A 57,341-nucleotide genomic window follows, 5' to 3' on the forward strand; every position below is an offset into this window, starting at 1 on the left:
CGAGCAGGGGTCAGTTTCTTGGAATCGTCAAGACCGGCGATCGGGCGGGCCGGATCCAGGATAACGGCAGCAGCGCTGACCGGACCGGCCAGCGGACCCCTGCCTGCCTCGTCGACACCCGCGACCCATAAAACCGCGTCCCGCGTGATCAATAGCGTCTGCCTCATATCCACATCGCCGAGGCCATCAAAGACGTTTTCCTCGACGCGGTTTTAGTCAAGAAACAAAAAATTCTTGAATCGCGTCACCGCCGGGGCCGTTTGCACATCCAAGTCCGAATCCAAGGCAAGACGGCACGGATCACACCCGGACGCGATTCAATATCCAACCAGATCAAGGACTGCCTGCGCCGCGCTCGCTGCGGCATCCTTTCGCAGCCAAAGATGGATGCGCCGATACTCGGCCTGGATCTCGGCGACGCGCTCCGCATCATCCAGAAACGCCAGGACGGCCGGCGCCAATAGATCGGCGCGACAGCGGTCTTGGATAAACTCGGGTGCCAGCTCCTTCTCGGCCAGGAGATTCGCCATGGCGATATAGGGCACCTTGACCAAACCGAGCTGTTTGACGAGGTGATAGGAGATCGGATGAACGCGATAGGCGACCACCATCGGGCGTTTGGTCAGCAGGGTCTCCAGCGTTGCCGTTCCCGAGGCGGTCAGCACGACATCGGCTGCGGAGAGGACCTCGCGGCTGCGCCCGTCGACCAAGGTGATCGGGAGATCGGGGGCAACCTGCGCCAAGGCTTGACTGAAGCGCTCGCGCAGCCGGGCGTTGACCAACGGGACGACAAACCGCAGATCCGGGCGGGCGGCGAGGCAACGCGCTGCGGTCTCGATGAAGGGCTCGGCCAGACGCTCGACCTCGCCCATCCGACTGCCGGGCAGCAGGGCGACGAACGATCCGGCCTGCGGCAGGCCGAGGGCCCGTCGCGCACCGACCCGATCGATCTCCACCGGGATCTCGTCGGCGAGCGGATGACCGACATAGCGCGCCGGCACGCCGTGCTCGCGCAGGAAGGTCTCCTCGAACGGGAAGACGCTCAGCATGAGATCCACCGAGCGGCGGATCGACTTGACCCGGCCCGGACGCCAGGCCCAGACGGTGGGACTGACCATGTGCACGGTTCGGATCCCAGCCCCGCGCAGTCGGCGCTCAAGACCGAGATTGAAGTCGGGCGCATCCACGCCGATGAAGACGTCCGGGGGATCTTCGACGAAATAGCGTACCAGCACGCGCCTGAGCCCGAGAAGCTCGCGAAGCTGGCCGAGAACCTCCATCAGCCCCATTACGGAGAGCCGTTCCATGGCGAAGAGGGTCTCGCAGCCCTCCTCCTGCATCCGGGGTCCAGCCACGCCGACGAAGCGGACCTCGGGGACCCTTTTGCGGATCTCGCGCGCCAACGCGGCACCCAAGATGTCGCCCGATGCCTCGTTGGCGACGATTCCGACCCGCAACATCAGCGCACGATGCTACGACTGCTGTCGGCGATGAAGTCGGCCATGAGGCCGAGCTCCGGGACGTCCGCGGACATTCGAGTCAGCTCGGCGATCGCCTCGGCCAGCTTCAGATTTCCCATATAGAGTGTGCGATAGGCACGCTTGATCGCTTGAATGGCAACATCGGAAAAGCCGCGACGTCGCAAGCCCTCCGTGTTGATTCCGCGGGGCTCGGCCGGGTGCCCGCCGACGGTCACGTAGGGGGGAACGTCCTTACTCAGAACCGATCCCATGGCACAGAAACCGTGGGCGCCGATCCTGCAAAACTGGTGGACAATCGTAAAGCCACCGAGGATGGCCCAGTCCTGGATCTCGACATGTCCGCCCAAGGAGGCAGCGTTGGCCATGATGACGTTGTCGCCGATGCGGCAGTCGTGCGCCACGTGGACATAGGCCATGAAGAGATTGTCGTTGCCGATCCGGGTCACGCCCTTGTCTTGGACGGTGCCGCGATGCAGCGTCGTGAACTCGCGGATCTGATTGCGATCGCCGATCTCGAGGCGAGTCGCCTCGCCGCCGTATTTCTTGTCCTGGGGGTCTTCGCCGACGCTCGCGAACTGAAAGATTCGATTGTCCCGGCCGATCCGGGTCGGTCCCTTGATCACGGCATGGGGGCCGATCCGGCTCCCCGCGCCGATCTCGACATCCGGGCCGATGACGGCGAAGGGGCCGACCTCGACATCGGAATCCAGCGTAGCCCCCGGATCGACCAAGGCCGTCGGGTGAATCAAGCGGTGAAGTCTCGGGCCGTACACATGATCTCGGCGCTGGCCACGAGGCGATCGTCCACGCGTGCCTCGCCGTCGAACTTCCAGATCCCGCGACGCACGGGTCCGAGCTTCACATCCAGAATCAATTGGTCGCCCGGCTCGACGGGACGTTTGAAGCGCGCCTTGTCGATACCGACGAAATAGTAGAGCTTGTTGCCGACCTCGTCCGGACGCGAGGCCATCGCCAGTAAGCCGGTCGCCTGCGCCAGCGCCTCGATGATCAAGACACCGGGCATCACCGGACGCACAGGAAAATGGCCGGTAAAAAAGGGCTCGTTGTAGGAGACGTTCTTCAAGGCGATCAGATACTCGTTCACCTTGTAGTCGATGACCTTGTCGACCAATAGAAAAGGATACCGGTGCGGCAAGAGGCTCAGTACCTTATGGATGTCCATTGTGCTCACGACGTCCTCCGAGCGATCAAGACGCAAATCAGAATCCGTCGGCATGGGATGCGATCCCTCCATGCTAGGTAGCCTCCCGCCCAGTTGTTTCGTTCATCGTATCGATACGTATCTCAAGTTGTTTGATGCGTCGCGCCAGCTCGTCCAGATGCCTGAACCGAGCCACGTTGCGTCGCCAATCCGCGCTTGGCATGGCCGGGATCCCGCTGCTGTAGGCGCCGGGCTCCGAGACCGATCGGGTCACCATGGCCATCCCCGTAAAATGGACTCCGTCGCCGATCTCCAGATGACCGGCCATCCCGACGGCGCCCGCGATGGTGCAGTTTCGACCGATCCGGGTCGAGCCCGAGATGCCGGTGTTCGCCGCCATCGCCGTATTCTCGCCGATCTCGACGTTGTGGCCGATCTGAATGTGGTTGTCCAGCTTGACCCCGTCGCCGATTAGGGTGTCGCCGATCGCACCCCGATCGACCGTGGTGTTGGCGCCGATCTCGACATCGTCGCCCAGGATCGCCCGCCCGATCTGCGGAATGCGCACCCACCGATCGCCGTCGCGCGCGAAGCCGAAGCCTTCGCGCCCGATGACGCTGCCGGGGTGCAAAAGCGCGCGCTTGCCGACGAGCGTGCCCGAGCAGAGCGTCACACGCGCCACCAACCGGCTCTCCTCGCCGACCCGGACCCCCTCCCCGAGGATACAACCGGGTCCGAGAAACGCGCGTGGACCGACAAGAACGCCGGCCTCCAGAACACAGGTCGGACCGACCCATGCCGTCGGATCGACCAACGCGGTCGGATCCACGACAGCACTCGGGTGAATACCGCCGACGGTCGCCGGCTCGGGATACAGAATCCTCGCCGCATTCGCAAACGTCAGGTAAGGGTTGTCGCTCAGCATGACGGGCACCGAACAGGCGTCGGCGTCGGATTCCGAGAGGATCACGCAGCCTGCACGAGTATGCCCTAGAAGGCGCTTTAGGCGCCCGTCGCCGAGAAAGGTCAATTCCGTTGCATCGGCGGAGCTCAGCGGCGCGATGCGGCAGACGCGCGCCTGGGGGTCGCCCCGCAATGGAACCGACAAACGGTCTGCCAATTCGCCGAGCGCGATCTCCAAAGCGTCACCAAAAAGACCGATCGTGTGCCGGCGGAATCATCACTTTTCGACGAACTCCTGTTTGAGTCGCTCGATGACTTGCTCGGAAATGTCGATGCGCGGGCTGAAATACACCAGCCCTTCGCTGATGACGAGATCGATCTTCTCCTCCTTGGCGACCTCGACGATCACCTCGCGGACCTGCAGGGCGAGCTTGGTGCGGAGCTCGTTCTGCCGCAACGCGAAGTCTTCCTGAAATTCGTCCCTCGCATATTTGAGCTTACGGGTCCGACTTCGAATATCGTTCTGCAGGCGCTGAATCTCGCTCTCGCTCATCAAGGCACCCTCTCGCTCCAGGCGGCCCTGAAGCGCCGAGATCTGGTCCTGCTGCTCGCGTAGTATCCGCTCCCGATCCTCGACCTCGCGTTGAAGCGCGGCGCGGGCAGCCTCGTATTGAGGCGACTGCTCGACGACTCGATTGGGGTCGACCACCGAGATCCTGTAATCGGATGCGGGCACGACACTCGACAGCAGGAGCAACGCGATCGTCGAGCAGCAAAGAACGGCTAACCTCACGCATCGACTCCCTTAAAAAGTCTGTCCGAAACCGAACTGGAAGACTTGGGTTTCGTCGCCCTCTTCTTCGTTGAGCGGAGCCGCCAGACTGATCGAAAGGGCACCGATCGGCGACAGCCAGGTTGCCGAGACACCCGCCGAATAGCGTAGATCTCCGATATCGAAACCGGTGGGCTCGATGAGATCCGAGCCGTTGGTCTCCCAGACGTTGCCGAAGTCCAGGAAGGCCCCGAGACGCAGGGTCTTGCTCAGCTGTGGTCCGCCCGGCGCCGGTGCAAAGAGCTCGAGGCTACCGGCCATCCTGAAGTTACCACCGACGGGATCGTCGTCGCCGACCTCGCGAGGGCCGAGCGAGTTGGCGACAAAACCGCGCACGGACCGCGGCCCGCCGGCGTAATAGTTCTCGAAGAAGGGTAGCCCGTCGGTCTCGCCGTACCCCTCGCCGTACCCGACATCACCACTCAAGGACACCACGAACCGCGACGTCAGAGGAACATAGAGCTGCTCCTGGTAGGTGAGCTTATAGTACTGAAGATCGCTTCCCGGGACGGCGAGGTCTGCCCTCAGCACACGCAACCCGCCTTTGGTCGGGAAGATCGCGGTATCTCGGCTGTCGTTCGTATAGCTTGCCGACAGGATAAAGTCATTGAAGACATTTCCGTTTTCTTCGACGAACTGTTGCGCCAGCTCGGAAAAGTTACCGGCGATGAAATTCGTATACTGATAGCGGACCCCGAGGCCGGCGCGGCTGGTCTCTGAGATGGGCAGGCCGAAGTTCATGCCCAGCACGCCGACGTCGGTCGAATAATCCGCACCGATCAGCTCGTCGAAATCCGTTTCCCGGTAGGAGACGTTGAAGCCTCGACTGATACCGTCCACCGTATAGAAGGGATTGGTATAGGCGATCTGATAGAGCTGGGTCGCTTCGCTCGTGTTGACTCCGAACGAGACGCGCTTACCGGTGCCCAGGAAATTGTTCTGCGTCACACTGGCGTTGAACAGAATACCCTGCGACTGTGAGTAACCGACACCCGCCGAAAGATTCCCCGCGGGTTTCTCGGTCACCGTCACATCGACATCGACTTGGTCGGCGGAACCCGGTACCGCGGGCGTCTCGATGGTGACATCCTCGAAGTAGCCCAAACGCTGGAGCCGCTCGCGCGATTTGCGGACCAGCTCGGCCGAGAACCAGGCCGACTCCAACTGGCGCATCTCTCTGCGCAGGACCTCGTCGCGGGTTCGGGTATTGCCCTTCATATTGACGCGACGCACGTAGACGCGCTGTCCGGGATCGACGAAGAAGGTCACCGTCACCGTGCGCGCCTCCTCGTCGATCTCGGGAATGGTGTTGACATTCGCGAACGCATAACCGCGATCGCCGAGCAGGTTCGAGATCCGCTCAGCACTTTCGGTGGTCGCCCGACGCGAGAAGAAATCGCCGCGCTTGAGCTGGATAAGAGGAAACAGCTCCTCGGCCGGGATCGAAGGCTCGCCCGCAAGCTTGATGTCGCCGATCCGGTAGGGCTCACCCTCATCGATGACGACGGTGATATAGATCTCCTTCTTGTCGGCGCTGATGGAGACTTGCGTCGACTTGATGTCGAACCGAATAAAGCCGCGATCCAGATAGAAGGAGCGCAGCGTCTCCAAATCACCGGCGAGCTTTTGCTTGGAGTACTGATCATTCTTGGAATAGAACGAGGTCCAGCCGGTCGTGCCGAGCTCGAAGCGCTTGAGCAGCTCCTTTTCGGGGAATGCCTCGTTGCCGATGATGGTGATCTGCTTGATCCGCGCCGTCAGCCCCTCGGTGATCTCGATGCGAACCGCGACGCGGTTTCGCTCGAGCGGCGAGACCGTCGATTGAATCAGTACACCGTACTTGCCGCGCGAGAAATACTGCCGCTCAAGCTCCTGCTCGATACGATCGAGGACCGAACGATCGAAGACGCGTCCCTCCTTGAGCCCGATGTCGGACAAGGCAGCCGTCAACGCCTTGGTATCGATATCGCGATTGCCGGTGATATCGATCGAGGCGATCGCCGGTCGCTCGCGGACCCAGAGAACGAGCACGTTGCCCTCGCGCTCGACGCGAACATCGTCGAAGAAGCCAGTTTGGTAGAGCGAGCGAATAATCCCGCCGGTCACGCCGTCTCCGACCGTGTCCCCGACCTGCACCGGAAGATAGTTGAAGACGGTGCCGGGTGCGATCCGCTGCAGACCCTCCACGCGGATGTCGGCGATCTGGAACACCTCGGCGGCGACCGGCATGTTGATCGCGAGCAGGAGGGTCATCAGAGCGAGCTGCCGACGTGCGCAGCAACGGAGCATCAGAGGTATCGCGCGCAAGACAGGGTCCCCTCGATCAAGCCGAAGTCTGCGGCGCAGTCGGCGTTTCAGGGTCGCAAGTATAAGTGATTCGGCGCGCCTAGCCCAATAGCCGGGAGAGATCCAGGTAAAAGGCCAGCGACATGAGGGCGGCCAGTAGAAAGAGGCCGATCCTCTGGCCCTGCATCTGGGCCTCCTCGGAGAGCGGGCTTCCTTTGACCCACTCGATGAAAAAATACAACAGATGCCCTCCGTCGAGTACAGGCACCGGCAGGAGGTTGAGGATGCCGAGGCTGATGCTCACAACCGCGAGGAATTTCACGAAGGATTCCAATCCATAGCTCGCGGTTCGCCCGGCCGTCTCGGCGATCGTGATGGGACCGCTGAGATTCTCCACAGAGGCCTGACCGATCAACATGCGCCCGACGACCCGCAACGTCATGACGCTCATCTCTACGGTCTTGGAGACGGCCCGATCGAGCGACTCGACGGGACCGTAGCGGACCTCGACGCTGTAATCGTCCATCAAACCCTCCGGAACCAGCACACCGGCCCCGATCCGACCGATGGTATCCCCCTCGACCTGCGTCGATCGCGGCGTCACGCTCAAGGTAAGGCGCTCGCCGTCGGCGCGCTCGATTTCGACAGCCAAGGTCTCGTCCGGGTGCTCCTGCACCACGCCGACCCAGTCCTGCCAGCCTTCGATCGGGCGGCCATCGGCCGAGAGAATGCGGTCGCCGCTCTTCAGCCCGGAGCCTTCGGCCGCTTCGCCCGGAACCAGCTCGCCGATCACAGCGGGCAAGGTCGGACGTTTCGGAGAAAGACCCAGGCGACCGAGGAGATCCGGTTCCTCGGCCAGACTGCGCACCGCATCGGAGGGGATCCAGCGCGTCAGCTCGCGACCCGAGGCATCGCGCACCTGAACCGCCAGCTCGCGCCCGTCGAGCGATTTGCCGACGAAAGCGATCAGCGCCGTCTCCCAACTCCCCGCCTCGCGGTCGCCGACCCGGATCAGCTCGTCACCGGACTGGAAACCGGCCTCGGCAGCGATGGATTGGGGCTCGACGTCGCCGACGATCGGCCTCAAGCCCGAGTCGCCGGACATGAAGATCGCCCAATACGCGAAGATCGCGAAGAGGAAGTTGAACACTGGACCGGCCACGACGATCGCGGAGCGCTTCCAAAGCGCTTGGCGATTGAAGGCAAGATGGGCCTGCGCCGCAGGAACCTCCTCTTCGCGCTCGTCGAGCATCTTGACGTAACCGCCCAAGGGCACGAGGGCGACGACATACTCGGTCGCATCGGGGTTGCGCTGAATGCGCAGCAAGGGCCGCCCGAAACCGATCGAGAAGCGCAGAACCTTCACGCCCAAGCGTCTGGCGACCCAAAAGTGCCCGAACTCATGGACGGCGATGAGAATCGCGAGCGCGACGACGAAGGAGCCGATCGTAAAGAGGATGTCCATCTTAAATCGCGTCCGGAGAGGCCATTGAGAGGAGAGTTGCGGGCAAGGACTCCGGCCATCAACGGCGATCGGAGTGACGCGATTTAAGTATTTAATTTTTAATACTATTTAAACCGCGTCGACAAGGACGTCCGAGGGTAGCGCGAGCACATTTTTTGCACGACCACTGAATGCCGATCCGGACGCGGTTTAAATCACGCGCAATCGGACCAGGTGTTCTGCGCGCTCGCGTGCCCGCCGATCCACGTCCAAGAGGAAGGCGAGATCCTGGCCCGCAACGTCTTCGTTCGGAAGCGCCTCGAGCGTAGCGTCGACGACGGCGGCGATCCCCGGGAGATCGAGGCGTCGATCCAGGAAGGCGGCCACGGCGATCTCGTTGGCTGCGTTCAGGATCGCCGGCGCGGTGCCGCCTTGACGCGCAGCCTTGAAGGCCAGCCCGAGGCAGGGAAAACGGGCAAGATCCGGCTCTTCGAAATTCAGCTGTCCGACCTTGAAGAGATCCAGGGGTGCAACGCCGGCATCCAGGCGCGCCGGCCACCCGAGCGCATGGGCGATCGGGGTGCGCATATCGGGATTGCCGAGCTGGGCGAGCACGGAGCCGTCTTGGTATTGGACCAAGGAGTGGATTACGCTCTGCGGGTGGACAACGACTTGGATGCGATCGGTGTCGGTCCCGAACAGCCAACAGGCCTCGATGACCTCCAGGCCCTTGTTCATCATGGTGGCCGAGTCGACCGAGATCTTGCGGCCCATCGCCCAGGTGGGATGTGCACACGCCTGCTCGGGGGTCACGGAGGCGAGTCGCTCGATCGGCCAATCGCGCAGTGGACCGCCGGATGCGGTCAGCAGGATTCGCTCCACCCCGACCGAGGGCAATCCCTCGCAAAAGTTCGGCGGGAGACACTGGAAGATGGCGTTGTGCTCGCTGTCGATGGGGAGCAGCTCCGCACCGCTCTCCTCCACGGCACGCATGAGCAAGGCGCCGGCCACCACCAGAGACTCTTTGTTGGCGAGCAGCAGGCGCTTTCCTGCACGGGCTGCGGCCAGCGTTGGCGGCAGACCCGCGGCACCGACGATCGCCGCCATGACGTACTGGGTCTCGGGCATGGTCGCGACCTGCTCGAGACCTTCGACACCCGAGAGGATCTCCGGGCGCCCCGGCATGTCCGAGAGCAGCTCGCGCAAATGCCGCGCCGCTGTTTCGTCGACCATGACCGCAATCTGCGGGCGGTGGCGCCGGCACTGCTCGGCCATGCGCTCGCTGTCGCGATGCGCCGTCAAGGCGACCGCGCGAAACCGCTCGGGATGACGAGCGACGACATCGAGGGTGCTCACACCGACCGAGCCGGTCGAGCCAAGGACGGTTACGCCGATCACGTCGTCACTCCAATCAAGGTGATACCCAAGGCAAATACAGGTGCGGCTGCCGTCAGGCTGTCGATTCGGTCGAGCATACCGCCATGTCCCGGCAAGAGATGACTCGAGTCTTTCAGTCCGCGACGACGCTTGAGGAGACTCTCGTAGAGATCCCCGACAATCGAGATCATGACCGACACGCCGCAGACCAGCAGGATCAGGAGGGTTGCCGTCGCAGTTGCGGACAGGATCCACGCGAACGTCAGACCGCAGATGACGGCCCCGACCATCGCCCCGTAGACGCCGACCCGCGTCTTGCCCGGACTGAGCACGGGCGCAAGCTTTGCTCGGCCACCGCCCCAGGCACGGCCGACGAAATAGGCCATGGAATCGGCCGTCCACATCAGAAAGAGCAGGAAGAGGACGAGTGCCGGCCCCTTATTCGGGAGTCCATGCAGATGAATCAGTGCCGCCCAAGGACCGATCAGAACGAGAAAACCGGCGGCGAGCAGCGGCCACTGAACGCCCTCGACCGTCGGGATCTCCCTGATCCGCGGCAGGGCAACCGCCTGCCCCGCCCACCAAAGGGCACTGAGACCGAATAACCAAGGCTGACCCTGCGGCCAGATCCAGAGGAGCGCCATCGCGAACAGGATCGCAATCGAATAGAGGATGCGCGGGATGGGCCGCGTCAGTCCGGCCAGCGTGCACCATTCGACGGCCGCCAGCATCAAGACCCCGGCCAAGACGAGTGCGAAGACAGGCGTCGGCAACCAGAGAACGGCGGCGATCACGAGCGGCACCAAGGAAAGTGCCGTAATCGTCCGACGCTTCAGTGCGTTGGATGCAGGCAAGACGTCAACCTCGCCCATAAGCACTCATCGGGGCCTGCATCTCGATCTGCTCGCCGGTTCGCCCGAAACGTCGCTGCCGGCGCGCATAGTTCTCCAGGGCTCGACCATAGGCGGCCGCATCGAAGTCGGGCCACAGAAGGTCGGTGAAATACAACTCGGAATAGGCGGATTGCCACAGCACGAAATTGCTCAGGCGTTGCTCCCCGCCGGTGCGAATAAAGAAGTCCGGCTCCGGGAGATCGGGAAACGACAGGCGGCTCGCGAGCGCCTCCTCGTCGATCGCATCCGGATCGAGCGCCCCGCTCAGCGCGTCCGCCACGAGCCGCCGGGCTGCCGCGGTAATGTCCCAGCGCCCGCCGTAATTGGCTGCCACTTGCAGATTGAGGGAGCCGTTCTTTGCGGTCAGCTCCTCGGCCTCGGCGATCCGCCGTTGTAGCTTTTCCGGGAAGGCCCCGCGTTCGCCGATGATGCGCAGCCGAACATCGTTCTCGTTCAGGCGGCGCACCTCGCCGCGCAACGCGCTCATGAAGAGCTCCATGAGGATGTTGACCTCCGAGCGCGGTCGCTGCCAATTCTCGCTGCTGAAGGCGAAGAGGGTCAGAGTTCCCACACCGCGTCGAACGCTCTCCTCCACCACGGCACGGACGCTTTTCACGCCCTCCCGATGACCTGCCGTGCGGGGACGATCGCGCTGCTTGGCCCAGCGGCCGTTGCCGTCCATGATGATGGCGACATGCCGAGGCACGGATGGATCCGGATCGCTCATTGCGACTGCGGGCGTTGCAATATCCACGGTGGTCGTTGTCGGGATCGCCCGCCCCGCCTCAGATCGACATCAAGTCCGCTTCTTTCTCCGCCAAGACCGCATCCACATCCTTGATGTACTGATCGGTCAACTTCTGAACCAGATCCTGACCGCGGCGCTCGTCGTCCTCGGAGATCATCTTGTCCTTCACGAGCTCCTTTAGATCATGGTTGGCATCGCGGCGAATGTTGCGCACGGCGACCCGCGCCTGCTCGGCCTCGTTGCGTGCGACCTTGATGAGGTCGCGTCGCCGCTCTTCGGTCAGCGCCGGCATTGGGACGCGAATGACGGTCCCCGCGGTATTGGGGTTGAGCCCGAGGTCCGATTGCATGATGGCCTTCTCGACGGCCTGCACCATGTTTCGCTCCCACGGCGTCACGGCCAGCGTTCGCGCGTCCTCCGCGCTCACGTTGGCGACCTGCCGGATCGGCATCTCGGAGCCGTAGTAGGAGACCATCACGTGGTCCAAAAGGGAGGGATGCGCCCGGCCTGTTCGGATCTTGGCCAGCTCATGGCTCAGTGCATCGACGCTCTTGGCCATGCGCTCCGCAGCGTCCTTCTTGATGTCGTCGATCATGTCAATTCCCGCTCACGACCAAGGAGCCGACGTCTTCACCGCGGATCAACCGCAGGAGCGCGCCGGGCTCGTTGATATTCATTACACGTAGTGGCATGCCATGGTCACGACACAGCACAATCGCCGTCGTGTCCATGACCTGCAGTCCTTCACGAAGCGCACGATCATAACTGATGCGGGGGTAGAAGGTCGCCCCCGGATCGATCATCGGGTCGGCCGAGTAGATGCCGTCGACCTTGGTGGCCTTGATCAGCAGATCCGCACCGACCTCGATCGCACGCAGGCTAGCGGCCGAATCGGTTGTAAAGAACGGGTTGCCGGTCCCGGCGGCAAAGACGACCACCCGACCCTTATCGAGATGCCGCATGGCGCGCCGCCGGATGTAATCCTCGCAGACCTGATTGATCTTCAGGGCCGACATCACGCGCGCCGCGACACCCAGACGCTCGAGCGCATCCTGCATCGCCAGCCCGTTCATGACGGTCGCGAGCATCCCCATCTGGTCGCCGGTGACGCGGTCCATACCCTTGGCCGCAAGACCCGCTCCGCGAAAGATGTTGCCGCCACCGATGACCAATCCCACCTGAACGCCGACGGCGGCCAGATCACGGATCTCGCCGGCAAAGCGGTCCAGAACCTCCGGATCGATGCCGTAAGCCTCGGAGCCGGCCAATGCCTCGCCGCTGAGCTTGAGCAGGATGCGTCGATAAAGTGGCACCGTCATGGCGGGAGGACCTCGTCATGGGTTGAGTCGAAGAAGGCTGCGCGTCAATCGCGCAACCTTCGGGGACCAGTCGGTCGGATCGGGTCGCGCGGGTCAGGTCGAGCGAACCTGCGCCATGACCTCTTCGGCGAAGTTCTCGACCTTCTTCTCGATGCCCTCGCCGACCTCGACACGAGCAAATCGGTAGACCCTTGCACCCGCCTGCTTCAGGAGCTTCTCCACCGATGTATCCGGATCCTTCACGAACGGCTGACCGAGCAGGGTCACCTCTTCGAGATACTTGCGCACGCGCCCGTCGATGATCTTGTCGACGATCGCCTCGGGCTTGCCGCTGTCGAGCGCTTGCGCCTTGAAGATCTCACGCTCTTTGGCGAGCGTCTCGGGCGGAACCTCGTCGGCCCCGAGACACAGCGGGTTGGTCGCTGCGATATGCATGGCGATGTCGCGCCCGAGCGCCTCGTCGCCGCCGCTCATCTCGAGCACCACGCCGATGCGAACACCGTGACGATAGCTGTAGAGACTGCCTTCGACATCGTCGAAGCGCACCAAACGACGCACCTGGACATTCTCGCCGATCTTGGTAATCAGGCCCTCGCGAGCCTGATCGACGGTACTCTCCGCGTCGTCGCAAAGGGCCGTCGCCGACAGGGACTCGGCATCTGCCATGTCGCCTGCGAGCGCCGTCGCGGCGACCGACTGCGCAAAGCCGAGAAAATTGGTGTCCTTCGCCACGAAATCGGTCTCGCAGTTGATCTCGACCAGGACGCCGCGCTTGCCGCCCGGTGCGATCTCGATCATGACTACGCCCTCGGCGGCCGTGCGACCGGACTTTTTCGCGGCCTTCGCCTGACCGGCTTTGCGCATCGCCTCGATTGCCGCTTCGATATCGCCGTCGGACTCCACCAGCGCCTTCTTGCACTCCATCATGCCGGCGCCGGTGCGCTCCCGGAGCTCTTTCACCAATGCCGCTGTGATCGCCATCGTTTGCTTCCTCGGTCCCTCACGGGACGACTTCGGGTTGTACTGGATGCGTTCGCACCCGAGGGCTCGGGCGCGAACGAAGAATGGAGGCGCGCCCGGATCGGATCCGGAGCGCGCTCGGGTAGCGCAGCCGGCCTACTCGGCTTCGGCAAGAGCGCTCGGCGCCGCCTCGCTCTCGACAGGGGCATCGATAAAGGTGTCGCCGCGCCCGACCATAGCGGCCGCAGTGTTGCGGCCGTCGAGGATCGCATCCGCCGCGCCGCTGATATACAGGCGCACCGCGCGGATCGCGTCGTCGTTACCCGGGATCACGTAGTCGACCTTGCTCGGATCATTGTTGGTATCGACCACGCCCACCACCGGGATACCGAGCTTGTTGGCTTCGGTGACGGCGATCTTCTCGTGGCCCACATCGATGACGAACATGGCATCAGGGAGACCTTCCATCTCCTTGATGCCACCGATGCTCTGCTCGAGCTTCGCGCGCTCGCGCGCGAGACCCAGTGCTTCCTTCTTGTTGAAGCGCTCGATCGTCCCTTCCGCGAACATCGTCTCGAGCTCCTTGAGGCGCTTGACCGAGTGCCGGATGGTCTTGAAGTTGGTCAGCATTCCGCCGAGCCAGCGATGATTGACGAAGGGCATCCCGCAACGCAGGGCCTCTTCCTGAATCGCCTCGCGCGCCGCACGCTTGGTGCCGACGAAGAGGATACGGCCGCCGTTGGCCGTCAATGAACCCATGAAGTTGACGGCCTCTTGGTAGAGTGGCAGCGTCTTTTCCAGGTTCACGATGTGGATCTTGTTGCGTTGCCCGAAGATGAAGGCCCCCATTTTGGGGTTCCAGTAGCGGGTCTGATGTCCGAAATGGACACCCGCTTCCAACATCTGGCGCATGGTCACGTCGCTCAAGGTATTGCTTCCTGTGGTCTGGGTTGGGCCTCCACGCATCCCAAGCGGCAACCTGATTACCAGGCACCCGGCCGGTTGTGTCGATGCGTGTGCGGACGTTATCCGGCGCCCGCGGATCGGGGCCGGTCTTGAGTCGGCGTTGCGCAACCCGGATAGACCGGGCCTGCAGCCGATTGCGCGCAGGATCTCGGCAGCGCTTCGGCTCGCCGAAAGCCCGACAGCAGCGGATTTGCCGCAGCGCGCCGGGTTTTATACCATAGCCCGTTCCTTATGGGCAATTACCTCAAGGTTTTCTGTGAGATCCGGACCTGATGTCGATTCAGCGACGCACGCCATGAGTGTGCCAATCAAAACACCTGAGGCTGTCGAGAAGATGCGCGTGGCGGGCCGACTGGCCGCCGACGTCCTCGACATGATCGCCCCCCATGTTGTCCCCGGCGCGACCACGGACGAGCTCGACCGCATTTGCCATGACTATATTACTCGCGTCCAGCGGGCCATCCCGGCGCCCTTGAACTACCGCGGCTTTCCCCGATCGATCTGCACCTCCGTAAACCATCAGGTCTGCCACGGGATCCCGGGCAACAAGCGCCTCAAGAAAGGCGATATCGTCAACATCGACATCACAGTCATCAAGGACGGGTATCACGGCGATACCAGCAAGATGTTCTTTGTCGGCGAGCCGAGCATCCTGGCCCGTCGGCTCGTCACCGTCACGCAACAGGCGATGCGGCTCGGCATCGCGAAGGTTCGCCCCGGCGCGACCTTGGGTGACATCGGCCACGCGATTCAGCAATTCGTCGAAGCACAGGGGTGCTCGGTGGTCCGCGAATATTGCGGGCACGGGATCGGTCAGGCGTTTCACGAAGAGCCGCAAGTCCTGCACTACGGCAAGCCCGGAGATGGCTTGGTCCTGAAGGCGGGGATGTGCTTCACCGTCGAGCCGATGGTCAACGCCGGCAAGCGTTTCATCAAGCTGCTCCCGGACGGCTGGACGGTCGTGACCAAGGATCGAAGTCTGTCGGCACAATGGGAGCACACCGTCCTCGTCACCGATCAGGGTCACGAGATCCTGACCCTGCGCGCCGAGGAGCGCACCGACGAATCCCCCGCGAACGAGCCCGCCGATCAGCGCAAGGCGGAGCGCGACATCGTCGCACAGCCATGAACGCTGCGCCGCGCCCGCAGGCCTCGCCGAATGAGGTCTTGGAGGCGAGGACGGCGGCCGATCCAATGGCGCTGATCGCCGATTGGAAGGACCGCCTCAGAGCCGGGCGCGACCGACTCTTCGCAGACTTCGACCAAGGCGCACCGGTCGGAAGCCTGGTCCTGCGGCGCAGCCTCCTCATCGACGAAGTCCTGCGCGAGGTCTGGGACCATCACCTCGGACAGACCGAGGACGCCGCCTTGGTCGCCGTCGGCGGATACGGGCGGCAGGAGCTCCAGCCCGCCTCCGACATCGACATCCTGGTCATCGTCGACGCCGATGCCGACGCGCGCCTCGCCGCGCCCCTGGAAGGGCTCGTGACCTGCCTGTGGGACATCGGCCTGGAGGTCGGGCACAGCGTGCGCACCCCCGAGGAGTGCGCCCGCGAGGCCGCGGACGACGTGACCGTCATGACCAACATGATGGAGGCGCGCCTGATCCGAGGCAGCAGCGAGCTTTGCCATCGGATGCGCGAGGTCGTCAGCCCCGAGCGCATGTGGGACAGCGAGCAATTCTTCGCCGCCAAGACCCTGGAGCAGCGCACACGCTGGCAGAAGTACGGCGGCACCGCCTACAACCTCGAGCCCAACATCAAGGAGAACCCGGGCGGCTTGCGCGACATTCAGATGATCGGATGGGTCGCCAAGCGTCACTTCGACGCGGAGACCCTGCATGAGCTGGTCGGTCACGGCTTTCTGACGGAATCGGAATACGCCACGCTGATCGAAGGGCAAACGCTGCTGTGGCGGATCCGTTTCGCGTTGCACCGCATCGCCGGACGGCGCGAGGATCGACTCCTGTTCGAGTATCAACGGACCCTGGCCACCCAGTTCGGCTTCGAGGACGGTCCGAACAACCTTGCCGTCGAACAGTTCATGCAGCAGTACTACCGCACCGTCCAAGAGCTCAATCGGCTCAACGAGATGCTGCTGCAGTTGTTTCGCGAGGCGATCCTCCTGCATGACGACGTCGGCCCCCCGGTGCCGGTCAACAAGCGCTTCCAGTCACGCAGCGGCTATCTCGAGGTGACCTCCGCGAGCGTGTTTCAGCGCTACCCGATCGCCCTCCTCGAGATCTTCCACGTCCTTCAGATCCATACGGAGCTCGAAGGCGTGCGCGCCAGCACCATCCGGCTGATCCGCGAGAACCGCCACCGGATCGACGATGACTTCCGCGCCGATCTGCGCGCGCGCAGTCTCTTCATGGAGATCCTCCGTCATCCCAGCGGTCTCACACATGCGATTCGACGCATGAACCGTTACGGCGTGCTGGCCGCCTACATCCCGGCGTTCGCCAACATCGTCGGACGCATGCAGTACGATCTGCTGCATGTCTACACGGTCGACGAGCACACGCTCTCGCTTCTGCGCAATCTTCGCCGCTTCACCATCACCAAGCACGACGACGAATTCCCGCTCTGCAGCGCGATCGCCAGGCGCATCCCCAAGCTCGAGCTTCTGTATCTCGCAGGTCTCTTCCACGACATCGCCAAAGGCCGCGGCGGAGACCATTCGCTGCTCGGTGCCGACGACGCCCGGGAGTTCTGTCGGCTCCACGGGCTGCCCGAGTTCGACAGTCGGCTCGTCGGCTGGCTGGTGGAGAAACATCTGCTGATGTCGATGACGGCCCAGCGCAAGGACATCAGCGATCCGGAGGTGATCCAGTCCTTCGCCGCCGTCGTCGGCGACCCGACACGCTTGGATTACCTCTATCTATTGACGGTCGCGGATGCCCGAGCAACCAATCCCGAGCGCTGGAACAGCTGGAAGGACGCGCTGCTGCGCGAGCTGTATCACGGGACACGCCGCGCGCTGCTGCGCGGACTCGAGAACCCTCAAGCCCAGGACGAGCTGATCCAGCAAAAACAGACCGAGGCGCGGCGCCTGGTCGCGCGCTACGGCGGGGATCCCGCCGCCTGCAATCGGCTCTGGAATAAATTCAGCCTGGATCTGTTCCTGCACAACTCCCCGGACGAGATTGCCTGGCAGACACGCCAGATCCTTGCGTGCGAGCCCGAGCAGCTGCCGCTCGTGGTGATTCGCCCGGTCACGGCGCGCGGAGGAACCGAGATCTTCATCTACACCACCGACCGCGCAAACCTCTTCGGGCGGATCACCGCGCTCCTGGATCAGGTCGGCCTCAGTATCATGGATGCCCGCATCATGACCACCGACGACGGCATGGCGGTCAACACCTACCAGGTGCTGGACCAGGACGGCAGCCCGGTCCAGGACGCATTGAGGATGGAGGAGATTCGCTCCTGCTTGGTCGCGGATCTCGCCGAGGATGCCGACGAGGAGATCCAAGTCGCACGCTCCATGCCGAGACGCCATCGGTATTTTCCGACCGAGACGCGGGTGACCTTTTCCCCCGACGAACCCAACCGCCGCACCATCATGCGGCTCGCCACCCTGGATCGCCCCGGTCTGCTCGCAGACGTCGGCGCGGTCTTTCAGAGTTGCGGCATCCGCCTTCAGAACGCCAAGATCGCGACGGTCGGCGCCGAGGTCGACGATGTCTTCTTCATCACCAACGACGACGAGACCCCCATCACCTGCGAGACCGCCCTATCCTGTTTGCGACGCGAGATCCACGATCGACTGGAAGGTCATGGGACGCGCTGAGCATCGCGATATCGTCGGGCTCGGCATACCGACACACGCGAAGGTCGCGAGACTCGGCGCCGCTGCGCTGCTCGTCGGACTCTTGTCGATCCCCGCCGCCATCGTGGCCGACGAGAACCTCGCGGTGCCCATCCAGCCCGTCAGCCAGACCTTCGGCGACCAGCCTTCGGGGGCCGCGCCGACACCTTGGCTCGACGAGGTTCGCGCCCAACGACAGGCGTGGGAGACCAGGCGCGAGGCGACGCGCAGTGCCTACGAGGCGCGCCGGCGGGCCAACAACCCCAGGGCAGCCGCCCAGCAAGAGGCGTGGGAAGAGGATGTGCGCCGTCGACGTGCAGAGCGTCTCGAACGCATGGATCAGGAGCGCGAGCTCTTTCGCAGCCTCGGACCCGATCAGCTCCCGCCGCCTTGGCCGTGGGTCACCGGGATGCCCACCCTGCCGGAGATCGGCAGCGGCGCGACGTCGCCCGACATCCCGGGCGAGGAGTCGATCTTTGCTCCGCCCGGATGGGACAACCACTGGTATTTCAGGGGATTCTGATGTCGCTCCGGCACGGGTCTCGGCGCCTCAACCGGCTTCGATCAACTCGAGCGCGTTGCCGTCCGGGTCGCGACAGAAGAGCGCGCGTCGCCCGGAGCGGCTGAGCGTGTAGGAGAGGCCGGCAGCATCCAGCCGCGTGGTCACCTGTTCCAAGCCGCTCACCCGCATCGCGAGATGCCGATCTCGACCGCCGTGCGCCGGACGGCCCGCAACCGGATCCGGATTCGGCAGCTCGAGCAGGTGGATCTGCTGATCGCCCACCCAAAGCCAGGCCCCGGGAAACGACAGATCTGGACGCTCGGGCGCAAGCTCGAGACCCAGAATCCCTTGATAGAACTCAAGCGCCCGGGCGGTATCGGCAACGATCAGACTGACATGATGGATGGCATGGACCAGCGGCATCGGATCCCCTCGGCATGGAGCCGGCTTGGACGTTCGCCTATACTATACCGCCAACTCAGGATGACCCGATGAACCCGGATATCGGGCGCTTGCAGCCCTACCCTTTCGAACGACTCGCCGCACTGAAGCACGGGCTGCGCCCGCCGACCGATCGCGACCACATCGCGCTCTCCATCGGCGAGCCCAAACATCCGACCCCGGCACTCGTCACGGATGCGCTCATCGCGCACTTGCATCAGCTCGCCGTCTATCCGAACACGCGCGGCATCCCGGCACTGCGCGAGACGATCGCGACCTGGCTCTCGAAGCGCTTCAAGCTCGGGTCGGCCGACTCGGCGGGGCCGGGCACGCTCGGTATCGACCCGGACACACAGATCCTGCCGGTGAACGGGACCCGCGAGGCCCTCTTTGCCTTCGCCCAAGCCGTGATCGATCGCTCGCAGGACGCGCTGGTTCTGATGCCCAATCCTTTTTATCAGATCTACGAGGGTGCGGCCTTCCTCGCCGGTGCACAGCCGCGCTATCTCGCCTGCGAGGCGGCAAACGGTTTCGTCCCGGATTTCGAGGCGGTGGACGACGCGACTTGGCGGGCCTGCCGTCTGCTCTACATCTGCTCGCCGGGCAACCCGACCGGCGCCCTGCTCGATCAGGCGACCTATGCGCGTCTCATCGAACTTGCGCATCGGCACGACTTCGTCATCGCGTCGGATGAATGCTACTCCGAGCTCTATCTGGACGAATCCGACCCGCCGCTCGGATTGCTCCAGGTCTCGGCCGCCATCGGCAACCCAGCATTCAGTCGCTGCATCGTCTTTCATAGCCTCTCGAAGCGCTCCAACGCGCCGGGCCTGCGCTCGGGTTTCGTTGCGGGCGATGCCGCGCTGATCCGCGGCTTCTTTGCCTACCGCACCTATCACGGCTGCGCCATGCCCCTGCCCCATCAGCATGCAAGCATCGCGGCCTGGAGCGACGAGACCCATGTGCGCGAGAATCGACGGCTGTATCGCGAGAAATTCGGCGCGGTCCTGGAGATCCTCGGGGACGCACTTGACCTCGCGCCGCCGAAGGCCGGCTTCTACCTGTGGCCCGAGACACCGATCCCGGACACCGACTTCGCCGCGCGCCTCTTCGCCGAAGAGAACCTGACGGTGCTGCCCGGGCGCTTCCTTTCCCGCGTCGTCGACGGGGCCGACCCCGGAATGAACCGCATCCGGCTTGCCCTGGTCCCACCGCTGGACGAGTGCGTGGATGCCGCGCGTCGAATTCGGCGCTGCCTGGAGCGGATCTGACGGCCGTGTCTTCATTCTAGCCTTTCGCACCGTTGCGATTCACATTCCCGAGACCTGCCTTGACCTAAACCGCGTCCAAAGTGAAATGCGTCATTTTCACATTGTTTCGCGCTCAAGGATTTTTCCGACCTTTGTCGTGACGCGGTTTAGAATTCAATCTTTTTTGATAGGTTAAACCGCGCCAGCTCGGACAGCTGTCGGAGCTGGCGCGGCCAAGCCCATCCGACGAACAACACATACCGCACCGGGCGCGGTTTAGGTCTTCAACACGACAGCAGAGAACACCCCATGAGCGACCAGCAATCCATCATTGAAGAGGCCTTCGAGCGACGTGCCGAGATCACCCCGCGCACGGTCGAGACCCGCGTGCGCGATGCCGTGCAGGACACGATCGAGCGACTCGACCGCGGCGAGCTGCGGGTCGCCGAGAAGCGCGACGGCGATTGGGTCGTCCACGAATGGCTCAAGAAGGCGGTCCTGCTGTCGTTTCGGATCGAGGACAACGCCTTCATCAAGGGCGGCTTCACCAATTATTACGACAAGGTTCAGTCCAAGTTCGCCGACACCAACTCGCGCGAGTTCCGCGACGGCGGGGTTCGGGTCGTGCCGCCGGCGGCCGCGCGCAAAGGCGCCTACATCGCACCGAGCTGCGTGCTCATGCCCTCCTACGTCAACATCGGCGCCTATGTCGACTCGGGCACCATGGTCGACACCTGGGCGACCGTCGGCTCCTGTGCGCAGATCGGCAAGAACGTCCATCTCTCCGGTGGCGTCGGGATCGGCGGCGTGCTCGAGCCGGTGCAGGCTGCACCGACTATCATCGAAGACAACTGCTTCATCGGCGCACGCTCCGAGGTCGTCGAAGGCGTAATCGTCGGCGAGGGGGCCGTGCTGTCGATGGGCGTCTACATCGGTCAGAGCACCAAGATCTACAACCGCGAGACCGGCGAGATCCTGTACGGCCGCGTCCCGCCCGGCGCCGTCGTCGTCCCCGGCAGTCTCCCGGCCAAGGACGGAACCCACAGCCTCTATTGCGCCGTCATCATCAAGCAGGTCGACGAGAAGACCCGCGGAAAGGTCGGCATCAACGAGCTGCTTCGGGATATCTAAACCGCGTCCAGAGCGACATGCGTCGTTTTCATTGTTCGTTTAGCTTCGGAGATAACCTTGATCCCAGTGAGACGCGGTTTGGAATTTAAGATTTTTAATACTTTAAACCGCGCCGGCTCCGACAGTCGTCGGAGCCGGCGCGGCCAAGCCATCCACCAAATGACGCATACCGCACCGGGCGCGGTTTAAAGACGTGGTCGCGCTCTACGGCATCCCCAACTGCGACACCATGAAGAAGGTCCGCGCCTGGCTGGACGCGCATGGCGTCGACTATCGGTTCCACGATTACAAACGCGAAGGGGTCGACGAGACCCGCTTGCGCGCCTGGGTCGACGAGCTGGGCTGGGAGACGCTCGTCAACCGTCGGGGCACGACCTGGCGCAAGCTCCCGGAGGACGTGCGCGAGGGCATGGACGCGGAGGCCGCGGTCCGGGTCATGCTGGAGACCCCGTCGATCATTCGTCGACCGGTGCTCGACACGGGCAAGGTCCGGCACGCGGGTTTTTCCGAAACCGATTACGAGAGGCTGCTCGGCTGATGGCGATGTCCCCGACCTTGGAGCTGGCGTGCGAGCTGATCCGCCGCCCTTCCGTCACGCCCGACGACGCGGGCTGTCAGGCCCTCATGGCCGCGCGGCTGGCCGCGATCGGTTTTCGGATCGAGGAGATGCCATTCGGGGAGGTCGCGAACCTCTGGACCAGACGCGGCGATGACGGCCCGCTCTTCTGCTTCGCCGGCCACACGGACGTGGTCCCGACCGGCCCGCTCGAGCAGTGGGACTCGGCCCCCTTCGAGCCGGCCATCCGCGACGGCCGTCTCTTCGGGCGCGGCGCCTGCGACATGAAGGGCTCGCTCGCGGCCATGATCACCGCGGTGGAGGCGTTCGTCCTCGATCATCCAGACCATCGCGGCTCCATCGCCTTTCTGATCACGAGCGACGAGGAAGGCCCCTCGGTCGACGGGACCCGCCGTGTCGTGGAACGATTGGAGCAGCGCGGCGAGAAGATCGACTACGCCTTGGTCGGCGAGCCCTCGGCGCGCGAGCGTCTCGGCGACACCATCAAGAACGGTCGACGCGGGAGTCTCAACGGCGTCCTGCGGGTGCAGGGCAAGCAGGGTCACGTCGCCTATCCGCACCTCGCCAAAAACCCCTTCCATGCTTGCGTCGATGCACTCGCGGCACTCTGCGCCGAGGTCTGGGATCAGGGCAACGAGCACTTCCCCCCCACCAGCTTTCAGATCGCCAACCTGAACATGGGCACAGGCGCGGAAAACGTGATCCCGGGCCGACTCGAGGCCCAGTTCAACCTGCGCTTCTCCACCGAGCTGGACCCGCAAACCATCCAGGCGCGCGTACGGGCGATTCTCGACGCAGGCGGCTTCGACTACGACCTCGACTGGCGGCTCTCTGGAAACCCTTTCCTGACCCCGGCCGGCGAGCTGGTAGCCGCCACCCGCGAGTCCATCGCGTCGGTGACCGGCATCCAGACCCAGCTCTCCACGAGCGGCGGCACCTCCGACGGGCGCTTTATCGGGCCCACCGGAGCACAGGTCGTCGAGCTGGGTCCGGTCAACGCCACCATCCATCAGGTCAACGAGTGCGTCGGGGTCGCGGAGCTGGACGATCTCTCCGAGATCTACCGCGGCATCCTCGAGCGCTTGCTGGCGGCTGCATGAACCGTGTCCGGGGCGACATGGAATATGTCGGTTAGGCCCGACCTTGCAGGGGTGAGAAACTCAGGCAGTAGACGCGGATTAGAATTTCGATGTTTTATCCAGTTCGGATCGACCGGAGATCGACATGCCCTACGTCAACATCAAGATCACCCGCGAGGGTGCGACCGCGGAGCAGAAGGCGGCACTCATCCAGGGCGTCACCCAACTGCTGGTCGATGTGCTCGGCAAGAATCCGCAGACGACGATGGTCGTCATCGACGAGGTGGAGACCGACAACTGGGGTATCGGCGGGGAAAGCGTGACGCTACGGCGCCGCCGAGACTCGGTTTAATCGCCCAGAATGTAACCCAAGTCGATCTCAACGGCATCGAACGGCGGGATACGCATCTTTCGCTCGTCGGGGCCGGGCGCGGCGACACTGGCGATGACCCGGTAACTTCCCCCGTCGAGTTGCCAGGCAACCAGCGAGCGTTCCTCGGGCCAGATCAGCCAGTAGTAGGACACCTGTTGGCGTTGAAGCAGCAGAAACAGGGTCAGCGTATCCTTGCGCTCATGCCCTGGCGAGACGATCTCGCACACCCAGTCCGGGACGATCTCCACCACCCCGCGCGGGCGCTCCGGCAAGCGTTCCTTGCGCCAGCCCGCGAGATCGTGGGTCGGACACTGGTGGGCGGAATAGTGGACGCTGACCTCGCTGGCGATCCACCAGCCGCCAGGGCCGGAAGGACGATCGAACGGGCCAAGTTCAACAGAGGCACGATGCTGCGCCAAACCGTGCTCCATCCGCGCCATCGGGCGCTGGACGATCTCGCCATCGATCAGCTCGACACGCTCATCGGAAGCATCGAGCAGATCGGCCAGGGTCTTGAGTTTGAATGCTTCCATCGCTGTCGCTCCGCTGGGTTCAACATCGACGCTTCACCTAAACCGCGCCCGGTGCGGTCTGCATCATTCGGTAGAGTGGCTTGGCCGCACCAGCTCCGACAAACGCCGGAGCTGGCGCGGTTTAAAGCCCCCAGCCGCCCATTAAGGCCCGCATCTTCTCCTTCGTCGGCCGAAGCACGACCCCGCGCTCGGTGACGATGGCATCGATCAGCTCCGCCGGTGTGACATCGAAGACCGGATTGCGAGCAACACACCCGACGGGTGCGAGACGGCGCTCGCCGCAGCTCAACAGCTCTTCCGGATCGCGCTCCTCGATCGGAATCTCGTCACCGCTCGCGATCTCCATATCGATGGTCGACGTGGGCGCCGCGACCATGAACTTGATGCCGTGATGTTTCGCCAGGATCGCGAGGCCGTAGGTCCCGATCTTGTTGGCGACATCCCCGTTGCCGGCGATCCGATCCGATCCGACGATCACCCACCCGACCGAGCCGCCGGCCATCAGGCTCGCCGCAGCGCCGTCCGCCTGCAGTGTCACCGGTATGCCGTCGTGCATCAGCTCCCAGGCGGTCAGCCGCGCCCCTTGCATCCAAGGCCGCGTCTCGTCGGCGAAGACGCGCCCGACCTTCCCGGCCGCGTAGGCGCTGCGAATGACACCGAGCGCGGTGCCATAGCCGCCGGTGGCGATCGCCCCGGCGTTGCAATGGGTAATGATGTCGGTCGGACCCTCGATCAGCGCCGCACCCAGGTCGCCGATCACCCGGTTGGCCGCACGATCCTCTGCATGGATGGCCAACGCCTCGTCGACCAAGGCCGGAAAGGGATCGCGTTCATCCAGACGCGAGATCAGGCGGCGCATCCGGTCGATCGCCCAGAAGAGGTTGACCGCGGTCGGCCGCGAGGCGGCAAGGCGCCCGAGGTCGGATTCGATCGCCGCCTTCCAGCCGGCACCGGCGGCCGCGTAGGCGTCCCGCCCCGCCAATGCGACCCCGTAGGCCGCGGCGACACCGATCGCCGGCGCGCCGCGCACCACCATCGCACGGATCGCATCGGCGACCGCACTCGCATCGTCCAGTCGCAAAAACTCCGCGCGGTCGGGCAGCAGACGCTGATCCGCGAGATAAAGGGCACCTGCGTGCCAGAGTGCCGCGTCGTCCGGGGTCGGCACGGTCGGGATCGTTGTTTCCATCGGGGGCTCCTTGTGGCATGTTCTCGCCATTGTCACCCATCCCCCGCCCCGACTGAAAGGACCGACCGATGCAAGCCGAGCTTCTGATCCATGCCCAGTGGGTATTGCCCGTCGATCCACTGGATCGTCAGCTCACCGATCATGCGGTCGCGATCGCGGACGGGCGTATCCTCGCCCTGCTGCCGTCCGAAGAGGCCCGGCGCAGTGTCGAGGCCCAGCGGGTGATCGATCTGCCGGGGCATCTGCTGATCCCGGGTCTGATCAATGCCCATACTCACGCCGCCATGGTGCTGATGCGGGGGCTGGCCGACGACCTGCCCCTCATGACCTGGCTGCACGAGCATATCTGGCCCGCCGAGCAGCGCTGGGTCGATCCGGGATTCGTCGCCGACGGCACCCGGCTGGCCGTGCTCGAGATGCTGCGCGGCGGCATCACCTGCTACAACGACATGTATTTCCATCCGGAGGTCACGGCACAGGTGACGGCCGAGGCCGGGATGCGTGCCGTAATCGGCATGATCGTCGTGGATTTCCCCACCGGTTATGCCACGAATGCCGACGAGTACATCGCCAAGGGGCTCGCCCTGCACGAGCACTATCGGGACCATCCGTTGATCCGGGTCGCCTTCGCCCCGCATTCACCCTACGCGGTATCGGATGCGCCCCTGCAACGGGTGCGTGCGCTTGCGGATGAGCTGGAGGTTCCGATCCATATCCATCTGCACGAGACGCGCGACGAGATCCTCCAATCGCTGCGCGACCACGGCGAACGACCCCTCTCGCGGCTGAATCGGCTCGGATTGCTCGGCCCCGGACTGGTGTGCGTACACATGACCCAGCTCGAAGAGGACGAGATCGCGCTCTTGGCCGACACGGGCGCCCATGTAGTGCATTGTCCGGAGTCGAATCTGAAGCTTGCGAGCGGGTTTTGTCCGGTCGCAAGGCTCGTGGAGGCGGGGGTGAATGTCGCGATCGGCACCGACGGGGCGGCGAGCAACAACGATCTGAACATGCTCGGGGAGATGCGCACGACCGCCTTGCTGGGCAAGGGCGTCGCAGGCTCCGCCTCCGCGCTGCCGGCGGCAACGGCCCTGCGGATGGCGACCATCAACGGCGCCCGAGCCCTGGGGCTGGAGGAAGAGATCGGATCGCTGGAGCCCGGCAAGTCAGCCGACCTGGTTGCCCTGGATCTGCGCGACTCCCACACCCAGCCCCTCTATCACCCGGTCTCGCAACTGGTCTACGCGGCCAGTCAGCAACAGGTGCGTCAGGTCTGGGTGCGGGGTCGGCAGTTGATCCGCGACGGCCTGCCCACCGGCCTCGACAACGCTCGGATCATCGCGGCAGCACAGACCTGGGGGGAGCGTCTCGGGCGCTGAACCATGTCCGGAACCACGTGGATCGTCGTAGGGGCGGTTGTAGGGACGACTTAAGTCGCCCCTACCTGGTTTTGGTCGTTGCCTTCTCGTAAATCGCCTAAGCCGTGAATCGCCTAAGCCAAGGGCAGACGCGGTTTAGAAGAGATCCATCAGGACCCGTTGGGCCTCTGCAAGCGCGACCGTCTCGCCGGTAGACCATGAGGGGCTGCCCGAATCGACAATCTCGAGTCGGACCGGGGCAACGCCACGACCCAACATCCCGATTTCACGGGCCGCCGCCTTCGAGAGGTCGATCGTGCGACCGCGCGAGAAAGGGCCGCGATCGTTGATGACGACGTCCACCGAACGGCCGTTCGCCTTATTCGTCACCGTCACCCGCGTGCCGAACTCCAAGGTCCGATGCGCCGCGGTCAAAGCATCCTTGTCGAACCGGACACCGCTGGCGGTGCGCCTGCCGTCGAAACGGTCTCCGTAATAAGAAGCCACACCATCCGTGACATTGGCCTGAAGGGTTGCCGTGGGAATAAACGCCAACAGTGCGAGCGCCGGGGTCAACCAGATGTTCTGTCGAATCAAAACAGAGTTCTCCGTTCGTAACGATTGGTGTTTGAGCCGGGATTCGCATCACTTCCGAATCGCGACGAAGCCGGAGTCTAACGGCAGAGCGCATTTGAATCCACCCTTTGGCGGACACGAAACGCTCGATGCACGTCTCCCGACAAAGACGCGCAACGGAGGGTCGCCACGATCGGCGACCGTGAAAACAGCAGACCGATGGGGATCGTAACCCTCAGAGGCGGCCCGCCGGACTCGCCTCGGGGCGATCGACGGTCGAGATCTCAGGCTCGGCCGCTTTGGTCGCAGACCTTCCCTCGCCGTCGGGGGTTTCCGCGGAATCCCGGCGAGTGAGGCGGACCGATGTGCTCGGGTCGAGGGGATCCGGAGTTTCGGTACCCGGTTCCTCCTCGGGCTGTTCCGGGTGTCGGCTCGGCTCCGGCGTCGGAGGCTCGGGGAATGCGATCCGCGTCCGCAAAACCGGCCCCGAAAAGGCGGTACGCAAGGACTCGTCACGCCCGTAGATATCCTGTCGGAAGCCGACCTTGCCCTGCTCGTCCGCGAAGGCCGTCAAATAGTAGAGCAGCACCGGCAAGGTATCCGCGAGGTCGACGTAGCGCGTCCGTCCGCGCTCGACCACGCGATCGATCCCGGAGCGATCCCAGCCGGGCTGGTCGAGAATCGCCTCCGCGAGCGCCAGCGGGTCCTCCACCCTGACGCAACCGTTGCTCAATGCGCGCGCCTGGCGGCCGAACGCGGCCTTTCCCGGCGTGTCGTGGAGATAGATCGCATGGCTGTTCGGGAACATGAACTTGACCCGGCCGAGGGCGTTTTTTGGGCCAGGCGCCTGGACAAGCCTATATCGCGTATAATCACCGGCATTCCCCCCGCCGACCTGCTTGCCGGTTCGTCGATCGACCAATCGATAGTCGCCGGAGACCCTGCCCATCTTCTTCTGAATGGACACGGGCACCGTCCAGGTCGGATTGAAGACCAAGTGGTCCATGGTGTCGCGAAACATCGGCGTTTGGGTCTCGGGCGTCCCGACGATGACGCGCGTCGACCAGACAAAGTCACCGCCGCGTGCCAAGTGAACCTTGTACGCGGCCACATCGACGAAAACATAATCTTCAGGCAGGTCCTGATAGAGCCAGCGCATCCGCTCCAGGTTGATCCGGATTTGCTCGGCCTTCGTCTCGTCGCCGTGTCCGTTGAGCGCAGCGAGGGTCGAAGGACCCACGACGCCGTCGGCCGTCAGGCCCGATCGCCGCTGAAAAGACACCACGGACTCGTGAAGTGCAGTGTCGAAGAGATCGGCGTCGGATGACCCCGGAACCGCCGCGCCATCGATACGCGCGAGTCGCTCACGCAGCATCGCGACGCGCGGATGCCGGCTCCCTTGGACAAGATTCGAACCGGCCGGCAGAGGCGGTAGGCCCGCGAGAGCGGTCTGAGCGGTAAAGCGCTGCAGCGCGTTCTTCAGGTCGTCGTACCAGAAGGGACGGGGGAAAAGCGCGCTCAAGCTCTGTTCGAGATCCTTGCCGCCGAGTGCAAGGTGCATATCGGCCAAAAGGACCTCGCCGGACGCGGGAGGTCTGTCGTGCCATTTCGAATCGACGGCAATCGGGTCGAGCTTGCCGTAACGATGGTGGTGAACATAACGCGCCAAGGCATCGCTAAGGACGAGATCGGCTGCAATACGTGCGTTGCCGGTCAGGGATTCGAGGACACCCGGATCGCCGAGTCGACGCAGACTTTCGACATGGAAATCCTCGGGTCGGAAGCCTTCGGACACGCTGCGCTGCGCGAGGCCCAAGAGCCCCGAAATCCGCGCCGGGTCGACCCAGACCAAGACGTCTCCGCGCTGCGCGTAGAACTCCGCCAGCAATCGACCGGACAAGAAGGGCACACCCTCGACAGCGACGGTTCGAGCGTCGCGGATAGAGTCGAGCGTCGGGCGCAGCAATCCATCCGTAGATGCCGGTGCGGAGACGACAGCCAAGAACCAAAACAGACCAACCAAACGGCAACGCATACCGGGTATCCCTCAGGTCCGGCCCCCAGGCCGATCAACACTGGCCGCTCAATATTGGCCGATCAACATTCGCCGATCAATTGCGTTCTGCCGTTTTCGTCCAGGGTCTCCAGGCGCACCGTAAAACCCCACAATCGCCTGATATGGCGCAGCATCTCCTCGACCGAATCACCCAAAGGCCGGCGATTGTGCCGATAGTGCCGCAAGGTCATGGAACGGTCGCCGCGACGATCGACGTTGAATACCTGAATGTTCGGCTCCCGTGATCCCAGATTGTATTGTTCGGCCAGTGATTGGCGCAATGCGCGGTACCCCTGCTCCTCGTGAATGGCCGTGACTTCGAGGTGCTCTTCGCGGTCGTCGTCCGAGATTGCAAACAATCGTAGATCACGCATCACCGTCGGCGAAAGATACTGTGCAACAAAACTCTCGTCCTTGAAGTTACGCATGGCGAAGTCCAAGACCTTCACCCAGTCACCGCCGGCAATGTCCGGAAACCAGTGACGATCCTCGTCCGTCGGCTGATCGCAGATCCTCCGGATATCGCGCATCATCGCAAAGCCGAGCGCGTATGGATTGATCCCGTTGTAATAGGGCACGTCGAACGTGGGCTGAAAGACCACGCCGGTATGCGATTGCAGGAACTCAATCATGAATCCATCGGTGACGAAGCCGTCGTCGTACAGATGATTCATGAGCGTGTAGTGCCAAAAGGTTGCCCAGCCCTCGTTCATGACCTGGGTTTGGCGCTGCGGATAGAAATATTGGCCCAGCTTACGGACGATCCGCACGATCTCGCGTTGCCAAGGCTCGAGCAGCGGCGCATTCTTTTCGATGAAGTAGAGCAGGTTCTCCTGCGGCTCCTCCGGCCATCGCACGTCCTGCTCTCCGCTGCCGTCGGCATCGAAGGTCGGCAAGGTCCGCCACAAATCATTGACCATCGATTGCAGATATGCGGCCCGATCTTTTTGCCTGCGTTGTTCCTCGGCGAGGGTCAGGGGTGTCGGTCGCTTGTAGCGGTCGACGCCGTGATTCATCAAAGCATGGCAAGAGTCGAGCAACATCTCCACCTCGGCCTCGCCGTAACGCTCCTCGCATTCTGCGATGTACCGCCGCGCGAAGACCAGGTAGTCGATAATCGCATCGGCGCTGGTCCAGGTGCGGAAGAGATAGTTACCTTTGAAGAAGCTATTGTGGCCGTAACAAGCGTGCGCGATGACGAGCGCCTGCATCGGCAGCGTGTTCTCCTCCATGAGGTAGGCGATACAGGGATCGGAGTTGATCACGATCTCGTAGGCCAATCCCATCTGACCGCGTCGATAGGTCTGCTCGGTGGCGACGAACTGTTTACCGAACGACCAGTGCGGATAATTGATGGGCAGACCGACCGAAGAATAGGCGTCGATCATCTGCTCGGAGCTGATGACCTCGATCTGATTGGCGTAGGTATCCAAGCCGTAGATGTCGTGGGCGAGACGGCCGATCTCCCGATCGAACCTCTCGAGCAGAGGGAACGACCATTCCGAAGAATCCGAGATGAGATTCTTGCTCATGCCTCCTGCCTCCTGAACAGCTCCCTGAACACGGGAAAGATATCCTCGGGACCGTCGATCTCCTGCATCGCAAAGTGCCGGTGCACGGCCCTGACATCTTGGTAGGCGTACCAGAGGCTTTGATGCTGGCGCGGGGTGATCTCGACATAAGCGAAATAGCGCATCAACGGCATCAGCTTCTCCACCAGCAGATCACGACAGACCGTCGAGTCGGAATCCCAATTGTCGCCGTCCGACGCCTGCGCGGCATAGATGTTCCATACCGAAGAGTCGTAGCGCTCCTTCAGGATATCGTAGGCCAGATTCAACGCACTCGACACGACAGTACCGCCGGTCTCGCGCGAATAGAAGAACTCTTGCTCGTCGACCTCTTGGGCAATCGTATGATGGCGAATGAAGACGACTTCGATCTTGTCGTAGTTGCGTTGGAGGAACAGATACAGCAGGATAAAGAATCGCTTCGCGAGATTCTTGCGGACCTGATCCATCGAGCCCGAGACGTCCATGATGCAGACCATCACCGCTTTGCTCGTCGGCTCGGGGAGCTTCGTGAAGCTCTGATAACGCAGGTCGAAGGTGTCGATGAAGGGCAGTGCTGCGATCCTGGTGCGCAGCCGATCAATCTCTTCGCGAATCTCGCGCACGCGTGAATCCGTTTCGTCGATGCCGCTGTCGAGCAGTGTCTGAAGCTCCTCCTCGAGTTCGCGCGCACGCGCACGCAGCGGCGCCCCTATTGCCGTCCGCCGTGCAATAGCTCCCTTGAGAGAGCGTACGACGTCGATATTGGAGGGTGATCCGTCGGTCGAATAACCGGCCCTCACCGTCTTGAACTCGGTCGTTCCCATCAACTGGTTCCGCACCAGATTGGGGAGTTCAAGGTCGTCGAACAAAAGGTCCATGAACTCTTCGCGCGAAAGCTCGAACACGAAGTCGTCATCGCCTTTTCCGCCCTTCCCTGCCTTGCCTTGACCCGAACCCTCTCCGCCTCCGCCTTCCGGACGCCGGATCCGATCCCCGGTGACGAAGTCCTTGTTGCCGGGATGCACCATGTCCCGGATACCGCCTTTGCCGTGATGAAACACCGGCTCGGAGATGTCCTTCGACGGAATACCCACACGCTCGCCCGAGGCGATATCGGTAATGCTGCGTTTATTCACGGCATCGGCGACCGAGCGTTTGAGTTGCGACTTATATCGCTTCAAGAAACGCTGTCTATTGACCGTGCTCTTGTTCTTACCGTTCAGTCGACGGTCGATGAAGTGTGACATAAGGACCCTTGCCTACTCGGCTGGATGAAACAACGACTAACCGCGCAAGCCCTCGCCCGCGCCTGCGGTCAACTTCTTCATCGCTCTCTCCCTTTGCGGGTTTCGAAGCCGGCATTATGCTGCGGGGCGCGACGGCCATTCAACCGATGCAGCCCCGCCGGACGGAACCGAGGCGGCCTGTCCTCGCAGTGAGAGTCATCCGACCATCGAGACGCCGCTCTGATCGGCGTCTCCTCGTCACATTTACTGCGATTTGCGAACCCGCAGATACCACTCCGACAGAAGCCTGACCTGCTTCGGCGTATAGCCCTTTTCCGTCATACGATCGACGAACTGATCGTGCTTCTTCTGCTCGTCGACCGACGCCTTTGCGTTGAAGGAAATGACAGGCAGAAGCTCCTCGGTATTGGAGAACATCTTCTTCTCGATGACGACACGCAGCTTCTCGTAGCTGGTCCACTTCGGATTGGCGCCGCCGTTGTTCGCGCGTGCCCGTAGAACGAAGTTCACAATCTCGTTTCGGAAATCCTTGGGGTTGGAGATCCCCGCAGGCTTCTCGATCTTTTCCAGCTCTTCGTTCAGACCGCTGCGATTCATCATCTCGCCCGTATCCGGGTCGCGATACTCCTGATCCTGAATCCAGTAATCCGCGTAGGTCACGTAGCGATCGAAGATATTTTGGCCGTATTCCGCGTACGACTCCAGATAGGCCGTCTGAAGCTCCTTGCCAATGAACTCCGCATACCGAGGCGCGAGGTACTGCTTGAGGAAACTCAGATAGCGTTCATGGGTTTCCGGAGGCAGCTGCTCACGCGTGATCTGGCGCTCGAGCACATACAACAGGTGAACGGGATTGGCCGCAACCTCGCTGTGATCGAAGTTGAAGACCTGCGAGAGGATCTTGAAGGCAAAGCGTGTCGAGATTCCCGACATCCCTTCGTCGACCCCGGCGTAGTCCCGATACTCCTGCATGGACTTGGCCTTCGGATCGGTGTCCTTGAGGTTTTCGCCGTTGTAGACACGCATCTTCGAAAAGATACTTGAGTTTTCCGGCTCCTTCAGGCGCGTCAGCACCGAGAACTGGGCCATCATGGACAAGGTTCCCGGCGCACAGGGCGCATCGGCGAGCGAGCTGTTGTAGAGCAGCTTCTCGTAGATCTGTGTCTCCTCGTTGACGCGCAGGCAATAAGGAACCTTGACGATAAAGACGCGGTCGAGGAACGCCTCGTTGTTCTTGTTGTTGCGAAAGCTCTGCCATTCCGACTCGTTGGAGTGGGCGAGGATGATGCCTTGAAACGGCAAGGCGGAAAGACCCTCGGTCCCGTTGTAGTTTCCTTCCTGCGTTGCGGTGAGGAGCGGATGCAGCACCTTGATCGGTGCTTTGAACATCTCGACGAACTCCATCACACCTTGGTTCGCGCGGCACAGTGCACCGGAATAGCTGTAGGCATCCGCGTCGTGTTGAGCGAATCGCTCCAACTGCCGGATATCGACCTTGCCGACCAGCGAGGAGATATCTTGATTGTTCTCGTCGCCGGGCTCCGTTTTGGCGATCGCAACCTGCTCGAGAACCGACGGGTAGAGCTTGACGACTTTGAATTGCGTAATGTCGCCGCGGTATTCCTGCAGGCGCTTGACGGCCCAAGGCGACATGATAGTGCGCAGGTAGCGCGACGGAATCCCGTAGTCCTCTTCGAGGATAGGGCCGTCTTCTTCCGCCGAAAACAATCCGAGCGGTGACTCGAACACGGGCGAACCGTGAATCGCGTAGAAGGGTCGTTCCTCCATGAGCTCCTTGAGCTTCTCGGCGAGAGAGGACTTGCCGCCGCCGACCGGTCCAAGCAGGTAAAGGATCTGCTTCTTCTCTTCGAGACCTTGAGCCGCGTGCTTGAGGTACGAGACCAAGTGCTCGATTGCCTCCTCCATCCCGTAGAACTCGGAGAATGCGGGATACCGTCGAATCATCTTGTTTTGGAAGATGCGACTGAGCCTCGGATCGTCGCGGGTATTGACGAGCTCCGGCTCACCGATCGCCGTCAGCAACCGCTGCGCCGCCCCGGCATAGGCGCTCGGGTCGGACTTGCACAGTTGCAAGTACTCGTCCAGGCTCAGCACCTCCTCGCGGGATGCCTCGTAGCGTGCCTGGTAGCGTTCGAAGATCGACATACATGTTACCTCGCTCGGAAGCTGATGTTGCTCGCCCGACCCATTGTCGACCGCATCTCACCTCGGTGTATTGCTCGGGGCGAACTGTGGGAAAGACAAGGCTTAACTTCGAATGTCAGCAATATACGCGCCATGGGGCGGAACGCTGCGTCTGCACCGCGCCGGGGCCTGGCCGGGTCCAACTCGGGACACCGGCGCACCGGCGCGACCAACTCTCGCACTAAAATAGCGCATCCACTCGCAGGAAAGTCCGCGGCGCCGATCGGACCCGTCTAATGGCACCACGCGCGCCCCACGAGCGGTATAGAGCCATCTCGGCCGAACTGGTTCAGCCGAGATGCCGCCGGGCATCCTGATTCGCACGCGTCGGTGGTAGGCAACACATGCCCCACGCCGATGCATAGAGACTAGCACCAAGATGCCGCGCCGGCTTAGAAGACAGCGCGCCCGCGCCGGGGTTCAGCCCGCGAGCATCCTCGCCAGGGGACGCTCGCCGAGGGACGCGCGCCGGGTCGGGTCACCGCGCGGTCTCCTCGGTCGACACCCGAACGGCGCCCCGTGTCGACACCGCGGGGCGGTGCGCTCACATCAGACGCGACGGCCCTGTATGAAGTCGTTCAACAGGGCGCGCGTCGATTCATCGTGATCCGCGGAAACACGCCCATCGGACAGCTCGCCGAGGATGACACCGGCCAGTTGCTTGCCGAGCTCCACGCCCCATTGATCGAAGGAGTTGATCCCCCAGAGCACGCCCTGTACGAAGATCCGATGCTCGTAGAGTGCGATCAAGGCACCCAACGTAAAGGGCGTCAAGCGCTCCATCAGGATGCTGTTGGTCGGACGGCTGCCGGGAAAGGTTCTGTGCCGCGCCAGAAATTGCGCCCGGCCCTTCGGAACGCCGGCGCTCAGCATCTCGGCGAGCGCCTCCTCCTCCGTCCGCCCGCGCATCAGGGCCTCGGTTTGCGCGAAGAAGTTCGCCATGAGCTTCGGGTGATGATCCCCGAGCTCGTTGTGACTCTTGATCGCGCCGATGAAATCCGCCGGGATCAGTTGCGTGCCCTGATGGATGAGCTGGTAGAAGGCATGTTGCCCGTCGGTGCCCGGCTCGCCCCAAACGACCGGGCCGGTGGTGTAGTCCACCGCGACACCCTCGCGGGTGACGCCTTTGCCGTTGCTTTCCATATCGCCTTGCTGAAGATAAGCCGGCAAAAGCCTCAGATACTGATCGTAGGGCAGGACGGCATGCGTTCGGGCACCCCAAAAATTGGCATACCAGACCCCCAGCAGACCCAGCACGACGGGCATGTTCTCCGCCGGCGGGGCGGTTCGGAAATGCTCGTCCATCGCGAAGGCGCCTTCGAGCAGCTCCACGAAGCGCTCGTAGCCGACCGCCAACGCGATCGGCAGACCGATGGCCGACCAGAGCGAGTAGCGACCGCCGACCCAGTCCCAAAACCCGAACATGTTCCGGGTGTCGATCCCGAACGCGGATACCTTCTCGGCATTGGTGGAGACCGCGACGAAGTGCTTGGCGACCGCAGCCGGATCGCGCGCAGCCGCCAGCAGCCAGTCGCGCGCACTGGTGGCGTTGGTCATGGTCTCCTGGGTCGTGAAGGTCTTGGAGGCCACGATGAAGAGTGTGCGTGCTGGATCCAGGTCGTTGAGCGTCTCCAGGAGGTGGGTCCCGTCGACATTCGAGACGAAGTGGACGCGCAGATCGTTGCTGCCGTAAGCACCGAGCGCCGTGCAGACCATCTTGGGTCCGAGGTTGGAGCCGCCGATGCCGATGTTGACGACATCGCGGATGGAATCGCCCTGAAATCCCTTCCACTCGCCCGAGCGGACCAGCCCGACGAAGGCCTCGAGACGCTCGAGCACGCGATTCACACCCGGCATCACGTCTTGACCGTCCACCTGGATCGGTCGATTGGAGCGATTGCGAAGGGCCACATGCAACACCGCGCGCTCCTCGGTGTTGTTGATGGGCTCGCCGCCGAACATACGGGCGATCCAGCCGCTCATGTCGGCGGTGTCGGCCAGATCGAGCAGCAACGCGAGGGTCTGCGGGGTGACCAGGTTCTTCGAGTAGTCCAGACGCAGTCCCGCGACAGACAGGCGCATCCTCTCGGCGCGGCCGGGATCGGACGCGAAGAGATCGCGCATCGAGACGTCCTGCATCTCTTGTCTATGCTGCTCCAGCGCCCGCCACGCGGGTGTTTGATTGATGAGCGATGTCATGAGGTTCTCCTGATCAAGCATTGGCGAATTCTGCGGCTGTCGGGGCCGGCGGCCTCGGGGCCTTACTCGTCCATCCCTTCGCGCCAGGACTGATCGTCTCTGTCGAACAAGCGGTTGGCCTCGGGCGGCCCGCAGGATCCGGCCGGATAGGTCTGGATGAAGTCGCGCTCGGTGGACCACAGCTTGAGCACCGGATCAACCACTCGCCAAGCCCAATCGACCTCGTCGAAGCGCAGAAAGTGGGTATGGTCGCCCTCGATCACGTCCAGGATGAGTGCCTCGTAGGCGTCGATCTGCTCGGAGGGGATGGTGCATCGACTCGCGTCGAGCCGCTCGGTCTGGGTGCGCATCTCGAGTCCGGGCTGCTTGACCTGGATCTCCATGCGGATGCACTCGTTCGGCTGGATATTGAGCAGCAGCCAGTTGGGTTTGAGCTGCTCGATGGCCGTGTAGCGGAACAATTGCTGCGGCGGGTGCTTGAATCGGATGGCAATCAATGAGTTGCTGCGCGCGAGACGCTTTCCGGTGCGCAGATAAAAGGGCACGTTGCGCCAGCGCCAGTTGTCGATGTAGAGCTTCAGCGAGGCATAGGTCTCGGTGGTGCTGTTGTGTCCGACGCCGGACTCGTCGCGATAGCCGGGAACCTTACTCCCGCCCGAAGCGCCGGGTCCGTATTGTGCCCGGAAGGCCTGGGCATGTACCGCCTCGCGCGGGATCGGGCGAATGGAGCGCAGCACCTTGACCTTCTCGTCGCGCAGCGCCTCGGCATCCAGACAGGGCGGAGGCTCCATCGCCACCAGGGTCAACATCTGCAGCAGATGGCTCTGGATCATGTCGCGCATGGCGCCCACACCGTCGTAGAAGCCGGCGCGCTCGCCGATCCCGGCGGCCTCGGCGTGCGAGATCTGCACATGATCGATATAGTTGCGATTCCAAAGGGGCTCGAGCATCAGATTGGCGAAGCGGAACACCAGGATGTTCTGAACCGTGCTCTTGCCCAGATAGTGATCGATGCGAAAGATCTGCGACTCGCCGAAACAGTGCCGGATGCGTCGGTCGAGGATGGCGGCACTCTCGAGATCGAATCCGAAGGGCTTCTCGACCACCAACCGGGACCAACGCCCGTCCTCGGTGTTCAGACCCTGAGCGGCGAGGTTGTCCACGATGCCGCCGTAGTGCTTCGGCGCCACCGCCAGATAGGTCATGAGGTTGGCCGGGATGTCCGCCTCCTCGCGCAGTCGCTCGGCCAAGCGGAGGTAACCGGCGGACTCCTCCAGGTCGCCTTCGACGAAGAGCATGCGAGCGAGCAGACGCTCCAGCACCTGCGCATCGGTTGCGCCGGGCAGTCGTTCGGCGAGCCTCGCCCGGACATGCTCGCGCCAGTCGTCATCGGACCACGAACGCCGGCCGAATCCGATGATCCGAGTCTGCGGATGAAGTCGTTCCGCCGCCTCGATGTGATAGAGCGCCGGGAGCAGCTTGATGCCGACCAGATTACCCGTCGAGCCGAAGATCAGAATGGTGCAGGGGTCCAACATGGCCTTGGCGCCTCGATCGCGGACAAATGTGATAACGTGAGCCCTGTCATACTGTTGCCACGCCAGGCGTGCCGCGCCGGCAACCGCTTCGCTCGGATTTAGGGACCCTCCATGGAGCCATCGCTTCTTCTATCCCCGGACATTACCGCGCAGGAGCGGCCGCTGCATATCCTCGTGGCGAGCAGCGAGGCTCATCCGCTGATCAAGACCGGCGGGCTCGCCGATGTCGCCGCCAGTCTACCCGCGGCGTTGCGCGATCTGGGTCACGACGCGCGGCTCATCCTGCCGGCCTATCCTCGGGCCGCACGCCAGTTGCGCGACACCAAGATGCTGTGCGAGCTCAAAATCCCGACGAGCCGCGCCCAGGTGCGCATTCTCGAAGGCAAGCACCCGGATCACGACCTGCCGATCTATCTGGTCGATGCACCCGAGCACTTCTGTCGCGAAGGCAACCCCTACACGGATCTCAGCGGACGCGACTGGGGCGACAACGCCGAGCGTTTCCTGCTCTTCTGTCGGGTCATTGCACTGATCGCTCGCGGACTCCCGGCGATCGGCTGGCACCCGGATGTGCTGCACGGCAACGACTGGCAAACCGGGCTGGCTCCGGCCCTCTTCCAGGATCTGACCCGACGTCCCGCAAGCGTGTTCACGATCCACAATCTCGCCTACCAAGGTCTGTTCGATCGCGCGACCTTCGACCGCCTCGGCCTGCCGCCCGCACTCTGGAGTCTCTCGGGCTTGGAGTTCCATCAGAGGATGTCCTTCATCAAGGGCGGGATCGTCTTCTCCGACCGGGTCAACACCGTCAGCCCATCCTATGCCATGGAGGTGCGCACGGCACGCTTCGGATGCGGGCTCGACGGACTGCTGCGTCAGATCGGCAGCCGTTTCAGCGGCATTCTCAACGGGGTCGATTATCGGATCTGGGATCCCCTGACGGATCCCTTCATCCTCCAATGCTATGACCCGGAGACCTTCGGACTCAAGGCGGAGAACAAGCTCGACATCCAACGCGAGGTCGGGCTTCCGCGCAACGAGGACGCCTTCGTCCTGGGCTATATCGGGCGCTTGGTCGAGCAGAAGGGTGTGGACCTGATCCTCGCCATGCTCCCGCGGCTGCTCGAAGACCCGCGCATCCAGGTCGTGTTTCAAGGGACCGGGGAGCGCAGCACGGAGCAGGCGCTGCTGGCCATCGCGGCCCTGTATCCACGTCAGGTCGGGGTCTTCATCGAGTACGAGGAGGCGCGCGCGCATCGCATCGAGGCCGGCTCGGACGCCTTCTTGATGCCGTCGCGCTTCGAGCCCTGCGGGCTCAACCAGATCTACAGCCTGAGATACGGAACGCCGCCCATCGCCCACCGCACCGGCGGGCTGGCCGACACCGTGGTCCATGCGACCCCGGAGACGCTCGCCGACGGCACCGCGACGGGCTTTCTGTTCGAGGAGCCACGCGCGGAGGCACTGCTCGACGCCGTTCGCCAGGCTCTGCAACTCTACCGCGACGATCCGCAGGCGTGGCGCAAGCTCGCAACGACGGGGATGCACCAGGACTTCAGTTGGGAGGCAAGCGCGCGCGGCTATGTGCGGCTTTATGCCGAGGCGATCGCCGAGCGGGCGATCGCGCAGGGGACGGATGAGGCGAGCGATCAGGCGAATGCCGCGTTGGCTTAGCCGCCCGGTCGGGCGGAGTCCGTCCGGCGTCTAAGGGTCGGCTCGTGGCGACAGGTGCGCGGGGCAGATGTCTTCAGGCGGGCGGGTTCCAACGGGATCAGGCGACCTGAGCCGGGATGAAATCCCCGGTGCGGGTCACGCGGTTGTGCTCGTTGAGATAGACGAGCGCCGGCTTGTGTGCGTCGGCCTCTGCCTCCGTCATGGCGGCGTAGGCGCAGATGATCACGCGATCGCCCGGCGCCGCCTTATGCGCTGCAGCCCCGTTGACCGAGATCACGCGAGAGCCGGGCTCCGCGCGGATGGCGTAGGTCGTGAAACGCTCGCCGTTGGTGACGTTGTAGATTTGGATCTGCTCATACTCGCGAATACCGGCGAGCGTCAGCAGCTCCTCGTCGATGGCACAGGAGCCTTCGTAATCGACTTCCGCATGGGTTACGCAGGCGCGATGCAGTTTGCACTTCAACAAGGTCAGATGCATGTCTTCAATCCTCCGAAAGGCCGGTCCGGCCGCGTCTTCGTGCCCTGGACGAAGCGCTCTCGATCTTAGAATCGGCGTAGTTTACCGCAGCGTTTGTTGCGGCGCAGCATTCGTGTCGGACTGCACCCTGAGATTGTCGATCAAACGCGCCCGCCCGAGATAGGCTGCGGCGAGGATCACCAGATCCCGGTCGGTCTCCGTGGCCGGGCGTAAATCGTCCGTCGTACGCACCCGGATATAGTCTGGGGTCAAACCGGCCTCGCGCAAAGCGTTCTCGGCCTCCCGCTCGACCGAAGCGGCGGCATTTCCTGCCAGCAAGGCGTCCCGAGCCTGCGTCAACACCCGCCGTAGTGCCGGTGCACGCGCCCGCTCCGAGGGCGAAAGGTAGCCGTTGCGCGAGCTCATGGCGAGCCCGTCGGACTCGCGCACCGTCGGCACCCCGACGATCTCAACCGGCACGGCCAGGTCCTCGACCATCCGCCGGATCACCAAGAGCTGCTGAAAATCCTTCTCGCCGAACAGCGCGACATCCGGCTGCACCATGTTGAACAGCTTGCACACGACCGTCGCCACGCCGCGGAAATGTCCGGGGCGGCTCTCGCCGCAGAGGACATCGGAGAGCCCCGGCACCTCCACGCGCGTTTGCTCCTCGCTACCGCGCGGGTAGACGGTCGCGACATTCGGGGCAAACAAGAGGTCGCAACCCGCCTCCTCGAGCAGCTCCCGATCGCGCGCCAAGGTCCGCGGATAGGCGTCCAGGTCCTCCGCGGGGCCGAACTGCATGGGGTTGACGAAGATGCTCGCGACCACCCGCTGCGCGCGGGCGCGGGCCTCCGCGATCAAGGTCAAATGCCCGGCATGCAGATTCCCCATGGTCGGGACGAAGGCCACGCGCTCCCCCGCCACACGCCAGGCACGGACCTGCTCACGGAGCTCTTCCAGCGTTTCAATCGTTTTCATCGCCCTTTCCCGCTAAGGCGCGCAACCGTGCCTGATCGGCTTGGATTCGGCATCGCCCGGCCATCAATACGCTGTTTCGTCACGACCGGGGAACTCACGCGCCTTGACCCCCTGAACATAGGCCGCGACGGCATCCGCGATCGAACCCTGCCCGATCATGAAATTTCGGCTGAAGCTCGGCGGACGACCCGGATTCAATCCCAGCATGTCGTACAGCACGAGCACCTGGCCATCGCATCCTGCACCGGCGCCGATCCCGATGACCGGGATGGTCAGGGTCAAGGCGATCTCGGAGGCCAGGGCCTCGGGGACGCATTCCAGGACCAAGAGGCTCGCGCCGGCCTCCTGCATGGCGATGGCATCGTGCCGGATCGCCTCCGCCGAGGCGTGATCCCGGCCCTGGAAACGATAACCGCCGATGCGGTGCACCGACTGAGGCAGAAGTCCCAAATGCGCGCACACGGGCACGCCTTGCTCGGTCAGACGCCGAACCGTTTCCAGCATCGGCGACCCGCCCTCGAGCTTGACGACCTCCGCCCCGCCCTCCTGCATCAGCCGCCCGGCCGCGTCGATCGCGCGCTCGGGTGTGGCGCAGGCGAGAAAGGGCAGATCCACGACAAGCAGTGCCCGCTCGCGCGCGCGAGAGACACAAGCCGCGTGATAGGCCATGTGGTCGAGGGTGACCGGTACGGTCGTGCGGTGCCCCTGGAACACCATCCCGAGCGAATCCCCGACCAGCATGAGATCGACACCTGCGGTATCGAGCAGGCGTGCGAAGCTGGCGTCGTAACAGGTGAGAGAAGCGATGCGCTCGCCCTTCACCTTCATACCGGCGAGTGTGGCGACCGAGATCGGCGCGAGAGACATAGTCGACTCCGAAGGTCAGGCTTGATGAAGCGAGGATAGTGGCCGAGATCGAGCAACGCCACCCCGCGCTCGATCCCCGCGCCGAAGACTCAGCCGCCGCGTTCCACGACGCCCGTCGGCTCCGTCCCGGGACCTGCAGTGTCTCCGGTCTTGCGCCGCCTCGGACGACGACGACGCCGTTTGGCGCCGCCTTCGGTCATGGTCGCGCGCTCCTGTCCGCTCGCTTCCTGAAAACGCGTCCACCAGGCCGCCAGCTCCGGATCCGCCTCGCCGGACTCCGCGCGCAGGACCAGGAAGTCATACGCCGCCCGGAACCGCGGATGCGTCACCAGGCGCTGCGGACGCTTGCCGTCACGCTGCTCGAGCCGAGGCTGCATCGACCAGATCTCGCGCATCGGCAGCGAAAAACGCTTCGGAATCGCAACGAGCGCGTGCTGGCGCGCACAGATCTCGCTCGCCGCCAGGAACATCGCCTCGTTGGCGGCCTCCCCGCCGGCCAGATACTCCTCGAAACGCTGCCGGACCGGCTCCCAGAGGAGCACGCCGAACAGGAAGGCCGGCGTGACGGACTTGTCCTCGTGCAGCCGCTTGTCGGTATTGGCCAAACCCCGACTGACGAAGGTTAGGGGGAAACCCTGGTCTTCCCTCGCCAAGCAGTCCTCGGTCGCCGGAAAAAGCTCCCCGAAGAGTCCGTACTGGCGCAGCTTCTCGAAGACGCCGAGGCCGTACCCCGAATGAAAGAGCTTGATCAACTCGTCGAAGAGTCGCGCCGGGGCGATATCGGCGAGCAGGTGCGCAAGCTCGAACAGAGGCTGCTCCGTCTGCGGCTCGATCGTAAAACCCAGCTTGCAGGCGAAGCGCACCGCCCGGAGCATCCGCACCGGATCCTCGCGATAGCGCTGCTCCGGATCGCCGATCAGACGCAGCCGTCCGGCCTTGATGTCCTCGAGCCCGTCGGCGTAATCGATGAGCGAAAAATCGGCGATGTTGTAGTAGAGCGCGTTTACCGTGAAATCCCGGCGCAAGGCGTCCTCGGCGATGGTGCCGTAGGTGTTGTCTCGGAGGATCCGACCGTTCTCCATCTGCCGATCGTTTTCGTCGCCGTCCGAGGTCGTGGTCCCGCGAAAGGTCGCTACCTCGATGATCTCGCGCCCGAAATGGACATGCGCCAAACGAAAGCGTCGCCCGATCAGACGACAGTTGCGAAAGACCTGCCGGACCTCTTCGGGAGTCGCGTCGGTGGCCACGTCGAAATCCTTCGGCTCGTGACCGAGCAAAAGGTCCCGCACGCCGCCGCCGACCAAATGGGCTTGAAAATTCTCTTGTTTTAGACGGTAGAGCACCTTGAGTGCGTTCTCGCTGATGTTCGCGCGCGAGATCCCGTGGTCGGGCCGAGGCACGATCAAAGGGGTCGCCGCGATCGCGTCCGGGCTCGTGTTTTGGAAAGGTTCCTGCATCACCTTTTCGGAGGAATTCCTGATCGCTGAGGGCCGCACTCATGACGGCGACACCCGGTGCCGAGCACGACGGGGCGCGGGAATGCGGCCGTTGGTAAGAGAAAGGTCACAGCCGGCTTGTAGAGCGCCGTGATGCGCGTATAATACTCGCTTCTACGCCGCAGTACCTGCTCCCTTCGTCTAGCGGTTAGGACGCTGGCCTCTCACGCCGGTAACAGGGGTTCGAACCCCCTAGGGAGCGCCAAACTTCAAGTCAACGATCGAAAAGCCTTTCCTGCGCATTCATCGATCGCTTTTCTGGACTTCGAAAATCTTCTGACGCCTGATCGGCGCACTTGTCGTCACCTCTACGACGGGCACATCCGATCGGACTCTGCCGAGCCATCCCGAAACGCGGGGTCGGCGACGTCGCCTCGAAGATCGACCACCCCCCCATTGATTATCCCCGAGCCGAAATTTTCGGCACGCGCTCCCGAGCCCGACCCGCACCGCCCCATTCGGGCGGCGCGGCGACCGGCGCCGGAGAGCTACATCGGGAATCCACCCGGAGGCATACCGCCCGGCGGAAATCCACCACCCGGCGGAAAGCCTCCGGGCATGCGCCCCTGCATGGAGCGCATCATCTTGGCCATGCCGCCGCCCTTCATCTTTTTGAACATCTTCTGCATCTGAGCAAACTGCTTGAGCAGGCGGTTCACGTCCTGCACCTCGGTGCCGGATCCCGCGGCGATGCGGCGCTTACGCGAACCCTTGATGACGGCCGGGAAACGACGCTCCTGCGGCGTCATGGAGTTGATCATGGCAATCAGCTTGCCCATCTCCTTGTCGCTGGCCTTGTTCTTGACGTGATCTGGGATCTGACCCATCCCGGGCAGCTTGTCCAGAAGACCCATCATGCCGCCCATGTTGGCCATCTGATCGAGTTGCTCCTTAAAGTCGACAAGATCGAACTCCTTGCCTTTCTTGAGCTTCTTGACCAACTTCTCGGCCTTGTCCTTGTCGACCTTGGCCTGAACCTCCTCGACCAAGGAGACCACGTCGCCCATGCCGAGGATGCGCGAGGCGACCCGATCCGGATAAAAGGGCTCAAGTGCCGTGGTCTTCTCGCCGGTGCCGAGGAACTTGATCGGCTTACCGGTGATGTGGCGGATCGAGAGGGCCGCACCGCCGCGGGCATCGCCGTCGGTCTTGGTGAGCACCACGCCGGTGAGCGGCAGGGCCTCGTCGAAGGCCTTTGCCGTATTGGCCGCATCCTGACCCGTCATGGCATCCACGACGAAGAGGGTCTCGATCGGCTTCAGGGCGGCATGGACCGCCTTGATCTCGTCCATCATGGCCGAGTCGACATGCAGCCGGCCGGCGGTGTCGACGATCAGCACATCCTTGAAATGCCTGCGCGCGGCATCGAGTGCGCGCTTGGCGATATCGATCGGGTTCTGATCCGGCGTGCTCGGGTAGAACTCGGCCCCGACCTCGGTCGCGACCGTCTTCAGCTGCTCGATAGCGGCCGGGCGGTAGACGTCGCAGCTCACGACCATCACCGACTTGCCCTGCTTCTCCTGCAGCCAGCGCGCGAGTTTGGCGACACTGGTCGTCTTGCCCGAGCCCTGCAGGCCCGCCATCAGCACCACGGCCGGCGGCTGCGCCGTCAGGTCCAACGCCTCGTTGGCCTGCCCCATCAGCTTGACCAGCTCGTCGTTGACGATCTTGATCATGACCTGACCGGGCGTCAGGCTGCGGGTCACGGTCTCGCCGAGCGCCTTCTCGCGCACCTCTTCGACGAACTGCCGCACCACCGGGAGGGCAACATCGGCCTCCAGGAGCGCCATGCGCACCTGGCGGACCGTTTCTTTGATGTTCTCTTCGGTCAGACGACCCTGACCGCGCAGATTGTTCAGGACGTCGCCGAAACGGTCCTGGAGATTCTCGAACATAGGGTGGACCTCGATCCTCGCCGGGCCACGATGCCCGCACGGATATTCGATCTGAATTAGGCCGGCGTCGGCCCGGCCTGTCGTGAAAGTTCCGAGTATAATGCCCGCCACCGGCAGGCGATACGGCAAGGCCCCGTCTCGACGACGTCAGGTTTGCGCTAGCCCTGTGTGCGATCCCACTTAAACCGCGTCCAGAGCGAGATGCTGATTTTCGAGTGAGCTCGACGTTTGATGCATCCACAACACTTAGCGGGGACGCGGTTTAAAATGATATATTTTTTAATATTTTAAACCGCGCCGGCTCCAACGGTCGTCAAGTCTGCCGGGGCCGATCCCATCCACAAGAATCGCATACCGCGCTGGGCGCGGTTTAGGCCCATCGGTTTTCATCTATGATCCATACCCTCATCGCCATCGTCGCCATCCTCTGCTACTCGGCTGCCGCCACCTTGATCGGCATGCGCTTGTTCCGCAAGACCGAAGGCTGGACACCGCAACGCCCGCTGGTGCTCGCGCTCGTTTTCGTCGGCCTGATGCTGCACAGTTGGCTGCTCTGGGACAGCATCTTCAGCCACGCCGGGCTGAATCTCGGGTTCTACAATGCGCTGGCTCTCACCACCTGGACCATCATCACCCTGCTGCTGGTGTCGAGCTTGACCAAACCGGTAGAGAATCTCGGTCTGCTGCTCCTGCCGGCCGCAGCCCTGAGCCTGGTCTTGGAGGCATCGTTCGTCGATGTCGACTTCATGCGCCCGAGTGCGGATTGGCCCCTGAAGATCCATGTCCTGCTCTCGATGCTCGCCTACAGCCTCCTGACGTTGGCCGCGGTGCAGGCGGTCCTGCTGGCCGTGCAGGACAGTCATCTGCGCAGCCGTCATCCGGGAGGATTCGTGCGCACACTGCCTCCTTTGCAGACCATGGAGAGCCTGCTCTTCGAGATGATCACGGCGGGCTTCGTGCTGCTGACGCTGGCCCTGCTGAGCGGCTTCGCCTTCCTCGAGAATATGCTGGCACAGCACCTCGTGCATAAGACGGTGCTGTCGGTCCTCGCGTGGCTGATGTTCGGCGGGCTTCTGATCGGCCGCTTTCGCAAGGGCTGGCGCGGTCGCACCGCCATCGGCTGGACGCTCGGGGGGTTCGTGGTCCTGATCCTCGCCTATTTCGGAAGCAAGGCCGTATTGGAGCTGGTGCTGCAACGCACCGCTTAATCTTCGACGCGACCGGCCCTCCGTCGCGCGTCGCCCCAATCGACATCGAGGCGACGATAGCGCAGGAGATCTTCGGGACGATCCAGATCCCAGAGGGTCGGAAGCTCTGCACAGCGCCACCCCAGCGACGCGATGCGTCGCCGCGTGATCGCGGCGACGCGGTCCCCTCCCCACGGCATGTCCTTGAACAACGACGGCGCTGGCGCCTTCATCCCGAGCAGCACGTAACCGCCATCCTCGGCCGGACCCAGAACCGCATCCGAATCCGCAAGAGCCTCCAACGCGGACGCGCAATAATCGGCATCGAGCACCGGGATATCGGCGCCGACCAAAAGCACCGCGTCTGCACGACCCAGCGCATCCTCCGCCGCCGCGCTCAAGCGCTCCCCGAGATCCTCGCCCCGCTGCGTGCGCAGCGCGACACCGGCCGATTCGGCGAGATCAAGAAAGATCGGATGCTCCGGATCGGGCGAGCACCAGAGCTCCACAGGGGCGAGTCGAGCACCCGACAGTCGCCTCACCAGGCGATCGAGAAGATCGCACGCAAGCTCGGCGGCGCCCGCGGGACCCAACGCCGGAATCAGACGAGTCTTCACCTGTCCGGGGATCGGAGCTTTGGCGAAGATCAGGATGCGGGCATTCGGATGGAGCACCGACCCGCTATCGGGATGACACGGGCCGCTCACGTCAGGCCAAGGCCCCGCCGCAGCTACTGCCCTGGCCTGCCGTGCAGCCATAGCAATGCTCGGCAGTGAGAATGCGCAGACCCTCGAGCGCATCGTGACCGAGCGTCGAGATGTGCAGCCGCCGCGCGTCCTGCTCGAGTGCAAGACCGAGCATCTGATTGAAGTCGCAATCGAAGACGAAACCCTGCCAATCCACGCTGATCAGATCGCGACACATGACGGCGTCGAGATTCTCCGCCCGATAGGCGCCCTTCAGAAGGGTCATATAGTCGGCGAACTGCCCGGTCGACTGGAGCAGACTGCCGAACCGCTTGACCGGCATGTTTGTGATCGTCAACAACCGACTGAAGACGATGCCGTAACGCTCGCCGAGGACAGTCCGGTATTCCGCCTCCAAAGCGCACTGAGCAGGCGGCAAGGTCGGACCCTGCGGGTTGAACACCAGATCCAACTCGAGCCCGCTGCCTTCGACGCCGTAGCCCAGGCGGTTGAGTTGCCGCAAACCGGCGATGCTGGCCGCAAAGACACCGCTGCCGCGCTGGGTGTCGACATTGTCGGCCAGATAACAGGGCAAGGACGCGATAATGCGCACGCCCTGCCCCGCCAGGAAGGCACCGAGATCCTCATGGCCGGGCTCCGAGAGGATCGTCAGGTTGCAGCGATCGATAACCTCCGCGCCCCGACGCCGACCCTCGCGCGCCAGACGACGAAACTCCGGGTGCATCTCGGGCGCACCGCCGGTGATATCGAGCGTGCGCACCGGCTGCCGGTCGAGAAACGCGAGCACCGCCTCGACCGTCTCCTCGCTCATCGACTCGGCGCGTTTCGGCCCCGCATCGACATGACAGTGACGGCAGCTCTGATTGCAGCGGTAACCCAGATTGATCTGCAGGGTCTGTAAACGACGCCGGTCGATCGCGGGAAAGTCGGACGGGAAGAGCAACGGCAGAGAATCCAGCATGCACACTCCGGAAGGATCGCGGGGAAGGATCGTAGGGCTTGTTTCCAGACGCCGGCACGGTGCACAATGCGCCGTCGGCTGCTCTGACTATCCCTCAGCATCGGGGCGCATCTTCGCCGAAACAATCAGACCTACGGGGCCGTAGCTCAGCTGGGAGAGCGCCGCGTTCGCAATGCGGAGGTCAGGGGTTCGATCCCCCTCGGCTCCACCACACTTCCCACGTCCAGATGCCCTTACGGCAATGGGCGCGCCTAAGGGCCACGACGAAGCGGTTCTTCCGGTAAGAGCGCGCGCCTAAGCGCATCGCACCGACCGGTCTCGGCACCAGCCGGGTCAAGGTCGGACCGATCAGGCATCCCGATGCCGGGACTCCTCCGGAAACAGACTCGACAAGGCGGCTTGGGTCTCGGCGGTCAACCGCTCGAGCGCCGGAAGATGGCGAGTCAAGCGATCGAGATCCCCTTGACGACCGGCCTGCTCCATCTCCAAAGCCAATGCTCCGAGCTTCGCGGCACCGAAGGTCAATGCGCTTCCTTTCAGCGCATGCGCTTCGTGGCATGCCGCCGCGGGATTGCCGCTTAGGACCGCCGCCTCGATGGAGCGGCGACGTCGTTCCGACTCGGTCAAGAATAAACCCGAAAGCTCCATGAGCGAGTCTCGCCCCAAATCCTCGACCAGTCGGGCAATGACCCTTGTATCGAGCAGCGCCGAATCGGGCGGCGTGGCGATAGGCGTGGCCGACTCGGTATCCTCGCGCGGGGTCGATGGCGCCGCCACGCGCTTAGGCCGACAATCCATCGCGAACCCGATCGAGCCGCTCGCGCACCGCGGCGGCGATGGCGGGCATGTCGGGATGGTCGACCAGGCCGAGAACCGCAATCGGATCCATGAAGGAGACGCTGACACCTCCGTCGTCCTCCTCGCGCACGAGGATATTGCACGGCAGCAACAAGCCGATGTCCGGGTCGATCTCGATGGCCTGCCTCGCGAAATTCGGGTTACAGGCGCCGAGGATACGATAGGGTCGGCGATCAACGCCGAGGCGCGCCTTCAAGGTCGCCTGAACATCAATGTCGCTCAGGATTCCGAAGCCCTCGTCTTTAAGGCATTGAGACACTTTGAGAATCGCGTCATCGAAGGCCATCGGGACCCGTACTCCAAAACCGTACATAGCTTTTACCCTCATTTATTGTTGGCGAAGCCTCGCGTTTGCATGCAACCTGGCGTTTTCACCGCGCGCCATGCCCCGGCAGGATCGATTCCGAGCCAAGCATCGATGAGTCGACGCCGCGCCCCGACACCGCTCGAACCGGAGGCATGGCCTTACAGCTTAGCAAGAGTTTAGGCCGGATCCGACAAAGCGCACGCGGTACCGTTGAACCGGGTTAGTCGACCCCAAAGATTGGGCTCGTGATCAGGGTCGGAATCGCGAGGTAACCCTCGGTGGGTCGATGCCGCGCTTGAGCACCGTGGTCGATCGCTCACGACAAGCATCCGCTCGAGCTCGCGGCACCTTTCGCGAGATCGAGCTTATCGTCTATCGTCAGATACGATCGAACCGATACAAACAATCCATTTTCCTTATCAATGGGCAGTCGCTATCCTGCAACTCATCGAAGCAAATAAGCCACGACTACCCTTTAACTTAACCCTTTCACCCGACCTTAGGAGAAATACCCCATGTTCGAGAATCGCATCGGAAGCCGCGTCCCGCAGGTCACCTTTCATACCCGTCGCGGCCACGAATGGGTCGACGTAACGACCGACGATATCTTCAAGGGAAAGACCGTCGCGGTTTTCTCTTTGCCTGGCGCCTTCACGCCGACCTGCTCCTCCTCGCATGTGCCGCGCTACAACCAGCTGGCTCCTGTCTTCAAAAAGCACGGCGTCGACGAGATCGTGTGTATGTCGGTGAACGACACCTTCGTCATGAACGAGTGGAAGAAGTCGCAGCACGCCGACAACATCACCTTCATCCCGGACGGCAACGGCGAGTTCACCGATGGCATGGGAATGCTGGTCGCCAAGGATGATCTGGGCTTCGGCAAGCGGTCTTGGCGCTACTCGATGCTGGTGCGCGACGGCGTCGTGGACCAGATGTTCATCGAGCCCGAGGTTGAAGGCGACCCCTACGGTGTCTCCGATGCGGACACCATGTTGGCCTACCTGGCGCCTGAGGCGGAAAAGCCGCTCGACGTGACCGTCATGACCCGCGACGGCTGCCCCTTCTGCGTCAAGGCAAAAGAGGCCCTGCGCAACGCCGGGATCGCCTATGAAGAGCTGGTGCTGAACCGTGACTACACCGAACAGACCCTGCGGGCCGTCGCCAACGCAGCGACCGTGCCTCAGGTCTTTGTCAACGGCAAGCTGATCGGTGGATCCGACGCCGTCGAGGTTTGGTTGAAGGATCATCACGCCGCGTAAGACCGGCTCGACGAGATCGACGGGTGATCCGGTTACGGCCGGATCGCCCGATACGCGAGGGATTCGAAGACAGGACCGGGAGTCAATAGAATGAGTCAGCATTTCGACCTGATCGCCATCGGAGGCGGGAGCGGCGGCTTGGCCGTGGCCGAGAAAGCCGCGCAGCTCGGACGCCGCGTCGCCGTGGTCGAGACGGGAAAGCTCGGCGGCACCTGCGTGAACGCCGGCTGTGTTCCCAAGAAGGTCATGTGGTATGGCGCCAATCTGGCGGCAGCTGTTGCCGACGCGCCCGGTTACGGCGTCAAGGCACAGTCCGAGGGAATCGACTGGCCCATGCTCGTTGCGGGGCGTAATCGCTATGTCGCCGATATCAACGGCTACTGGGACGGCTATGTCGAGCGGCAAGGCATCACACGCATTGAAGGTCAGGCGCGCTTCGTCGATGCCAAGACCATCGCGGTCGGCGAGGATCACTACAGCGCCGACCACATCGTTATCGCGACCGGCGGGCGTCCGATCGTGCCGAGGATGCCGGGCGCCGAGCTGGGCATCACCTCCGACGGCTTTTTCGCGCTGGAGACTCAACCCAAGCGCGTCGCCATCATCGGCGGCGGCTACATCGGCGTGGAGCTCGCCGGTGTCTTGCGGGCACTCGGCACCGAGGTCACCATCGTGGCGCTCGAGGACCGCATGCTCTTTCTTTTCGACCCCTTGATCAGCGAGACGCTGATGGAGAACATGGGGGCCGACGGCATCAAGATGCGTCTGGAATTCGCGGTCGCCGCGCTTGAAAAGAATGCCGATGGCCTCGCACTGGTCGCACGCGACGGCGAGCGTCTGGGCGGCTTCGACACCCTCCTCTGGGCGGTCGGACGCACACCGAACACGCGCGAGCTCGACCTGGAGGCCGCGGGCGTCGCGATGCAGCCGAACGGCATCATCCCGGTCGATGCGTATCAGAACACCAACGTCCCCGGGATCTATGCGCTCGGCGATGTGATCGGCCGCGAGCCGTTGACCCCGGTCGCCATCGCCGCAGGGCGCCGCCTGGCCGAGCGCCTGTTCGGCGGCAAGCCGGATCTGAAGCTCGACTACGAGAACGTCCCGACCGTGGTCTTCGCACACCCGCCGATCGGCAAGGTCGGGCTGACCGAACCCGAAGCGCGCGAGCGCTACGGCGACACCCTGACGGTCTATGAGACGAGCTTCACCCCGATGCGTTATGCACTCAACGCGCACGGCCCCAAGACCGCCATGAAGCTGGTCTGCGTCGGTCCCGAGGAGCGCATAGTCGGCATCCACGCGATCGGCGACGGTGTCGACGAGATGATGCAGGGCTTCGGCGTTGCCGTGAAGATGGGCGCAACCAAGGCCGATCTGGACTCGACCGTGGCGATCCACCCGAGCAGCGCCGAGGAGCTGGTCACCCTCAAGGAGCCGGTCAGACGTCCGGGTCAGGGCTCCTGATCGCAGAAGCTGCAATCGACCGATGGTAAGATGGGTAGAGCGCCAGCGAAACCCATCCAGCCTGCGCTAAGGACGTCAGACCGAAATCCGGAAACGCGGCGGTTTGGAGGATGGGTTTCGCTGCGCTCTACCCATCCTACGTTTCTCTGCTGTTTTTGAATCTTTCCTGACATCTGTTCGTTTAACCACCCGTTGCAAGGCACGTCTTTGTCTTCCCTCCCCGCACCTGTGCTGGACCGCCGCCTGTCTGTCGCGCCCATGTTGGACTGGACCGATCGGCACTGCCGTTATTTCCTGCGTCTTCTCAGCCGATACACCCTGCTCTATACCGAGATGGTGACCACGGGTGCGCTGATTCACGGGGAGCGCGAGCGCTTCCTCGGCTTCGATCCCGCCGAGCACCCGATCGCGCTCCAGCTCGGCGGGTCAGACCCGCAGGACATGGCGCGCTGTGCACGGATGGGTGCCGATCGGGGCTACGACGAGATCAACATCAACGTCGGTTGTCCGTCGGACCGGGTGCAAAACGGCCGGTTCGGCGCCTGCTTGATGGCCGAGCCGAGACTGGTCGCGGACTGCGTGGCCGCGATGAAGGACGCCGTCGCGGTACCGGTGACCGTCAAGACCCGGATCGGAATCGACGATCGCGACAGCTACGGCGAGCTTTTGGCCTTCGCCGGCGCCGTGACCGATGCCGGCTGCGACGCGCTCGTCGTGCATGCGCGCAAGGCCTGGCTCGCCGGACTAAGCCCGAAGGAGAACCGCGACATCCCGCCGTTGCGCTACGATGTGGTCGAGCAGCTCAAGCGCGATCTGCCGAACCAGACGATCGCGATCAACGGGGGCATCAAGACCCTGGACGAGACCAAACGGTTTCTCGAGACGCTCGACGGAGTCATGATCGGTCGCGAGGCCTATCACAACCCTTGGATCCTAGCAGAGGCGGACCGGCTGATCTTCGGGGATGCCCGTCGCGCACCGACGCGCAACGAGGTTCTCGACGCCTTCCTGCCCTACGTTGAGCGCGAGCTGGCGAGGGGCACGCCGCTGAGCGCCATGAGCCGGCACATCCTCGGTCTCTTCCAAGGCCAACCCGGCGCGCGCGCATGGCGACGCCATCTCAGTGAGCAGGCGCATCGTCCGGGCGCTGGAACCGAGGTCCTGACCGCCAAGCTGCCGCCCGAGCCGCGGCCTTAGCCGGCGGGCCTCGCGCGCGGCGCCATGGACTGGGTCAGCCTCTCTTTGCTCTGCGCCTTCTCCCTGGCGAGTGCAGACGCCGCAACCAAGGCATGGCTGCAAGGCTTCTCGGCCCGCGAGCTGGTCGTCGTGCGCTTCGGCGTCGTCGGGCTCCTCATGACACCGCTGCTGGTCGGCATGCCGCCGGTACTGGATCTGCCACCGGCCTTTTGGGCGTGGATCGCCGCCCTGATCCCGCTCGAGATCGCCGCGATGCTGCTCTACATGGCGGCGATCCGCGACCATCCGCTCTCGCTCACCCTGCCCTACCTGGCCTTTACCCCGGTGTTCGTCGTCGCGGTGGCTTGGGTGCTGCTCGGCGAAGAGGTCAGTCCGCTCGGTGCGGCGGGTGTGGGGTTGGTGGTGGCAGGCGCCTGGCTGCTCAACAGCCGACACGCCGAACGAGGTGACTGGAGAAGCTGGACACGTCCCTTCGCGGCCATCGTCGAGGAGCCCGGCTCGCGGATGATGCTCGCGGTGGCCGCTATCTATGCCGTGACCGCGACCCTGGGCAAAGGGGCCATGCGCCACATGGACCCGGAGTTTTTCGGGGCCTTCTACTTTGCACTGCTGGGCGCGGCCGTTTGTCTGCTGATCCTGTTGCCGCGGCCTCGGATTCTGCTCAAGCTGGCGGGCCGACCCGGACCGGTGCTGCTCGTCGGTGTCCTGACGGGGCTGATGGTCTACACGCACTTCCTTGCCGTGCAACAGGTCGAGGTGGCCTACATGATCGCGGTCAAACGCACCAGCCTGCTCTTCGGCATCCTCTACGGCGTCCTGATCTTCCGCGAGACCGGACTCTCGACCCGTCTGCCGGGAGGTGTGCTGATGCTCGCCGGCGTGGTACTCATTGCTCGGTAGACGCGTGCACCGAGCCGAAGGCCGACTCGATCCGTGCGAGCACCTCAGCCAATGGAGGGGTTCGGCTGGTATCGATGAAGACCGCGCGGGCACGTTCCTCGGAAGCCAATGGTTCACAGGCCGCATGCTGGCGGCTCAAGACCTGAAGATTCGCATCCGAGGCGTCGTCGCCTGCGCCGAGACGAAAGATGATGCGTTCCTGCAGCACCTCCAAGGGAGCATCCAGGGCCAGGATCACGGCCTGCACACCACGTCGTCGCGCCAAATCCCAGAAGCGTGCGCGCCGCGCGCCGGTGATAAAAGTCGCATCCACCAGTACGTCGTAACCATAGCCGAGGATCGCCTCCGCCAGACGCAACAGCCGGGCATAAGTCCATTCGGTCGCGGTCGGAAAATAGATCCCGGCGTCGAGCGAGGCCCGGGTGGAGACGGCCTCGGAGATGCCGAAGAGTCGCTTGCGCTCGATATCGGAGCGCAGGTGAATCAGCGGCAGCGCCTCGCGGAGCTGGCGCCCCAAACAGCTTTTTCCGGACCCCGAGAAGCCGCACGCAATCAGCAGACGGGGCGGGCGGGTGCGGGCCGTGTAGGACTCGGCAAGCTCCAGATAACGGATGTAGGTGCTTCGATCGCGTGACTCTTGTACTGAATCCGGATCGGCCTGCCCGAGACGGATCGCCATGACCTTGGCCCGGACGAGCGCGCGATACACCTTGTAGAGATCCAGCATGGCCAGCAGCTCGAAGTCGCCGCAGCACTCGAGATAGCAGTTCAGGAAACGCCGCGCCAACGGCGCTGCACCCGACTCATCCAGATCCATGATCAGGAACGCGATCTCGCTCGCCGTATCGATCCAACGCAGGAAGGGATTGAACTCGATCGCGTCGAAGATGCGGATCTCACCGTCGACCAAGGCGATGTTGCCGCGATGCATGTCGCCGTGACACTCGCGGACATAGCCGTTGCGGCGCCGACGCTCGATCATGGGGATGAGGACCTGCCAACGCGCACGCGTCCAGGCTTCGAGACGATCCAGGCATTCACACGGATCCGGCAGCAGGGCGCGGGAGCGAATCTGCGCCAGATTCTCGACCATGGGGGCAAGTACAGCTTCCGGTGTCCCGAACGGGCTTTCGGTGTCGGCGACGGGGATCCGGGTATGAAACGCCGCGACCTCTTCGGCCAAACGATCGATCACCTCGCCGGACAGCGCCTGACGGTCGAGCAGGGCCTCTTGCGGGAAACGATGCATCTGCACGGCATACTCCTGCACCGGACCGGACCCGCACATACGCGGCGCGCTTGGCGTGCCGGTAACGCCGACCACACCGATATAGAGATCCGGCGCCAGGCGCCGATTCAGCCGCAGCTCTTCTTCGCAACAGCGGCGGCGACGTTCCAGTGTCGAGAAATCGAGGAAACCCAGGTCGATCGGCTTCTTGAGCTTGTAGGCGAATGCGCCGGCGAGGAACACATGCGAGATGTGCGTCTCGATGTGCTCGACCGCATCGACTGGATGCGGATAGGCATCCGGCCGCATCAGGGCTTCGAGCAAGCGCGGAAAGGCGTCGACGTCCACGGGGCAGCTACCCTCATCCGCTCGGCAAAAACCTTACGTCAATCGACCTTGAACCGAGTATAAGCGTTCTTTAATATCCCACAGGATATTCGTCCTTCCCAACCCGCAATCCCAACCTTTGGAGATATTCATGTCGATCGAGCGCATCGTGTTTGCCGTAGCCGGCGCCTTCATCCTGATTTCGCTCCTGCTTGCGCACTACGTCAGCCCCTACTGGATGTGGTTCACGGCCTTCGTCGGCCTGAACCTCCTGCAGTCCGCCTTCACCGGATTCTGCCCCTTGGCCGTGATCCTGAAGAAGATGGGCAAGAAGGCCGGCCCCGCGTTCTGAGGCCCACTGAACCGCGTCCGGAGCGATCAAAATCGCTTCGTCCTTTGCCTTAACCTCGTGCCACACGACAGCCTCGGCGAGACGCGGTTCAGAAAAATAAAATATTTTAATCACTTAAATCGCGTCGGCACCGGCTGCGCCTGCACTCGAGGATCCCGCCCCAGACTCCGAGGCCGCATGTCGGACCGGACGCGATTTAATCGGTCACCGGCTGCGCCCAGAGATCATGGTCGCCTGCATCCGTGACCTCGACCTCGATGAAATCCCCCGGATCCAACTCCCAGCCGCCGGCGATGATGACCTCGCCGTCGATCTCGGGTGCGTCCGCGTAGCTGCGGGCGATCACCTCGTCCTCCCCGACCTCGTCGACCAGCACTGTCAGCCGCTGACCGATGCGCTCGGCGAGCTTCGCCCGGCTGATCTCGGCCTGCACGGCCATGAAGCGCTCAACCCGCTCGTGTTTGACCGGCTCCGGGACAGGATCGGGCAGCGCGTTGGCGGTCGCACCCTCGACCGGCGAATAGGGGAAACAGCCGACGCGGTCGAGCCGAGCGGCACGCAGGAAGTCGAGCAGCTCCTCGAACTCCGTCTCGGTTTCGCCCGGAAAACCGACGATGAAGGTGCTGCGCATGACCAGCTCCGGGCACTGCTCGCGCCAGCGCGAGAGCCGGTCGAGCACCTTCTCGGTCGCCGCCGGACGGCGCATCGCCCGCAGAATCGGCTCGCTCCCGTGCTGCAGCGGCATGTCGAGATACGGCAGGATCAGCCCCTCCGCCATCAGCGGGATCAGCTCGTCCACATGCGGATAGGGATAGACATAGTGCAGTCGGACCCAGGCCGGCAGCTCGCCGAGTGCGCGCGCCAGGTTGACCGTATCGGTCTTGAGCGGCCGGCCCTTCCAGAAATCCGGCCGGTAGCGCAGGTCCAGCCCGTAGGCGCTGGTGTCCTGCGAGATGATCAGAAGCTCGCGTACCCCCGACTCCACCAGCCGCTCGGCTTCTGCGAGCACCTCGCCGATCGGGCGGCTCGCCAGATCGCCGCGCAGGCTCGGGATGATGCAGAAGCTGCACCGATGGTTACAGCCCTCCGAGATCTTGAGATAGGCAAAGTGCCGCGGCGTGAGCTTCACCCCCTGCGGCGGCACCAGGCTGACGAAGGGATCATGCGGCGCCGGCAGTTGCGCATGCACCGCAGCCATTACCTCGTCGAGTGCATGCGGACCCGTCACCGCGA

General features: G+C 63.4%; 52 protein-coding genes and 2 tRNA genes (2 of these 54 only partly in view). 18 read left to right on the top strand and 36 right to left on the bottom strand.

Annotated elements, in window-relative coordinates; all coding sequences use genetic code 11:
- The 15 genes from rnhB to rpsB form a co-directional block, all read right to left on the bottom strand.
- Positions 1–167, bottom strand: partial view of a ribonuclease HII gene (gene rnhB / locus BLV04_RS06120; protein WP_093029125.1) — the start only. The gene continues 439 nt to the left of window position 1, outside the view; 167 of the gene's 606 nt are visible here — the first part of the coding sequence; the start codon lies at positions 165–167; the stop codon falls past the left edge of the window.
- Positions 168–317: 150 nt separating this feature from the next.
- On the bottom strand, positions 318–1,460 hold the full coding sequence (lpxB, locus tag BLV04_RS06125) for a lipid-A-disaccharide synthase (protein ID WP_093029127.1): 1,143 nt from the start codon (positions 1,458–1,460) through the stop codon (positions 318–320).
- A complete protein-coding gene (lpxA, locus tag BLV04_RS06130; RefSeq protein ID WP_093029129.1) occupies positions 1,460–2,230 on the bottom strand; it encodes an acyl-ACP--UDP-N-acetylglucosamine O-acyltransferase in 771 nt (256 codons plus the stop codon). The genes lpxB and lpxA overlap by 1 nt, the downstream gene beginning before the upstream one ends.
- The gene (fabZ, locus tag BLV04_RS06135) at positions 2,227–2,736 is read right to left on the bottom strand and encodes a 3-hydroxyacyl-ACP dehydratase FabZ (RefSeq protein ID WP_093029131.1); all 510 of its coding nucleotides are present in this window, start codon (positions 2,734–2,736) and stop codon (positions 2,227–2,229) included. Before fabZ ends, lpxA begins: the two co-directional genes overlap by 4 nt.
- A gap of 1 nt (position 2,737) precedes the next feature.
- Entirely contained in the window at positions 2,738–3,784 is a 1,047-nt protein-coding gene (gene lpxD, locus BLV04_RS06140; RefSeq protein WP_093029133.1) for a UDP-3-O-(3-hydroxymyristoyl)glucosamine N-acyltransferase, read from the bottom strand.
- A 39-nt stretch (positions 3,785–3,823) separates the two neighbouring features.
- The gene (locus tag BLV04_RS06145) at positions 3,824–4,339 is read right to left on the bottom strand and encodes an OmpH/Skp family outer membrane protein (protein ID WP_093029135.1); all 516 of its coding nucleotides are present in this window, start codon (positions 4,337–4,339) and stop codon (positions 3,824–3,826) included.
- Between the two features lie 12 nt (positions 4,340–4,351).
- Positions 4,352–6,685 (bottom strand): outer membrane protein assembly factor BamA, encoded by a 2,334-nt coding sequence (gene bamA, locus BLV04_RS06150; protein WP_093029137.1) that lies wholly within the window; start codon positions 6,683–6,685, stop codon positions 4,352–4,354.
- Positions 6,686–6,764: 79 nt separating this feature from the next.
- Positions 6,765–8,129 carry an RIP metalloprotease RseP gene (gene rseP / locus BLV04_RS06155; RefSeq protein ID WP_093029138.1) on the bottom strand — a complete coding sequence of 455 codons (1,365 nt, stop codon included), beginning with the start codon at positions 8,127–8,129 and terminating at the stop codon, positions 6,765–6,767.
- 189 nt (positions 8,130–8,318) lie between these two features.
- Positions 8,319–9,506, bottom strand: coding sequence for a 1-deoxy-D-xylulose-5-phosphate reductoisomerase (gene ispC / locus BLV04_RS06160; protein ID WP_093029140.1), 1,188 nt, complete (start codon positions 9,504–9,506; stop codon positions 8,319–8,321).
- The gene (locus tag BLV04_RS06165; protein WP_093029142.1) at positions 9,503–10,357 is read right to left on the bottom strand and encodes a phosphatidate cytidylyltransferase; all 855 of its coding nucleotides are present in this window, start codon (positions 10,355–10,357) and stop codon (positions 9,503–9,505) included. Before BLV04_RS06165 ends, ispC begins: the two co-directional genes overlap by 4 nt.
- The gene (gene uppS, locus BLV04_RS06170; RefSeq protein WP_093029144.1) at positions 10,344–11,105 is read right to left on the bottom strand and encodes a polyprenyl diphosphate synthase; all 762 of its coding nucleotides are present in this window, start codon (positions 11,103–11,105) and stop codon (positions 10,344–10,346) included. Before uppS ends, BLV04_RS06165 begins: the two co-directional genes overlap by 14 nt.
- A gap of 58 nt (positions 11,106–11,163) precedes the next feature.
- Complete coding sequence (frr, locus tag BLV04_RS06175) at positions 11,164–11,721, bottom strand: ribosome recycling factor (RefSeq protein WP_093029146.1); 558 nt, start codon at positions 11,719–11,721, stop codon at positions 11,164–11,166.
- 1 nt (position 11,722) lies between these two features.
- A complete protein-coding gene (pyrH, locus tag BLV04_RS06180; RefSeq protein WP_093029148.1) occupies positions 11,723–12,445 on the bottom strand; it encodes a UMP kinase in 723 nt (240 codons plus the stop codon).
- Positions 12,446–12,538: 93 nt separating this feature from the next.
- Positions 12,539–13,426 carry a translation elongation factor Ts gene (gene tsf, locus BLV04_RS06185; protein WP_093029150.1) on the bottom strand — a complete coding sequence of 296 codons (888 nt, stop codon included), beginning with the start codon at positions 13,424–13,426 and terminating at the stop codon, positions 12,539–12,541.
- A 135-nt stretch (positions 13,427–13,561) separates the two neighbouring features.
- Entirely contained in the window at positions 13,562–14,317 is a 756-nt protein-coding gene (rpsB, locus tag BLV04_RS06190) for a 30S ribosomal protein S2 (protein WP_175534524.1), read from the bottom strand.
- A 349-nt stretch (positions 14,318–14,666) separates the two neighbouring features.
- Between rpsB and map the strand changes: the two genes are divergently transcribed.
- From map to BLV04_RS06205, 3 genes are read left to right on the top strand one after another with little or no spacing between them, the layout of a single operon-like run.
- Entirely contained in the window at positions 14,667–15,500 is an 834-nt protein-coding gene (gene map / locus BLV04_RS06195) for a type I methionyl aminopeptidase (protein ID WP_093029154.1), read from the top strand.
- Complete coding sequence (gene glnD / locus BLV04_RS06200; RefSeq protein ID WP_093029156.1) at positions 15,497–18,163, top strand: [protein-PII] uridylyltransferase; 2,667 nt, start codon at positions 15,497–15,499, stop codon at positions 18,161–18,163. Before map ends, glnD begins: the two co-directional genes overlap by 4 nt.
- The gene (locus tag BLV04_RS06205) at positions 18,150–18,704 is read left to right on the top strand and encodes a hypothetical protein (RefSeq protein WP_093029158.1); all 555 of its coding nucleotides are present in this window, start codon (positions 18,150–18,152) and stop codon (positions 18,702–18,704) included. Before glnD ends, BLV04_RS06205 begins: the two co-directional genes overlap by 14 nt.
- A gap of 27 nt (positions 18,705–18,731) precedes the next feature.
- Here BLV04_RS06205 and BLV04_RS06210 read toward each other — a convergent pair whose 3' ends face one another.
- Positions 18,732–19,106 (bottom strand): VOC family protein, encoded by a 375-nt coding sequence (locus BLV04_RS06210; protein ID WP_093029160.1) that lies wholly within the window; start codon positions 19,104–19,106, stop codon positions 18,732–18,734.
- Between the two features lie 68 nt (positions 19,107–19,174).
- On the opposite strand from BLV04_RS06210, the gene dapC reads away from it, so the two are divergent.
- The 5 genes from dapC to BLV04_RS06235 all read left to right on the top strand — a co-directional run bounded on the left by dapC (position 19,175) and on the right by BLV04_RS06235 (position 23,513).
- A complete protein-coding gene (gene dapC, locus BLV04_RS06215; RefSeq protein WP_093029162.1) occupies positions 19,175–20,395 on the top strand; it encodes a succinyldiaminopimelate transaminase in 1,221 nt (406 codons plus the stop codon).
- Positions 20,396–20,683: 288 nt separating this feature from the next.
- The gene (gene dapD / locus BLV04_RS06220; protein WP_093029164.1) at positions 20,684–21,505 is read left to right on the top strand and encodes a 2,3,4,5-tetrahydropyridine-2,6-dicarboxylate N-succinyltransferase; all 822 of its coding nucleotides are present in this window, start codon (positions 20,684–20,686) and stop codon (positions 21,503–21,505) included.
- A gap of 193 nt (positions 21,506–21,698) precedes the next feature.
- Positions 21,699–22,043 (top strand): ArsC family reductase, encoded by a 345-nt coding sequence (locus tag BLV04_RS06225; protein ID WP_093029166.1) that lies wholly within the window; start codon positions 21,699–21,701, stop codon positions 22,041–22,043.
- A 5-nt stretch (positions 22,044–22,048) separates the two neighbouring features.
- Positions 22,049–23,182: a succinyl-diaminopimelate desuccinylase gene (dapE, locus tag BLV04_RS06230; protein ID WP_093029476.1), complete on the top strand. Its 1,134-nt coding sequence runs from the start codon at positions 22,049–22,051 to the stop codon at positions 23,180–23,182.
- Positions 23,183–23,306: 124 nt separating this feature from the next.
- Positions 23,307–23,513 (top strand): tautomerase family protein, encoded by a 207-nt coding sequence (locus BLV04_RS06235; RefSeq protein ID WP_093029168.1) that lies wholly within the window; start codon positions 23,307–23,309, stop codon positions 23,511–23,513.
- Here the strand turns inward: BLV04_RS06235 and BLV04_RS06240 are convergent.
- Complete coding sequence (locus BLV04_RS06240) at positions 23,510–24,067, bottom strand: Uma2 family endonuclease (protein ID WP_093029170.1); 558 nt, start codon at positions 24,065–24,067, stop codon at positions 23,510–23,512. The genes BLV04_RS06235 and BLV04_RS06240 overlap by 4 nt on opposite strands.
- A gap of 121 nt (positions 24,068–24,188) precedes the next feature.
- Positions 24,189–25,256, bottom strand: coding sequence for an S-methyl-5-thioribose-1-phosphate isomerase (gene mtnA / locus BLV04_RS06245; protein ID WP_093029172.1), 1,068 nt, complete (start codon positions 25,254–25,256; stop codon positions 24,189–24,191).
- A 68-nt stretch (positions 25,257–25,324) separates the two neighbouring features.
- Between mtnA and BLV04_RS06250 the strand changes: the two genes are divergently transcribed.
- Entirely contained in the window at positions 25,325–26,635 is a 1,311-nt protein-coding gene (locus BLV04_RS06250) for a TRZ/ATZ family hydrolase (protein WP_093029174.1), read from the top strand.
- 135 nt (positions 26,636–26,770) lie between these two features.
- Here the strand turns inward: BLV04_RS06250 and BLV04_RS06255 are convergent, their stop codons facing one another.
- From BLV04_RS06255 to zwf, 7 genes are all read right to left on the bottom strand, one after another.
- On the bottom strand, positions 26,771–27,211 hold the full coding sequence (locus tag BLV04_RS06255; protein ID WP_093029176.1) for a septal ring lytic transglycosylase RlpA family protein: 441 nt from the start codon (positions 27,209–27,211) through the stop codon (positions 26,771–26,773).
- Positions 27,212–27,425: 214 nt separating this feature from the next.
- Positions 27,426–29,225, bottom strand: coding sequence for a L,D-transpeptidase family protein (locus BLV04_RS06260; RefSeq protein WP_093029178.1), 1,800 nt, complete (start codon positions 29,223–29,225; stop codon positions 27,426–27,428).
- A gap of 62 nt (positions 29,226–29,287) precedes the next feature.
- Complete coding sequence (locus BLV04_RS06265; RefSeq protein ID WP_093029180.1) at positions 29,288–30,778, bottom strand: SpoVR family protein; 1,491 nt, start codon at positions 30,776–30,778, stop codon at positions 29,288–29,290.
- Positions 30,775–32,046 carry a YeaH/YhbH family protein gene (locus tag BLV04_RS06270; protein ID WP_093029182.1) on the bottom strand — a complete coding sequence of 424 codons (1,272 nt, stop codon included), beginning with the start codon at positions 32,044–32,046 and terminating at the stop codon, positions 30,775–30,777. The genes BLV04_RS06265 and BLV04_RS06270 overlap by 4 nt, the downstream gene beginning before the upstream one ends.
- Positions 32,047–32,289: 243 nt before the next feature.
- The gene (locus BLV04_RS06275) at positions 32,290–34,212 is read right to left on the bottom strand and encodes a PrkA family serine protein kinase (protein WP_093029184.1); all 1,923 of its coding nucleotides are present in this window, start codon (positions 34,210–34,212) and stop codon (positions 32,290–32,292) included.
- 588 nt (positions 34,213–34,800) lie between these two features.
- Positions 34,801–36,450, bottom strand: coding sequence for a glucose-6-phosphate isomerase (pgi, locus tag BLV04_RS06280; protein ID WP_093029478.1), 1,650 nt, complete (start codon positions 36,448–36,450; stop codon positions 34,801–34,803).
- A 62-nt stretch (positions 36,451–36,512) separates the two neighbouring features.
- Complete coding sequence (gene zwf / locus BLV04_RS06285; protein ID WP_093029186.1) at positions 36,513–37,988, bottom strand: glucose-6-phosphate dehydrogenase; 1,476 nt, start codon at positions 37,986–37,988, stop codon at positions 36,513–36,515.
- Positions 37,989–38,099: 111 nt separating this feature from the next.
- Between zwf and glgA the strand changes: the two genes are divergently transcribed.
- Positions 38,100–39,662 carry a glycogen synthase GlgA gene (gene glgA, locus BLV04_RS06290; RefSeq protein WP_093029188.1) on the top strand — a complete coding sequence of 521 codons (1,563 nt, stop codon included), beginning with the start codon at positions 38,100–38,102 and terminating at the stop codon, positions 39,660–39,662.
- A 97-nt stretch (positions 39,663–39,759) separates the two neighbouring features.
- Here the strand turns inward: glgA and panD are convergent, their stop codons facing one another.
- From panD to pcnB, 4 genes are all read right to left on the bottom strand, one after another.
- On the bottom strand, positions 39,760–40,140 hold the full coding sequence (panD, locus tag BLV04_RS06295; protein WP_093029190.1) for an aspartate 1-decarboxylase: 381 nt from the start codon (positions 40,138–40,140) through the stop codon (positions 39,760–39,762).
- Between the two features lie 81 nt (positions 40,141–40,221).
- Complete coding sequence (panC, locus tag BLV04_RS06300) at positions 40,222–41,100, bottom strand: pantoate--beta-alanine ligase (RefSeq protein WP_093029192.1); 879 nt, start codon at positions 41,098–41,100, stop codon at positions 40,222–40,224.
- Between the two features lie 63 nt (positions 41,101–41,163).
- Positions 41,164–41,967, bottom strand: a complete 804-nt coding sequence (gene panB, locus BLV04_RS06305) for a 3-methyl-2-oxobutanoate hydroxymethyltransferase (RefSeq protein ID WP_093029194.1) — start codon at positions 41,965–41,967, stop codon at positions 41,164–41,166.
- Positions 41,968–42,056: 89 nt separating this feature from the next.
- Positions 42,057–43,424, bottom strand: a complete 1,368-nt coding sequence (gene pcnB / locus BLV04_RS06310; protein WP_093029196.1) for a polynucleotide adenylyltransferase PcnB — start codon at positions 43,422–43,424, stop codon at positions 42,057–42,059.
- A gap of 169 nt (positions 43,425–43,593) precedes the next feature.
- Between pcnB and BLV04_RS06315 the strand changes: the two genes are divergently transcribed.
- A tRNA-Glu gene (locus tag BLV04_RS06315) sits at positions 43,594–43,668 on the top strand.
- Positions 43,669–43,951: 283 nt separating this feature from the next.
- On the opposite strand, the gene ffh is transcribed toward BLV04_RS06315, so the two are convergent.
- Positions 43,952–45,358, bottom strand: coding sequence for a signal recognition particle protein (ffh, locus tag BLV04_RS06320; protein WP_093029198.1), 1,407 nt, complete (start codon positions 45,356–45,358; stop codon positions 43,952–43,954).
- Between the two features lie 392 nt (positions 45,359–45,750).
- Between ffh and BLV04_RS06325 the strand changes: the two genes are divergently transcribed.
- Positions 45,751–46,566, top strand: coding sequence for a cytochrome C assembly family protein (locus BLV04_RS06325; RefSeq protein WP_093029200.1), 816 nt, complete (start codon positions 45,751–45,753; stop codon positions 46,564–46,566).
- Here BLV04_RS06325 and BLV04_RS06330 read toward each other — a convergent pair.
- Both BLV04_RS06330 and arsS read right to left on the bottom strand, forming a co-directional pair.
- Complete coding sequence (locus tag BLV04_RS06330; RefSeq protein WP_093029202.1) at positions 46,563–47,219, bottom strand: TIGR04282 family arsenosugar biosynthesis glycosyltransferase; 657 nt, start codon at positions 47,217–47,219, stop codon at positions 46,563–46,565. The two genes, BLV04_RS06325 and BLV04_RS06330, sit on opposite strands and share 4 nt — an antisense overlap.
- A 34-nt stretch (positions 47,220–47,253) precedes the next feature.
- Complete coding sequence (arsS, locus tag BLV04_RS06335; RefSeq protein ID WP_093029204.1) at positions 47,254–48,213, bottom strand: arsenosugar biosynthesis radical SAM (seleno)protein ArsS; 960 nt, start codon at positions 48,211–48,213, stop codon at positions 47,254–47,256.
- A gap of 135 nt (positions 48,214–48,348) precedes the next feature.
- On the opposite strand from arsS, the gene BLV04_RS06340 reads away from it, so the two are divergent.
- Positions 48,349–48,424: transfer RNA gene (locus BLV04_RS06340), tRNA-Ala, on the top strand.
- 137 nt (positions 48,425–48,561) lie between these two features.
- Here BLV04_RS06340 and BLV04_RS06345 read toward each other — a convergent pair.
- Both BLV04_RS06345 and BLV04_RS06350 read right to left on the bottom strand, forming a co-directional pair.
- Positions 48,562–49,011 (bottom strand): Hpt domain-containing protein, encoded by a 450-nt coding sequence (locus BLV04_RS06345; protein ID WP_093029206.1) that lies wholly within the window; start codon positions 49,009–49,011, stop codon positions 48,562–48,564.
- Entirely contained in the window at positions 48,995–49,384 is a 390-nt protein-coding gene (locus BLV04_RS06350) for a DUF302 domain-containing protein (RefSeq protein ID WP_093029208.1), read from the bottom strand. Before BLV04_RS06350 ends, BLV04_RS06345 begins: the two co-directional genes overlap by 17 nt.
- 509 nt (positions 49,385–49,893) lie before the next feature.
- On the opposite strand from BLV04_RS06350, the gene BLV04_RS06355 reads away from it, so the two are divergent.
- From BLV04_RS06355 to BLV04_RS06375, 4 genes are all read left to right on the top strand, one after another.
- Positions 49,894–50,637, top strand: coding sequence for a glutathione peroxidase (locus BLV04_RS06355; RefSeq protein WP_093029210.1), 744 nt, complete (start codon positions 49,894–49,896; stop codon positions 50,635–50,637).
- Positions 50,638–50,727: 90 nt separating this feature from the next.
- The gene (gene gorA, locus BLV04_RS06360) at positions 50,728–52,104 is read left to right on the top strand and encodes a glutathione-disulfide reductase (RefSeq protein ID WP_093029212.1); all 1,377 of its coding nucleotides are present in this window, start codon (positions 50,728–50,730) and stop codon (positions 52,102–52,104) included.
- 258 nt (positions 52,105–52,362) lie between these two features.
- On the top strand, positions 52,363–53,301 hold the full coding sequence (gene dusA, locus BLV04_RS06370) for a tRNA dihydrouridine(20/20a) synthase DusA (protein ID WP_245731760.1): 939 nt from the start codon (positions 52,363–52,365) through the stop codon (positions 53,299–53,301).
- Between the two features lie 24 nt (positions 53,302–53,325).
- On the top strand, positions 53,326–54,201 hold the full coding sequence (locus BLV04_RS06375) for a DMT family transporter (RefSeq protein WP_093029218.1): 876 nt from the start codon (positions 53,326–53,328) through the stop codon (positions 54,199–54,201).
- Here BLV04_RS06375 and BLV04_RS06380 read toward each other — a convergent pair.
- Positions 54,188–55,777 (bottom strand): bifunctional aminoglycoside phosphotransferase/ATP-binding protein, encoded by a 1,590-nt coding sequence (locus BLV04_RS06380; protein ID WP_175534514.1) that lies wholly within the window; start codon positions 55,775–55,777, stop codon positions 54,188–54,190. The genes BLV04_RS06375 and BLV04_RS06380 overlap by 14 nt on opposite strands.
- A 130-nt stretch (positions 55,778–55,907) precedes the next feature.
- On the opposite strand from BLV04_RS06380, the gene BLV04_RS06385 reads away from it, so the two are divergent.
- On the top strand, positions 55,908–56,108 hold the full coding sequence (locus BLV04_RS06385; RefSeq protein WP_093029220.1) for a YgaP family membrane protein: 201 nt from the start codon (positions 55,908–55,910) through the stop codon (positions 56,106–56,108).
- A 196-nt stretch (positions 56,109–56,304) separates the two neighbouring features.
- Here BLV04_RS06385 and rimO read toward each other — a convergent pair whose 3' ends face one another.
- Positions 56,305–57,341 carry the 3' portion of a 30S ribosomal protein S12 methylthiotransferase RimO gene (gene rimO / locus BLV04_RS06390; protein WP_175534515.1) on the bottom strand. 289 nt of this gene lie beyond the right edge of the window, so 1,037 of the gene's 1,326 nt are visible here — the last part of the coding sequence; the start codon falls outside the window, past its right edge; the stop codon is at positions 56,305–56,307.

This window comes from Thiocapsa roseopersicina, from assembly GCF_900106925.1.
GTDB lineage: Bacteria > Pseudomonadota > Gammaproteobacteria > Chromatiales > Chromatiaceae > Thiocapsa > Thiocapsa roseopersicina.

Excerpts from the sequence above, each read along its gene's own strand:
- lpxB (WP_093029127.1), bottom strand. The coding sequence starts at position 1,460 with ATGTTGCGGGTCGGAATCGTCGCCAACGAGGCATCGGGCGACATCTTG.
- fabZ (WP_093029131.1), bottom strand. The coding sequence starts at position 2,736 with ATGGAGGGATCGCATCCCATGCCGACGGATTCTGATTTGCGTCTTGAT.
- rseP (WP_093029138.1), bottom strand. The coding sequence starts at position 8,129 with ATGGACATCCTCTTTACGATCGGCTCCTTCGTCGTCGCGCTCGCGATT.
- BLV04_RS06165 (WP_093029142.1), bottom strand. The coding sequence starts at position 10,357 with ATGGGCGAGGTTGACGTCTTGCCTGCATCCAACGCACTGAAGCGTCGG.
- uppS (WP_093029144.1), bottom strand. The coding sequence starts at position 11,105 with ATGAGCGATCCGGATCCATCCGTGCCTCGGCATGTCGCCATCATCATG.
- frr (WP_093029146.1), bottom strand. The coding sequence starts at position 11,721 with ATGATCGACGACATCAAGAAGGACGCTGCGGAGCGCATGGCCAAGAGC.
- pyrH (WP_093029148.1), bottom strand. The coding sequence starts at position 12,445 with ATGACGGTGCCACTTTATCGACGCATCCTGCTCAAGCTCAGCGGCGAG.
- tsf (WP_093029150.1), bottom strand. The coding sequence starts at position 13,426 with ATGGCGATCACAGCGGCATTGGTGAAAGAGCTCCGGGAGCGCACCGGC.
- rpsB (WP_175534524.1), bottom strand. The coding sequence starts at position 14,317 with ATGCGCCAGATGTTGGAAGCGGGTGTCCATTTCGGACATCAGACCCGC.
- map (WP_093029154.1), top strand. The coding sequence starts at position 14,667 with ATGAGTGTGCCAATCAAAACACCTGAGGCTGTCGAGAAGATGCGCGTG.
- glnD (WP_093029156.1), top strand. The coding sequence starts at position 15,497 with ATGAACGCTGCGCCGCGCCCGCAGGCCTCGCCGAATGAGGTCTTGGAG.
- BLV04_RS06205 (WP_093029158.1), top strand. The coding sequence starts at position 18,150 with ATGGGACGCGCTGAGCATCGCGATATCGTCGGGCTCGGCATACCGACA.
- BLV04_RS06210 (WP_093029160.1), bottom strand. The coding sequence starts at position 19,106 with ATGCCGCTGGTCCATGCCATCCATCATGTCAGTCTGATCGTTGCCGAT.
- dapC (WP_093029162.1), top strand. The coding sequence starts at position 19,175 with ATGAACCCGGATATCGGGCGCTTGCAGCCCTACCCTTTCGAACGACTC.
- dapD (WP_093029164.1), top strand. The coding sequence starts at position 20,684 with ATGAGCGACCAGCAATCCATCATTGAAGAGGCCTTCGAGCGACGTGCC.
- dapE (WP_093029476.1), top strand. The coding sequence starts at position 22,049 with ATGTCCCCGACCTTGGAGCTGGCGTGCGAGCTGATCCGCCGCCCTTCC.
- BLV04_RS06235 (WP_093029168.1), top strand. The coding sequence starts at position 23,307 with ATGCCCTACGTCAACATCAAGATCACCCGCGAGGGTGCGACCGCGGAG.
- BLV04_RS06240 (WP_093029170.1), bottom strand. The coding sequence starts at position 24,067 with ATGGAAGCATTCAAACTCAAGACCCTGGCCGATCTGCTCGATGCTTCC.
- mtnA (WP_093029172.1), bottom strand. The coding sequence starts at position 25,256 with ATGGAAACAACGATCCCGACCGTGCCGACCCCGGACGACGCGGCACTC.
- BLV04_RS06250 (WP_093029174.1), top strand. The coding sequence starts at position 25,325 with ATGCAAGCCGAGCTTCTGATCCATGCCCAGTGGGTATTGCCCGTCGAT.
- BLV04_RS06260 (WP_093029178.1), bottom strand. The coding sequence starts at position 29,225 with ATGCGTTGCCGTTTGGTTGGTCTGTTTTGGTTCTTGGCTGTCGTCTCC.
- BLV04_RS06265 (WP_093029180.1), bottom strand. The coding sequence starts at position 30,778 with ATGAGCAAGAATCTCATCTCGGATTCTTCGGAATGGTCGTTCCCTCTG.
- BLV04_RS06270 (WP_093029182.1), bottom strand. The coding sequence starts at position 32,046 with ATGTCACACTTCATCGACCGTCGACTGAACGGTAAGAACAAGAGCACG.
- BLV04_RS06275 (WP_093029184.1), bottom strand. The coding sequence starts at position 34,212 with ATGTCGATCTTCGAACGCTACCAGGCACGCTACGAGGCATCCCGCGAG.
- pgi (WP_093029478.1), bottom strand. The coding sequence starts at position 36,450 with ATGACATCGCTCATCAATCAAACACCCGCGTGGCGGGCGCTGGAGCAG.
- zwf (WP_093029186.1), bottom strand. The coding sequence starts at position 37,988 with ATGTTGGACCCCTGCACCATTCTGATCTTCGGCTCGACGGGTAATCTG.
- glgA (WP_093029188.1), top strand. The coding sequence starts at position 38,100 with ATGGAGCCATCGCTTCTTCTATCCCCGGACATTACCGCGCAGGAGCGG.
- panD (WP_093029190.1), bottom strand. The coding sequence starts at position 40,140 with ATGCATCTGACCTTGTTGAAGTGCAAACTGCATCGCGCCTGCGTAACC.
- panC (WP_093029192.1), bottom strand. The coding sequence starts at position 41,100 with ATGAAAACGATTGAAACGCTGGAAGAGCTCCGTGAGCAGGTCCGTGCC.
- panB (WP_093029194.1), bottom strand. The coding sequence starts at position 41,967 with ATGTCTCTCGCGCCGATCTCGGTCGCCACACTCGCCGGTATGAAGGTG.
- pcnB (WP_093029196.1), bottom strand. The coding sequence starts at position 43,424 with ATGCAGGAACCTTTCCAAAACACGAGCCCGGACGCGATCGCGGCGACC.
- ffh (WP_093029198.1), bottom strand. The coding sequence starts at position 45,358 with ATGTTCGAGAATCTCCAGGACCGTTTCGGCGACGTCCTGAACAATCTG.
- BLV04_RS06325 (WP_093029200.1), top strand. The coding sequence starts at position 45,751 with ATGATCCATACCCTCATCGCCATCGTCGCCATCCTCTGCTACTCGGCT.
- arsS (WP_093029204.1), bottom strand. The coding sequence starts at position 48,213 with ATGCTGGATTCTCTGCCGTTGCTCTTCCCGTCCGACTTTCCCGCGATC.
- BLV04_RS06345 (WP_093029206.1), bottom strand. The coding sequence starts at position 49,011 with ATGGATTGTCGGCCTAAGCGCGTGGCGGCGCCATCGACCCCGCGCGAG.
- BLV04_RS06350 (WP_093029208.1), bottom strand. The coding sequence starts at position 49,384 with ATGTACGGTTTTGGAGTACGGGTCCCGATGGCCTTCGATGACGCGATT.
- BLV04_RS06355 (WP_093029210.1), top strand. The coding sequence starts at position 49,894 with ATGTTCGAGAATCGCATCGGAAGCCGCGTCCCGCAGGTCACCTTTCAT.
- gorA (WP_093029212.1), top strand. The coding sequence starts at position 50,728 with ATGAGTCAGCATTTCGACCTGATCGCCATCGGAGGCGGGAGCGGCGGC.
- dusA (WP_245731760.1), top strand. The coding sequence starts at position 52,363 with ATGTTGGACTGGACCGATCGGCACTGCCGTTATTTCCTGCGTCTTCTC.
- BLV04_RS06375 (WP_093029218.1), top strand. The coding sequence starts at position 53,326 with ATGGACTGGGTCAGCCTCTCTTTGCTCTGCGCCTTCTCCCTGGCGAGT.
- BLV04_RS06385 (WP_093029220.1), top strand. The coding sequence starts at position 55,908 with ATGTCGATCGAGCGCATCGTGTTTGCCGTAGCCGGCGCCTTCATCCTG.